This is a genomic window from Streptococcus equinus, from assembly GCF_049393805.1.
GTDB lineage: Bacteria > Bacillota > Bacilli > Lactobacillales > Streptococcaceae > Streptococcus > Streptococcus equinus.
On the sequence record NZ_CP185763.1, the window covers coordinates 1,857,403 to 1,915,073 of the forward strand.

General features: G+C 35.8%; 48 protein-coding genes (2 of these 48 only partly in view). 34 read left to right on the forward strand and 14 right to left on the reverse strand.

Going from position 1 to position 57,671, the window contains the following annotated elements:
* Positions 1–317 carry the final stretch of an ABC transporter ATP-binding protein gene (locus ACN0NP_RS09205; protein ID WP_423217229.1) on the forward strand. 1,420 nt of this gene lie to the left of the window's left edge, so the window shows 317 of its 1,737 coding nt (coding positions 1,421–1,737); its start codon lies beyond the left edge, outside the window; it ends in the stop codon at positions 315–317.
* Positions 318–388: 71 nt separating this feature from the next.
* Here ACN0NP_RS09205 and ACN0NP_RS09210 read toward each other — a convergent pair whose 3' ends face one another.
* The gene (locus tag ACN0NP_RS09210) at positions 389–1,846 is read right to left on the reverse strand and encodes an alpha-amylase (RefSeq protein WP_423217230.1); all 1,458 of its coding nucleotides are present in this window, start codon (positions 1,844–1,846) and stop codon (positions 389–391) included.
* 111 nt (positions 1,847–1,957) lie between these two features.
* Positions 1,958–2,428, reverse strand: a complete 471-nt coding sequence (locus tag ACN0NP_RS09215) for a TVP38/TMEM64 family protein (RefSeq protein WP_232516856.1) — start codon at positions 2,426–2,428, stop codon at positions 1,958–1,960.
* A 431-nt stretch (positions 2,429–2,859) separates the two neighbouring features.
* Here ACN0NP_RS09215 and guaA point away from each other — a divergent pair, with 431 nt between their 5' ends.
* The 26 genes from guaA to ffh all read left to right on the forward strand — a co-directional run bounded on the left by guaA (position 2,860) and on the right by ffh (position 36,330).
* The gene (guaA, locus tag ACN0NP_RS09220) at positions 2,860–4,422 is read left to right on the forward strand and encodes a glutamine-hydrolyzing GMP synthase (protein ID WP_024344141.1); all 1,563 of its coding nucleotides are present in this window, start codon (positions 2,860–2,862) and stop codon (positions 4,420–4,422) included.
* 491 nt (positions 4,423–4,913) lie between these two features.
* A complete protein-coding gene (locus tag ACN0NP_RS09225) occupies positions 4,914–6,794 on the forward strand; it encodes a hypothetical protein (RefSeq protein WP_423217231.1) in 1,881 nt (626 codons plus the stop codon).
* Positions 6,795–6,888: 94 nt separating this feature from the next.
* On the forward strand, positions 6,889–7,374 hold the full coding sequence (locus tag ACN0NP_RS09230; protein ID WP_074601844.1) for an NUDIX hydrolase: 486 nt from the start codon (positions 6,889–6,891) through the stop codon (positions 7,372–7,374).
* A 127-nt stretch (positions 7,375–7,501) separates the two neighbouring features.
* Positions 7,502–7,963, forward strand: coding sequence for a LytTR family DNA-binding domain-containing protein (locus ACN0NP_RS09235; protein WP_021142246.1), 462 nt, complete (start codon positions 7,502–7,504; stop codon positions 7,961–7,963).
* A complete protein-coding gene (locus ACN0NP_RS09240; RefSeq protein ID WP_423217232.1) occupies positions 7,960–8,697 on the forward strand; it encodes a LiaF domain-containing protein in 738 nt (245 codons plus the stop codon). The genes ACN0NP_RS09235 and ACN0NP_RS09240 overlap by 4 nt, the downstream gene beginning before the upstream one ends.
* Positions 8,698–8,842: 145 nt before the next feature.
* Positions 8,843–9,610, forward strand: coding sequence for a CPBP family intramembrane glutamic endopeptidase (locus ACN0NP_RS09245; protein ID WP_033152562.1), 768 nt, complete (start codon positions 8,843–8,845; stop codon positions 9,608–9,610).
* Between the two features lie 27 nt (positions 9,611–9,637).
* On the forward strand, positions 9,638–10,378 hold the full coding sequence (locus tag ACN0NP_RS09250; protein WP_234701902.1) for an alpha/beta fold hydrolase: 741 nt from the start codon (positions 9,638–9,640) through the stop codon (positions 10,376–10,378).
* A gap of 68 nt (positions 10,379–10,446) precedes the next feature.
* On the forward strand, positions 10,447–11,268 hold the full coding sequence (locus ACN0NP_RS09255) for a type II CAAX prenyl endopeptidase Rce1 family protein (RefSeq protein ID WP_423217233.1): 822 nt from the start codon (positions 10,447–10,449) through the stop codon (positions 11,266–11,268).
* A 19-nt stretch (positions 11,269–11,287) separates the two neighbouring features.
* Positions 11,288–11,959 carry a methyltransferase gene (locus tag ACN0NP_RS09260; RefSeq protein WP_423217234.1) on the forward strand — a complete coding sequence of 224 codons (672 nt, stop codon included), beginning with the start codon at positions 11,288–11,290 and terminating at the stop codon, positions 11,957–11,959.
* A 198-nt stretch (positions 11,960–12,157) separates the two neighbouring features.
* Positions 12,158–13,054, forward strand: coding sequence for a helix-turn-helix domain-containing protein (locus ACN0NP_RS09265; protein WP_423217235.1), 897 nt, complete (start codon positions 12,158–12,160; stop codon positions 13,052–13,054).
* Positions 13,055–13,108: 54 nt separating this feature from the next.
* Entirely contained in the window at positions 13,109–17,641 is a 4,533-nt protein-coding gene (locus ACN0NP_RS09270; protein ID WP_423217236.1) for a glycoside hydrolase family 70 protein, read from the forward strand.
* 199 nt (positions 17,642–17,840) lie between these two features.
* Positions 17,841–18,479: a type II CAAX prenyl endopeptidase Rce1 family protein gene (locus tag ACN0NP_RS09275; RefSeq protein ID WP_423217237.1), complete on the forward strand. Its 639-nt coding sequence runs from the start codon at positions 17,841–17,843 to the stop codon at positions 18,477–18,479.
* A gap of 148 nt (positions 18,480–18,627) precedes the next feature.
* Positions 18,628–19,953 carry an MATE family efflux transporter gene (locus ACN0NP_RS09280; RefSeq protein ID WP_423217238.1) on the forward strand — a complete coding sequence of 442 codons (1,326 nt, stop codon included), beginning with the start codon at positions 18,628–18,630 and terminating at the stop codon, positions 19,951–19,953.
* Between the two features lie 156 nt (positions 19,954–20,109).
* Positions 20,110–20,700 (forward strand): dihydroxyacetone kinase subunit DhaL, encoded by a 591-nt coding sequence (dhaL, locus tag ACN0NP_RS09285; RefSeq protein ID WP_423217239.1) that lies wholly within the window; start codon positions 20,110–20,112, stop codon positions 20,698–20,700.
* Complete coding sequence (gene dhaM / locus ACN0NP_RS09290; protein WP_074601865.1) at positions 20,693–21,070, forward strand: dihydroxyacetone kinase phosphoryl donor subunit DhaM; 378 nt, start codon at positions 20,693–20,695, stop codon at positions 21,068–21,070. The genes dhaL and dhaM overlap by 8 nt, the downstream gene beginning before the upstream one ends.
* A gap of 211 nt (positions 21,071–21,281) precedes the next feature.
* Positions 21,282–21,968, forward strand: a complete 687-nt coding sequence (locus ACN0NP_RS09295) for a LexA family transcriptional regulator (protein ID WP_423217240.1) — start codon at positions 21,282–21,284, stop codon at positions 21,966–21,968.
* A gap of 1 nt (position 21,969) precedes the next feature.
* On the forward strand, positions 21,970–22,173 hold the full coding sequence (locus tag ACN0NP_RS09300) for a hypothetical protein (protein ID WP_423217241.1): 204 nt from the start codon (positions 21,970–21,972) through the stop codon (positions 22,171–22,173).
* Positions 22,174–23,589 (forward strand): Y-family DNA polymerase, encoded by a 1,416-nt coding sequence (locus tag ACN0NP_RS09305; RefSeq protein WP_423217242.1) that lies wholly within the window; start codon positions 22,174–22,176, stop codon positions 23,587–23,589.
* Between the two features lies 1 nt (position 23,590).
* Positions 23,591–23,953 carry a hypothetical protein gene (locus tag ACN0NP_RS09310; RefSeq protein WP_294426564.1) on the forward strand — a complete coding sequence of 121 codons (363 nt, stop codon included), beginning with the start codon at positions 23,591–23,593 and terminating at the stop codon, positions 23,951–23,953.
* Between the two features lie 24 nt (positions 23,954–23,977).
* The gene (locus ACN0NP_RS09315; RefSeq protein WP_423217243.1) at positions 23,978–25,390 is read left to right on the forward strand and encodes an AbiH family protein; all 1,413 of its coding nucleotides are present in this window, start codon (positions 23,978–23,980) and stop codon (positions 25,388–25,390) included.
* Positions 25,391–25,569: 179 nt separating this feature from the next.
* Positions 25,570–30,267 (forward strand): DEAD/DEAH box helicase, encoded by a 4,698-nt coding sequence (locus ACN0NP_RS09320; RefSeq protein WP_423217244.1) that lies wholly within the window; start codon positions 25,570–25,572, stop codon positions 30,265–30,267.
* A gap of 5 nt (positions 30,268–30,272) precedes the next feature.
* Positions 30,273–31,640 carry an SIR2 family protein gene (locus ACN0NP_RS09325; RefSeq protein ID WP_423217245.1) on the forward strand — a complete coding sequence of 456 codons (1,368 nt, stop codon included), beginning with the start codon at positions 30,273–30,275 and terminating at the stop codon, positions 31,638–31,640.
* Entirely contained in the window at positions 31,627–33,255 is a 1,629-nt protein-coding gene (locus ACN0NP_RS09330; protein WP_423217246.1) for an ATP-binding protein, read from the forward strand. The genes ACN0NP_RS09325 and ACN0NP_RS09330 overlap by 14 nt, the downstream gene beginning before the upstream one ends.
* A 130-nt stretch (positions 33,256–33,385) precedes the next feature.
* Positions 33,386–34,084: a GntR family transcriptional regulator gene (locus ACN0NP_RS09335; protein WP_014334717.1), complete on the forward strand. Its 699-nt coding sequence runs from the start codon at positions 33,386–33,388 to the stop codon at positions 34,082–34,084.
* Between the two features lie 301 nt (positions 34,085–34,385).
* Positions 34,386–34,718, forward strand: a complete 333-nt coding sequence (locus ACN0NP_RS09340; protein WP_004231629.1) for a putative DNA-binding protein — start codon at positions 34,386–34,388, stop codon at positions 34,716–34,718.
* 46 nt (positions 34,719–34,764) lie between these two features.
* Entirely contained in the window at positions 34,765–36,330 is a 1,566-nt protein-coding gene (gene ffh, locus ACN0NP_RS09345; RefSeq protein ID WP_021142268.1) for a signal recognition particle protein, read from the forward strand.
* 45 nt (positions 36,331–36,375) lie between these two features.
* Here ffh and ACN0NP_RS09350 read toward each other — a convergent pair whose 3' ends face one another.
* Positions 36,376–37,398 carry a helix-turn-helix transcriptional regulator gene (locus ACN0NP_RS09350; RefSeq protein WP_423217247.1) on the reverse strand — a complete coding sequence of 341 codons (1,023 nt, stop codon included), beginning with the start codon at positions 37,396–37,398 and terminating at the stop codon, positions 36,376–36,378.
* A gap of 171 nt (positions 37,399–37,569) precedes the next feature.
* Here ACN0NP_RS09350 and ACN0NP_RS09355 point away from each other — a divergent pair, with 171 nt between their 5' ends.
* From ACN0NP_RS09355 to xerS, 7 genes are all read left to right on the forward strand, one after another.
* The gene (locus tag ACN0NP_RS09355) at positions 37,570–39,306 is read left to right on the forward strand and encodes an ABC transporter ATP-binding protein (RefSeq protein ID WP_423217684.1); all 1,737 of its coding nucleotides are present in this window, start codon (positions 37,570–37,572) and stop codon (positions 39,304–39,306) included.
* On the forward strand, positions 39,303–41,036 hold the full coding sequence (locus ACN0NP_RS09360; RefSeq protein ID WP_423217248.1) for an ABC transporter ATP-binding protein: 1,734 nt from the start codon (positions 39,303–39,305) through the stop codon (positions 41,034–41,036). The genes ACN0NP_RS09355 and ACN0NP_RS09360 overlap by 4 nt, the downstream gene beginning before the upstream one ends.
* Before the next feature lie 9 nt (positions 41,037–41,045).
* Positions 41,046–41,633 (forward strand): MptD family putative ECF transporter S component, encoded by a 588-nt coding sequence (locus ACN0NP_RS09365; protein WP_423217249.1) that lies wholly within the window; start codon positions 41,046–41,048, stop codon positions 41,631–41,633.
* 97 nt (positions 41,634–41,730) lie between these two features.
* A complete protein-coding gene (locus tag ACN0NP_RS09370; RefSeq protein ID WP_423217250.1) occupies positions 41,731–41,958 on the forward strand; it encodes a hypothetical protein in 228 nt (75 codons plus the stop codon).
* Positions 41,959–41,973: 15 nt separating this feature from the next.
* Positions 41,974–42,390 carry an energy-coupling factor transporter transmembrane component T gene (locus ACN0NP_RS09375; RefSeq protein WP_423217251.1) on the forward strand — a complete coding sequence of 139 codons (417 nt, stop codon included), beginning with the start codon at positions 41,974–41,976 and terminating at the stop codon, positions 42,388–42,390.
* Positions 42,391–42,394: 4 nt separating this feature from the next.
* Entirely contained in the window at positions 42,395–43,777 is a 1,383-nt protein-coding gene (locus ACN0NP_RS09380; protein WP_423217252.1) for an ATP-binding cassette domain-containing protein, read from the forward strand.
* 537 nt (positions 43,778–44,314) lie between these two features.
* Positions 44,315–45,385: a tyrosine recombinase XerS gene (gene xerS, locus ACN0NP_RS09385; RefSeq protein ID WP_423217253.1), complete on the forward strand. Its 1,071-nt coding sequence runs from the start codon at positions 44,315–44,317 to the stop codon at positions 45,383–45,385.
* Between the two features lie 160 nt (positions 45,386–45,545).
* Here xerS and ACN0NP_RS09390 read toward each other — a convergent pair whose 3' ends face one another.
* The 11 genes from ACN0NP_RS09390 to ACN0NP_RS09440 all read right to left on the reverse strand — a co-directional run.
* The gene (locus ACN0NP_RS09390) at positions 45,546–46,490 is read right to left on the reverse strand and encodes a sensor histidine kinase (RefSeq protein ID WP_423217254.1); all 945 of its coding nucleotides are present in this window, start codon (positions 46,488–46,490) and stop codon (positions 45,546–45,548) included.
* Positions 46,487–47,149: a DNA-binding response regulator gene (locus ACN0NP_RS09395; protein ID WP_024344090.1), complete on the reverse strand. Its 663-nt coding sequence runs from the start codon at positions 47,147–47,149 to the stop codon at positions 46,487–46,489. Before ACN0NP_RS09395 ends, ACN0NP_RS09390 begins: the two co-directional genes overlap by 4 nt.
* Before the next feature lie 100 nt (positions 47,150–47,249).
* Positions 47,250–49,235, reverse strand: coding sequence for an FtsX-like permease family protein (locus tag ACN0NP_RS09400; RefSeq protein WP_423217255.1), 1,986 nt, complete (start codon positions 49,233–49,235; stop codon positions 47,250–47,252).
* A gap of 1 nt (position 49,236) precedes the next feature.
* Complete coding sequence (locus tag ACN0NP_RS09405; protein WP_033152622.1) at positions 49,237–49,989, reverse strand: ABC transporter ATP-binding protein; 753 nt, start codon at positions 49,987–49,989, stop codon at positions 49,237–49,239.
* A 435-nt stretch (positions 49,990–50,424) separates the two neighbouring features.
* Positions 50,425–51,246, reverse strand: a complete 822-nt coding sequence (locus ACN0NP_RS09410; protein WP_423217256.1) for a sugar phosphate isomerase/epimerase family protein — start codon at positions 51,244–51,246, stop codon at positions 50,425–50,427.
* Between the two features lie 27 nt (positions 51,247–51,273).
* Positions 51,274–52,611, reverse strand: a complete 1,338-nt coding sequence (gene trmFO, locus ACN0NP_RS09415) for a methylenetetrahydrofolate--tRNA-(uracil(54)-C(5))-methyltransferase (FADH(2)-oxidizing) TrmFO (protein ID WP_045797924.1) — start codon at positions 52,609–52,611, stop codon at positions 51,274–51,276.
* Positions 52,612–52,796: 185 nt separating this feature from the next.
* The gene (locus ACN0NP_RS09420) at positions 52,797–53,519 is read right to left on the reverse strand and encodes a DUF3307 domain-containing protein (protein WP_423217257.1); all 723 of its coding nucleotides are present in this window, start codon (positions 53,517–53,519) and stop codon (positions 52,797–52,799) included.
* Entirely contained in the window at positions 53,519–54,184 is a 666-nt protein-coding gene (locus tag ACN0NP_RS09425) for a SatD family protein (RefSeq protein WP_287969094.1), read from the reverse strand. The genes ACN0NP_RS09420 and ACN0NP_RS09425 overlap by 1 nt, the downstream gene beginning before the upstream one ends.
* 140 nt (positions 54,185–54,324) lie before the next feature.
* Positions 54,325–56,463, reverse strand: a complete 2,139-nt coding sequence (gene topA, locus ACN0NP_RS09430; RefSeq protein WP_024344084.1) for a type I DNA topoisomerase — start codon at positions 56,461–56,463, stop codon at positions 54,325–54,327.
* A gap of 181 nt (positions 56,464–56,644) precedes the next feature.
* A complete protein-coding gene (dprA, locus tag ACN0NP_RS09435) occupies positions 56,645–57,487 on the reverse strand; it encodes a DNA-processing protein DprA (protein WP_423217258.1) in 843 nt (280 codons plus the stop codon).
* Positions 57,488–57,556: 69 nt separating this feature from the next.
* A protein-coding gene (locus ACN0NP_RS09440; protein ID WP_423217259.1) for a sugar O-acetyltransferase crosses the window boundary here: on the reverse strand, positions 57,557–57,671 show its end. It continues 437 nt past the right edge of the window; the window shows 115 of its 552 coding nt (coding positions 438–552); the start codon falls outside the window, past its right edge — the gene reads right to left on this strand; the stop codon is at positions 57,557–57,559.

Consider the following 57,671-nt stretch of genomic DNA (forward strand, 5'->3'; position numbering starts at 1 on the left):
CTGGAGCTTCACTGTCTCAAGGACAACGTCAGCTTTTGACGATTGCACGTATTTTTGTGAAATTACCAAAAATCTTGATACTTGATGAAGCAACATCATCTATTGATACACGTACAGAAGTGCTAGTTCAAGAAGCCTTCGAAAAATTGATGCAAGGACGTACAAGCTTTATCATTGCCCACCGTTTATCAACCATCCAATCAGCTGACTGTATTTTAGTCATGGTTGATGGAGATATTGTTGAACATGGCACACATGCAGAATTAATGGCAAAACAAGGTGTCTACTATCAAATGCAAACAGCACAAGCTGGATGATCTAATACATAAAAATAATTATGTAAAAACGATTAGATTTAAAGTCTAATCGTTTTTTTGTTTTATAAGATTTATTGATCTTGTGGAATATAAGCAGAGACGGATTCTGCGCCAACTGGAAAACAGCCGTAACCTTCTTCGTCGATAGTGATAGTAGCAGTTTGATTTCCGAGATAATCTGTAAAAGTTTTTCCTGTCCATTTTTTGCCAACAAACATTCGTTTTGCTGTAGAATGAGCGTTGTTGATTAAAATAGCAAGAGAAGTAGGGTGCTCTTCATTTCCAAGATAAGTCCAACCAATGCAGTTTGGATTGTCAAAATAGTTCATTTCTTTGCCATAAACAGCTGCTTGTCTTAAGAAAAGTAATTTATCAATATCATCTTGAAAGTCTTGTTGTGCAAATTCACCTGAAATGCCGTAGTAGTCACCGTAGAAGATGCATGGAAGACCAGTTTGGCGAAGTAAGATGAGAGCGTAAGCTGCAGGCTTAAACCATTCTTCAATTGTAGATTCAAGTGCTTGCCCTCGTTGGGTATCATGATTGTCAACGAAAGTAACAGCAGAGTTAGGCTGATTTTTCACCAAAGTATGATTAAAAATTTCTCGCAAGTCGTAATAAGCTTTTTCTTTGCTTGCTTCAAAAAGATTTTGGTGGAGTCGAACGTCGATTAGATCAAAGCGGTGCCCAGTCGTTTCAAGATAATCGTTGTTAGTTTTTTCATCACCGTTCCAGAATTCGCCAAAAACATAAAAGTCTTTACCGTATTTTTCCTTCATATCGCGGATGAAATTGCTCATAAAGAATGAATCGATATGCTTGATAGCATCCAAGCGAAAACCACAAACTCCTGTTGTTTTGACGAACCATTCTGCCCAGTCATAGATATTTTTGATAACTTCTGGGTGTTTAAAATCAAGGTCAGCATACATAAGATAGTCGTAATTGCCATTTTCGCCATCAACCAAATCTTGATTTGCCCAGCCTTTGTTATCACCCTGAATTTGGAAAATACCGTTTTTACCAGTTTTTACATCATAATCCGTTCCAGTAAAGTGGTACCAATGCCATTCAAAATCATTATAAGTTTTATGTCGACCGTCAAAGGTGAAGTTTGTCCAGCCCTCAATGTCAAAAGGTTTACTGATGACTTTTGTACGGTCATTGGGGTCAACTTCGACAACGGAAAAAGTTTCAGTATGGTCAGCAGCAGCTTTGTGATTTAAGACAACATCAGCTAAAGGTGCAATATGATTTGCTTTTAAAGCAGAAATTGCTTGTAGATAGTCAGCTTTTGTTCCGTATTTTGTTCGGACAGTTCCTTTTTGGTCAAATTCACCAAGGTCAAAAAGGTCATAAACGCCATAACCAACATCGCCATCATGCGTAGCCTTAAAAGCTGGAGGCATCCAAATTTTTGTGATACCTTTTTGAGCAAGTGTAGGAGCATCAGCCGCTAATCGCATCCAGTGTTTACCATCGTTTGGCAAGTACCATTCAAAGTATTGCATTAAAGTTTCATTAGTCATTAAAAACACCTCAAAAGGAAAGTTCTTTCTTTCATTTTACCAAAAAAACGAAATTATGCAAACGTTTGCGCAATAAAAAATAAAAACAAGCCCGAGATTTTTCTCAGACTTTTACATAATATGTAAAAACCATTCACCACCATAAAAAAGAAGTAGAATGTGACCGATGATTGAAATAGGTTTGCAGATGACAATGATTTTTGAAAATGTTTTGAGTGACATGTTACTCAAGGCAGCTAACATGACAAGTAAATCTGCTGGTGCAAAAGGCAATGTCATACCAATAATAAAGATTACTGTAAATGACTTATGTTGTTCGATTAAATCTTCGTATTTTTTAAGCGTGTTTTCTTTAATAAAGAGAAGGCAGAAGCGTTTGCCATACCAACGCGTGAGTAAAAACAAAATTGTTGACCCTAGGATAATACCAATACAGCTTGTTAAAACACCAACTACAGGATGAAATGTCATTACAGCAAGCATCATTGTTAAGCTAGCAGGAACGATAGGGACGACGACTTGCATCATCTGAAAAACGGTAAAGAAAATTGCTCCCCAAACTTTATCCTGACCGATAAGCATCTGTATTTTTTCCTGGTTAGTCAAATAGCCATGCTGATAAAGCCAGAAAATACAGATACATGATGTAATGAAAATAGCTGCAGACAGAATGTGAATCAGCTTTTGAATTAGTTTGTAATGTTGAAACAGAAAGCGCCATCTCCAATCTACTTTTTCATGATATTATTGTAAAACTTTTTTTAAAGATATGCTAACGATTTTATCAAAATAGGTCTTAAGACGGATGTAGTATAAGTCAGAAAATCATATAATATAATCATCCTAAAAACTTTTCATATAACTCCTAAGCAAGTGGTTATCCCGGCCGCTTGCTTTTTGTGCTTTAAATTTTAATAAGATACCTAAAATCTACTGCCAAATGTGTAAATTTATGCTACAATTAAAGTGAATACTGTTAGCCAAAGGGGCTGACGTTAATAGAAAGGGTAATAATGACTGACAATTCTACTTTGAACGATGTTCAAAAAATCATTGTTCTTGACTATGGTAGCCAGTACAACCAATTGATTGCTCGTCGTATTCGTGAATTTGGTGTCTTCTCAGAATTACGAAGCCACAAAATCACAGCAGACGAAGTTCGTGAAATCAACCCAATTGGTATCGTACTTTCAGGTGGTCCAAATTCAGTTTATGCTGATAATGCTTTTGGCATTGACGAAGAAATTTTTGAATTGGGTATTCCAATTCTTGGTATCTGCTATGGTATGCAATTGTTGACTGATAAACTCGGTGGTAAAGTTGTTCCTGCTGGACAAACTGGTCACAGTGAGTATGGCCAATCAACACTTCGCTTGAAAGCAAAATCAGAACTTTTTGCTGAAACACCAGAAGAGCAAACTGTTTTGATGAGCCACGGTGATGCCGTTACTGAAATTCCTGCAGGCTTCCACTTGGTTGGGGACTCTGCCGATTGCCCTTACGCAGCAATTGAAAATACTGAAAAAAACATCTACGGTATCCAATTCCACCCAGAAGTTCGCCACTCAGTATATGGTAATGATATTTTACGTAACTTTGCTTTCCGAATCTGTGGTGCTAAAGGCGATTGGTCAATGGATAACTTCATTGATTTGCAAATTAATGAAATTCGTCAAAAAGTTGGTGACCGCAAAGTTCTTCTTGGACTTTCAGGTGGTGTTGACTCATCAGTTGTTGGTGTTCTTTTGCAACGCGCTATTGGTGATCAATTGACATGTATCTTTGTTGACCACGGTCTTCTTCGTAAAGGAGAAGGTGACCAAGTTATGAACATGCTTGGTGGTAAATTCGGTTTGAACATCATTCGTGTTGATGCTTCAAAACGTTTCTTAGACCTTCTTGCTGGCGTTGATGATCCAGAGAAAAAACGTAAAATCATCGGTAATGAATTTGTCAGTGTATTTGACGACGAAGCAAGCAAACTTAAAGGTGTTGACTTCTTAGCACAAGGTACTCTTTACACAGACGTTATCGAATCAGGTACTGATACAGCACAAACAATCAAATCACACCACAACGTTGGTGGTCTTCCAGAAGACATGCAATTTGAATTGATTGAACCACTTAACACACTTTTCAAAGACGAAGTTCGTGCTCTTGGTACAGCTCTTGGTATGCCAGATGAAATCGTTTGGCGTCAACCATTCCCAGGACCAGGTCTTGCTATCCGTGTTATGGGTGAAATCACAGCAGAACGTCTTGAAACTGTTCGTGAATCTGATGCTATCCTTCGTGAAGAAATCGCTAAAGCAGGTCTTGACCGCGATATCTGGCAATACTTCACAGTTAACACAGGTGTTCGTTCAGTTGGTGTTATGGGTGACGGACGTACTTACGATTACACAATCGCTATTCGTGCTATCACATCAATTGACGGTATGACTGCAGACTTTGCTCGCATCCCATGGGATGTCCTTCAAAAAATCTCAGTACGTATCGTAAATGAAGTTGACCACGTTAACCGCATCGTCTACGATATTACAAGTAAACCACCAGCAACAGTAGAGTGGGAGTAGTACTAGATTTTTAGCGATAAAGTCGCAATAAAAATCTTTAGTACTACCCCTGCGATAGCTGTCTCAGAGCAAGGAGCGAAAGCGACGATGTGATGAGTTAACAGCGAACCGCTGGAGATAAAGAAAGCTAGTCAGATTAGACTAGCTTTTTTAGTTTAAAAATCCAAGTACAAGAGACCTGACGCCTCCCCATCCCCCTGCAACAGCGGTCTAAGAGCAAGGAGTAAAAATGATGATGTGATTAGTTTTAGCTAGCCACGAACTGCTGCGAGTTTAAATGATATAACCACTTAGACAAGATAGTCTAAGTGGTTTTTATGTTTTTGAGTAGAAAAAGATAATAGCAGAAGTGATGCGATATAAAAATAAATATGTTCAAATTAATCATGGAATTTTAGTGTACTCATTGATTGTATTTTTAATTATAGTAATAACAAAATAGTGATGTTATAATTATTACATATCTTTTAAGAATTAGGAGAGCTTATTATATGACGAAGAAAAATTTCCATGTTAATAATAATGTTATATTACCTTATGAATATGATAAAGTGGAAGTTTTTATCAAAGATTATAAACCATCAACAAATATAAATTATATTATTGAGACATATTTAGTTATAAACTTATTGAAAAAGGAATCAAGGTTCAAAGAGTTTAAGCATTTAATGAAACAATTTTATGTTGATATATTCAAAAATTTGTCCGATTCTTTTTTTGAAATTGACTATGATGATGTTAACATTATGTATAGAAATTCTTTTTGGAAATTATTGTTTGAATGCAATAAAGTAAACGAGAATGATGAGGAAAGATTTTCAACATACGTAAATAAGTATGATATCCAATTGATACATCTTAGTTGCATTGATGAAATAGTTAAGCTATTTCCAGTTGTAGTTAAAAATAATTTTTTAGATTATCCTCAAAATATTGAATTTTTTATAAATCATCAATCGGGAAAATATATTGATTCTCGAACTGGATTATTTATAAAAATCAATCTTACTAATGAAGAAGTTAACAATTTGGCAAGGAAGTATTGCGAGGGTGATTTGGCAAACCCAAATTATTTAGAAGCAATATTTAATTATAAAAAAACTAGTCGATATTATTTTGAAGATGAAGTTAAATTATCATCCAAAAGAAAATCAGAAAGCATTTGGAAAGATCATTTTAAGAACCATTTAGGGGTATCATACTCTTTAGGGGTTAGTATAGCTCCAATTGAAAATGAACAACTATTTAGTTATGAAAATTATGGACTAACTTCTAAAATTGTTATTAACAAAAATGTATTGGATGAGTATCATGATTTCTCGACATTGTTGAACAACTATATTTATTTTTTTAATTTTTTTAGTTATGACACTGGACTACCTTGGTTAGTATTAAATAGTGATACGTTCAATTTTTACGAATTGTTTTCATTAAAATCAAATGCTGATTATTCTGGCTATGATAAAAACTTAAAAATGTCTTGTAGTTTGATATTTCATGCATATTTTGATTATCTAAAAAACAATAAAATAGATCTTGAAGAAATAATTGAATGGTATTTTAATACATATATTGTGGAAGAATTAGGAATTGAAGGTTTCCGCTTTAATAGCTCAAATAAAGTTTCTTCTTACTATGAAAGAAGTAAATCGATTATTAGTGAAATGGATAGTATATTGAATCAATTTGAATTATTTGAAAAAAATAGAGAAATTGATTTTGAATTATTAAGTATAAAATCTAAACCTACTTCATATGATAATCTTAAATCTTTTAAAAAGCATAAGTTTCTAAAATTAAAGACAAACTCTGAAACGAGTCGCCTTATGTTAATGCTTTTTTCTGATCAAAGTCATCTTGCTTATACTTTATCAAATGAAGAGTTTCATCCATTCTTTAGACTTGTTGAAATAGGTGTTAACATTAGTGATTTTAATGATTATCAACAAAAGGATATATGGTACTTAATTGAAAGAAATATAATTGAGATAGTAGATGATGCTATAAAATTTAAAAATATAAGGGAAATAAAAATTTTATATATGCTTTGGAAGACAGGGACATTTTGTTTGTTTTATAAACTAGAGTCAGATCTAGTAGTTGCACAAAATTTGGTTGAGAAGAATTTTTGTGAGTATACAAGTAAAGTTTTTTCAGAGCCAGAAATAAATTACCTATCGTTTATTTTAGATGATAAGAAATATGGAAATGGGCCAAAAATCCGGAATAAGTTTGTACACGGGAAATTCTCGAATTTAGATGAAAAAAAATATTTAGAATACTATCTTGAATTATTACAAATAGCTATTTTTTATGTAATAAGGATCAATGATGAACTTGAATATTATGCTGGGATGAATAATTCCAAATAAAAAAGTTGGATATTTGAATTTAAAATTTCCCTGTATGATATAATGTTTTAGCAATTTTGTATTGTTTATTTTCGTTTTTTAAAGGAGGTTTGAAATGGAACTTTGGGATGCATATGATGCGCATTTGAATGTTATCGGTGGTCAAGTTTTGGTTCGTGGGAAAAAGATTCCAAAGGGTGTTTATCATTTGGTGAGTGAAGTTATCGTGAGGCATCAAGATGGGACTTATTTGCTAACTCAGAGAGATTCAAGAAAAAATCTAGGTGGTATGTGGGAAGCGACTGCTGGTGGTTCAGCTTTGCAAGGTGAAAGTCCTTTAGAGTGTGCCAAACGCGAATTGCGTGAAGAGACAGGAATCGTGACAGGTGATTTTGTTGAGGTGGGGCGAGTGTTGCACCAGAGACATCAGACCTATTATGTCAATTATCAGTGCCTTACTGATGTAGACAAGGCTAGTATTGTTTTGCAAGAAGGTGAAACATCAGCGTATAAATGGGTGACAGCTGAAGAATTGCGTCAAATGTCTCGAGAAGAACTAGCCACGCAGAGAATACAGAACTTTATCGAAGAATTGAGCTAACCAGATTTGGTTAGCTTTTTTCTTTGCTTTTAGTTACCTTTTATCACCAAAAATTAACCTCTTATCCCAAACTATTGCTAATTAATAACAAGTGTGTTTTACTATAATCAAAAGGAGGGTTGAAGGAGTGAAAATCACCATTGATGTCGATGATTCTTTGGAGCAAGATTACATTACCATTCATTGTAAAGAGTTGACAGATGATATCTTGGAGCTGCAAAAGACTTTGGTCAGTCAATCTTCTGGCAGGCTTCGTTTATCGGCTTTTCAAGATGATGTTGAGCATTTCTTAGAGCTCAAAAGCATTATTTTCATGGAATCTGATGGCAATTACATCTTGATTCACACGTCAACAGACATTTACAAAACAAGGCGAAAATTATACGAGCTGGAAGAGCTTCTTCCAAGGGACTTTGTCAGAGTTTCGCGCTCAACGATTGTGAATACGCTAAGGATTTCTGGCATTAAGAAAAATATCACGGGAGCTAGTGAGATTTCCTTTAGCCATTCCAGCAAAAAAGCTTACGCATCAAGAAATTACATTAAGGCACTTATTGATATTATGAATGAAAAGAGGTTAAAAAGATGAAAAGACATAGAATCAATTCCATTATCACAGGACTTTTATTAATTTTATTTGCTGCCATGCTAATGCTTAATAAAATGGGTATTCTGACAGCATTTCCACCTGTAAAACTGATGCTGAAAGTCGTTTTAATTGCGATTTTAATCTACTTTATCATTGTAAATGGTTTTGGCAAACGTAGTTTTTTGGGAGTGACAGTGCCACTTGGAATCATTGCTTGCTTATTTTCTGACTTGCTTGGAATTGGCATGGTTTCACCCGTTACCATTATCCTAGTGTCAGTTCTTGTAGGGATTGGGTTATCAATGATTTTTGGTCACACACCAAGGGTAAATGTCGCATCAACTAAATACGAACACCGACAAAGCAATGGTTTTAGTTCTAAAGAATATTCTGATAGCGAAGGGACTTTTGCGGTTGATAATAGTTTAGGCGAACGAACAGCATATATGTCTGTTAATGAGTTAAGACATGGTAAAATTGAGAACGCTCTTGGTAGTTTGACAGTTTATCTTAACGGGACAAGTCTAGATGAAGCAGGCGCTACGATTGATATCGATAATGGCTTAGGTAAGCTGCAAGTCTATGTGCCAAAAGAATTTAGAGTGCGTCTTAACGCCGACAATGGTTTTGGAAGTATTAACACACATGGCACATCATCTACAGATACTAACCAATCGCTCTTGACCCTTAACGTTGACAATGGTCTAGGAACTACGGATATTTATTTTGAGTAGACTTGCTAAGCACAGAGCCTTGAAGAATTTCTTTGAGGCTTTTTTAGTTTTGTCTTGAAATGCATTTTTAGGTAACGTATAATAAAAATGTTTTGAAAATTTAATGAAAATTTGTAACAGATACATTTAGAATTAGGAGATAACGTTGACACATAAGTTACCAAAACTGAAAGTGCTGATTTTAACTTTGCTAATGGCATTTATGGAACTGTCAGCCTTACCTGCAGCTTTTTTAGGTCAAATAACTTTTAAAGATATTAATCCTATGTATTTTACATTGATGTTCAATTTTGTCATAGCTTTGCTTGTTTGTTGCTTGTGCCAAAAATTTTGGATTAAGTCTTTGCAGTTTGGGTTACAAAAGTCAGGACTAATGATGGGCTTGAAAAGGTATGGTTTGCCAGCATTTATAGCAACACTTATTGTAACGCTTGTTTTTTGCATCAGCTTAACACCATTTGACAATCAACCGACTTTTTGGCGTGTTTTAATCGAAGGAATTGTCTATTATGTTGGCGTAGCTCTTGTAGAAGAAGTGTATTTGAGAGGATTGCTGCAAAATCTTTTAGAAGATTGTTTTGAAAATAGTCAGAATGCGGTCTTGTATGCTATTTTGATAACTTCTTTCTTATTTGGTTTTGGTCATGTCTTTGGGGCACTTGGACAACCACTTGGAACAATTATTTGTAAAACTGTCTGGGCAATGGCTCTTGGTGTTTATCTTGGAAGTGTCTATGTAAAAACTCGTAACCTTTGGGTACCAATCGTCTTACACTTTGTTATCGACCTTTGTGGCATTCCTTTCTGTTTTTCAACAAGCAATCAATATCCGCAAATTGCCTTGGTAACGTCACTTGTAGCTTATGTTTTGTTAGGCATTTATGGTTTGTCCCTTTTAAAAAACAAGGATTAAAAAATTAATGAAAGAAGTGAGTGATAAATGTATATCCATGAATTTGGTAATCCTGCACATCCCAAAATAATTCTTTTAGCTCCGATGATGATATCTGGCGAGAATTTATATCATTTGATGAAGCCTTATTTAAAAGGTGATTATTGTATTATTGCACCTGATCAAGGTGGTCATGGTAAAGCGGGACAGTATTTGAGTGCCGATGATGAATATCAACATCTGAAATATTATTTGGAAGAAAAAGGGTATTTTGATATTAAACTGGTTTATGGCGCCTCACTGGGTGTAGCTATTGGATGGCGATTATTTAATGACCAACGTTTCAAAATTGAACACGCTTGGTTTGACGGAGTTGCTCTAAAGAAAAATGCTTGGTTGTTGGAAAATGTCACGCGCCTTCTTTTTAGACAAAAGAAAAGAGCACTAAAAAAGTCAGGCGCAGCTGCATCACAATCTCTTGTTAAAATGTATGGCGAGGATTTGGCTAAGTTGATGACGAAAAATTTTGATAGAATTACTAGTCAGGATATCGATGCTATTTGTCACGCATGTTGTCATTATAATTTACAGCTATTAACGCAAGAGCAGCAAAGTAAGCTTCATTTAGAGTACGGTGAGAAAGATTTTGATCTTGGCGTTTCTAAAAAAGCTTTTAAAAAATATCTTCCAGAAGTTGATGTGATTATCCGAATGGGCTACCCACATTGTGGTTATTTTGCTGGTAATACGGCAGCTTATGTAGCTGAATTAGAAGCGTTTATAAAATAAAAAATTTAGGTAAAAGATTTTTAAATATGATATGATAACTATAATCAATAACAATTATGAAGAGAATTATGAAAAAAGAAAATATGAAATTAAACAGAGTGTGGCTATCTTTTCTGGTATATTTAGTGCTTTTTTGGTTTGGCATTCTAATACTAAAACAAAAACAGCTTATTTGGCTTCTTTTAGAATTTTATGCGCTTGTGATTGCTAGTTTTATCCTTTGGAAATACCATCGTTATTTGCAGCGTAAGCACCTTATCAGTTCTAGTGTGCTTTGTAGTTTATATGCTTTGTCAGAACTAATTCACATGACACCATTATCGATTTTTAATATCTTACTTGTCTTTTTATCGGCTTGTGCTGTGATGGCTGTTTTTGCTCAAAAACCAGAAGGAGCACTAAAATGGTTTAAAGGACATTCAAGAAAAAGTATTGCAACAAGTGTTAGTATTGGAATACTATGTGGACTCATTTGGGGTGCTATTAATTGTTTACTGATGTTAGGAAGCAATAGCCTTCAGCCTTCTAGTATTTTTTACGCTTTTTTACTTTCTTTAAGCCCAGCTATTATTGAAGAAGTTGCTTATCGAACTGTTTTTTACGCTTTTTGTTTAGCCATGATAAGTGGCGAGAAGCTGAATACGAAAGGTCAGGAATTGACAACTTATGCCATGATGACTGTTCCGCATATATTACCGCATACGGTGGAGTGTTTTAACAATGGTTTTCTATCTGGATTGCTGGAATGGCTGATTTCAGTGGTTTTATACATCCTAATTTTTGGATTGATTTTTGCTTTTTTGCAGAGAAAACGAGATATTGTATCGGCTATGATTGCCCACGGTACCGTTGATTTTATTCGCTTTTGTTTATTTGGGTTGCCTATTTGATTTGAATGGGGTGAGATAAATGAGTAAGAGACCTTTTTTGCAAGCTATCAGCAAATTTTTCCTTGGCTTTTTGCTTGTCGCCACTTTGTTATTTCTTCCAGCAGGGACTTTGTGTTATTGGAACGCTTGGCTATTATTGGCGATTCTTTTTATTCCGATGTTCTTGGCAGGGCTTGTCATGATGATTTTTAGTCCAGAATTGCTTAAAAAGCGTCTTAATGCTAAAGAAAGTGAGAAAGAGCAACAGCAGGTTATTAAGTTCAGCGCGCTGATGTTTATCGCAGCTTTTCTGACAGCTGGTTTTAGTTTTCGTTTCAATTGGCTTCGCTTATCAGCTAGTGTCAGCTATATCGCAGCAGTTATTTTTCTATTAGCTTATTGCATGTATGCAGAAGTTTTGCGTGAAAATGCCTATCTAGCTCGAACGATTGAGGTTCAAGAAGGGCAAAAGGTGATTGATACAGGATTATATGGTGTGATTCGTCACCCGATGTACACGGCAACTATACTTTTGTTTTTATCAATGGGATTGGTTTTAGGCTCACTACTTTCTTTTATTATTTTGCTCTGCTATCTTCCGTTAATCATCAAGCGCATTCGTAATGAAGAAGCAGTACTAGAAAAAGATTTAGAAGGCTATTTGGCATATGAGAAGAAAGTTCAGTACAGATTATTTCCGTTTATTTGGTAAGTCATTTCTTTTGAAATGGCTTTTTTAATAAGCAAAAGTCGTTTGATTAATCAAAGTAAGACTTTGCAAAGCTGCAAATTCCGAATGATAATTGAACTTTTCTGAAATTTTCTTGAAAACATACAAAAATATCTTTTCATAAACCTAAAAATGGAGTAATATAGATACTGTTCTATTTTTTATGGAAAGGGATACAACATGGAAAATAATTTAGGAAAATACTTTAAACTTTTGAGGGAGTCAAAAGGTTTATCGCAAAAGGAAATAGCCGGGGAAGTTATTTCGATTGCACAATTGTCACGCTTTGAGCGTGGTGTCAGCAACATAAACGCTGATACACTTTATCATTGCTTAGAGAATATGAATGTCTCTATTGCTGAATTTCAATGCGTTTGTCGCAATTATTCGCAAAATCAAAGACTACTTTTTCAGGATGAAGTGGCTAAAGCCTATCTTGAAAAAAATATATTGACCTTGAAACATTACTTGGTTAAATGTCATCAGCTAGAAGCAGCGTTTCCAAGTCAAAAATTTTATAAACTCAATACGATTATTGTTAGAGCGTTGATTTACCAATGTAATCAGCAAGAAAAGATTGCTAAAAAAGATGTTCAATTTTTGGTTGACTATCTGTTTTCTGTTGATGAATGGGGGCGTTATGAACTATGGCTGTTCACTTACGGCGCTTCTTTGATGACTAACAGTATGGTGGAAACTTTTGCTTGCGAGATGATTAGTAGAACGCAGTTTTATCAAGAAATCCCAGAAAATCGACATTTGGTGAACCAGATGTTATTCAATATCATTAACGTTTGTATTGAAAGAAGTCACTTTTCACTGGCTTTCAAGCTGTTAAATTACGCTGATAATTTAAAACAGAATGAAACAGATTTATTTATGCGAAATGCTATCAAATATTGCCGTGGCTATTACTTGTTTAAAACAGGGAATTTATCAGGTTTGCAGGTCATGGAAAAATGCGCAGAAGTCATGATTTTTTTGGAATGCCATAGCATCGCTCAGCAAATGCTAGATAGAATTTCAGATTTAAAACAAGAAACATCACATATGCAAAAAGAATTAACCCATTTATAATTTTGAGTAAACTAATAGCTGTAATCTTTTTATGGAATTTATTTAGGAGGATTTATGGAAAAAAAGATTCGCTATAAGCTACACAAAGTTAAAAAGCAATGGGTAACTATTGCCGTTACAAGTTTGGCACTTGTTGCAGGAGTAGGCGTGGGAGTTGCTAGCTCAACACAACAAGTATCTGCCGACGAGTATGCTGTTACACGAGGAAGTGACATGCCAAGAACAAGCGAAAGCAGTAGTCAAACTCAAACAAGTAGCACAGATGTCAACACTCAAGAGTCATCAACAGAAGCTAGTTCAACAGTAAAAGAAGAAACAAATGCTGAAACTACAACTGGAGATGCTACTCAAGAAACAACTGAAAGTTCAGTAGAAAAAGCTGAAACTACAGAAGCTTCATCAGAAGAAACTCAAGAAAAAGCTGACTCAACTGAACAATCAGAAACAACTGATGTTGAAGATGTCGTAGACGACAGTCAAAAAACATCTGAAACTGATGTTCGTGATGACAAGACAACAAAAGCAGCTGAAGAAGAAACACAAAAAGCAGAAGACGAACAATTGAGCTTGGACAACATCAAGAAAATTGATGGTAAATACTACTATGTCCAAGAAGATGGTACTGTTAAGAAAAACTTCGCCATCACTGTAAATGGTCAATTGCTTTACTTTGATGCTGAAACAGGTGCTTTGTCATCAACTTCAACTTACTCATTTACAGAAGGTTTGACAAATCTTGTCGATAACTTCTCAAAAAATAACCAAGCTTACGATTCAACTGAAAAAAGCTTTGAATTGGTTGACGGGTATTTGACTGCCAACTCTTGGTATCGTCCTACTAAAGTTTTGGAAAATGGTGAAAAATGGGTTGATTCAACAGAAGACACTTACCGTCCATTGGTCATGGCATGGTGGCCTGATGTTGATACACAAGTCAACTACCTTAACCATATGTCTGAATACTTTGGCATGGGTAAAAAATACTCAGCAACTGACAAACAATCAACATTGAACGTTGCAGCAGAAGCTATTCAAATTAAAATCGAACAAGAAATCGCACGTCGTGGTAACGCTGCTTGGTTGCGTGAAATCATTGCTTCATTTGTAGCTACACAAGACAAATGGAACATGAATTCTGAAGACCGTGACACTGACCACTTGCAAGGTGGTGCCCTTCTTTACGTTAACAGTGATTTGACTGAATGGGCTAATTCAGACTACCGTCTTCTTAACCGCGCACCGACTTACCAAAACGGGCAAACAAATTACCACAAAGCAGACCGCACAGGTGGTTATGACTTCTTGCTTGCAAACGACGTTGATAACTCAAACCCAGTTGTTCAAGCAGAACAATTGAACCAACTTTATTACCTTATGAACTGGGGTAAAGTGGTCTTTGGTGATGCTGAAGCCAACTTTGATGGTGTTCGTGTTGATGCCGTGGATAACGTGGATGCTGACCTTCTTCAACTTTACACAGACTTGTTTGAAGCAGCTTACGGCGTTAATAAAACAGAAGCACAAGCTCTTGCTCATATTTCTATTCTAGAAGCTTGGAGTTTCAATGACCCTGATTATAACCATGATACAAATGGTGCAGCCCTTGCTATTGACAACGGCCTTCGTATGGCTTTCCTTGATGTTTTAACACGTCCAGAAGGTAGCCGTTCAAATTTGGAATCATTGATTCATAATGATCTTGGTATGACTGACCGTACAGTAGATAGTGCTTACGGTGATACAATGCCTTCATATGCTTTTGTTCGTGCACACGATAGTGAAGTACAAGGTATTATCGCATCAATCATCGCTGGTCAAATCAATCCGAAAACAGATGGTTTCACATTCACACTTGAAGAATTGCAAAAAGCCTTTGAAATCTATAACGCTGATATGAACAGTGTTCACAAAAAATACACTCACTTCAATATTCCAGCAGCTTATGCACTTCTTTTGACAAATATGGAATCTGTTCCACGTGTTTACTATGGTGATTTGTTCACTGACAATGGTCAATACATGGCAGTTAAATCTCCATACTATAACCAAATCGTTGCTCTTCTTAAATCTCGTATCAAATACGCAGCTGGTGGTCAAGCAATGAACGTTCAATACCCAGCAGGAGCAAATGGTGGTATTTTAACATCAGTTCGTTTCGGTAAAGGTATCATGACTGCTGACCAAAAAGCAACAGACGAATCTGTTCCAACTTCAGGTATTGTCACAATCATCTCTAACAATCCAAATCTTAAATTAAATGGTTCTGATGTGATTGCAGTACAAGTTGGTATTGCACATGCTGGTCAATATTACCGTCCATTGCTTTCACCAACTGAAAACGGTTTGCAAGCTTACCTTAACGATTCTGATACAGACATCACTAAACTTGTAGACGAAAACGGATTTATCTACTTCACAGGTGATGAAATCAAAGGTTTCCAAACTGTTGATATGAATGGTTTCCTTACTGTTTGGGTACCAGTTGGTGCAGCTGCTGATCAAGATATTCGTGTTAAAGCAAGTACAGAAGCTAAAGAAGCGGGCAAATTAACTTACGAAACATCGGCAGCTCTTGATTCACAAGTTATCTTTGAAGGATTCTCAAACTTCCAAGACTTTGTAAAAGATCCTTCACAATACACTAATAAAGTTATTGCTGAAAATGCTGATCTCTTTGCATCATGGGGTGTCACATCATTTGAATTGGCACCACAATACGTGTCATCAACTGACGGTACATTCCTTGATTCAATCATCCAAAATGGTTATGCCTTTAGCGACCGTTATGACTTGGCAATGAGCAAAAACAATAAATACGGTTCAGCAGAAGATTTGCGAAATGCTATTAAAGCCCTTCACAAACGTGGTATTCAAGTTATTGCTGACTGGGTTCCAGACCAAATCTACGCTCTTCCAGGTGAAGAAATTGTTACAGCAACTCGTGTTAACGACTATGGTGAAGAACGCGAAGGTGCTCAAATTAAGAACAAACCATATGCCGCAAACACTAAAAGTAGTGGTAAAGACTACCAAGCACAATATGGTGGTGAATTCTTAGATTATCTTCAAAAAACTTACCCATCAATCTTTGAACGTGTCATGATTTCTAACGGTCAAAAAATTGACCCATCAACTAAGATTAAAGTTTGGAAAGCTGAATACTTCAACGGAACAAACATTCTTGGTAAAGGTTCAGATTACGTTCTTAACGACCAAGCAACAGGTACATACTTCACAGTCACTGAAAATGGAGCCTTCCTTCCAAAACAAATGACATCAGATGATGCTAAAACTGGTTTCTACTATGATGGTAAAGGCATGACTTACTTCTCAACAAGTGGATACCAAGCTAAATCATCATTTATCGTGTACAACGGAAATCGTTATTACTTTGACGAAGAAGGTCACATGGTGACAGGTATGCGTGAAATCGATGGTGAAACTTACTTCTTCTTGCCAAATGGTATTGAACTTCGTGACGCTATCTACGAAGACGCTAACGGTAACCAATATTACTTTGGTAAATCAGGTAGCCGTTATGCAGGTGGTCACTATTATGCCTTTGATTCAACTGAAACAGTTGATGGTGTGACTAAGAAAGTTACTAACTGGCGTTACTTTGGTAAAGACGGTGTCATGGCGCGTGGTCTTGTCAAAATCGGTGAAGATTACCAATACTATGATGAAAATGGTAACCAAGTTAAAGGTCAACTTGTCAAAGACAAAGATGGCAACACTCGTTACTTCAAAGGTGATTCAGGTGCAATGGTTGCAGGTGAATTCGCCCTCATCAATGGCGGATGGTATTACTTTAACGAAGATGGTGTAGCAGTTAAAGGTGCCCAAACAATTAACGGTCAACAATTGTACTTTGATGAAAATGGTGTCCAAGCTAAAGGCATTTTCGTAACAAACGAAGACGGTACACGTAGTTACTATGATGCTAAATCAGGTGAAAAATTCGTTGGTGATTTCTTCACAACAGGTGATAATCACTGGTATTACGCTGATGAAAATGGTAACTTGGCAACTGGTTCACAAGTTATTCGTGGTCAAAAACTTTACTTTGCTGAAGACGGTCTTCAAGCTAAAGGTATCTTTGTAACCAATGAAGATGGTACACGTAGTTACTATGATGCTAAATCTGGTGAAAAATTTGTTGGTGATTTCTTCACAACAGGTGACAACCACTGGTATTTCGCTGATGAAAATGGTAACTTGGCAACAGGTTCACAAGTTATTCGTGGTCAAAAACTTTACTTTGCTGAAGATGGTCTCCAAGCTAAAGGTATCTTCGTAACAGATGCAGAAGGAAATCGTCACTTTTACGATCCAGATTCAGGTGACCTTGCCACAAATAAATTTATTGCTGATGGTGACAACTGGTATTACTTTGACGAAAACGGTCAAGTCGTAACTGGTGATCAAGAAATCAACGGTCAAGAATTGCATTTCGATGAAAATGGTGTTCAAACTAAAGGCGGATTTGCTACAGACGCTAACGGAAATGAACATTACTATGACGCTAAATCAGGCGACATGGTAGATGACTCAGAACTTACTATTGCAGCCAAAGCAGAAGCTTAGCTACACATTTTATAACTTTGGTATTTAAATACTAAGCATCAGTATAGTCCTTAAAATGCAATAACTCCATAATAAAAATAAAGTCTACTAGGTTTAGTATTTAAATACTAAGTCTTAGTAGACTTTTTTATTGCTGTGGTTTACGCGATCTTGTTGTATAATTTTTGTAGATTAAATATGAGGAGAAGAAAAGAAGGATATGTTTTTAAAATACGTCAAAGCAAATTTAATCCCGCTTATTATCGAGATTCTATTTATCATCTCATACTATATTTTTCCGAAAGATGATTTTATTTATGTGAATGCCTTTTTTTATGTTTTGTTGTTTGTTTATTTTCTTATCTCTAAGGACCTCAATCTGAAAGAATGGTTTTTGAGTTTTAGAAGTGGTAAGAAGTATTGGATTCAGGTTTTGCTTACTTTTTTAGGATTTATGCTTGCTTTTATTCTTACGACGATTTTGGAAGGCATTTTTCCTGGACTTGAGACTGGGACTATTAATTTAAGAAGAGATACTTGGCTGACTTTAGGCGTATTTGCCATTTCAACAATTTTATTTCCCGCAATTACTGAAGAGACATTTTATCGAAAAAATTTGATTCTCTTCGATAGCAAAAAAACAGTTGTTATTACAACGATTCTAAGTATGTTTTTATATGCCTGTGAGCATTCGCTAGCACCGTGGGGAATATTTCTGACTATGATTTGGGCACTGCCGTTGAGCCTTTCTTACATTAAAACTAGAAATATTTATGTTGTTATGACGGCGCATTTTATTGGCAATCGTATCGGCAATGGCAGCGATGTGATAGCTACCTTGATTCATTGGTTATCTTAACTGAAATCTTACAAATAGCACCTTTAGCTGAATTTGGCTAAGGGTGCTTTTTAGGTTTAAATGACCAAAAAAATTGTGCAGATAGACCACTAGTGATATGCAAGCGTTTGCGATATAATGCACTTAGTAATAATGATGGAGAAAAATTATGGCAAAAAGAGAACATTTTTTAAGAGAAGCAATGGCAATTGCCATTCCCGTAGCCTTACAAGCCATGCTGCAGTCATCCTTTTCAATGATAGACCAATTAATGGTCGGACAGCTTGGAAAGACTGCCATTGCAGCCGTTGAAGTTGGTGGAAAGCCACAGTTTGTCTTTGCCTTTGTTAGCGGAGCGATTGCGACCGTAACGGGTATCATGGTTTCTCAGTATATGGGAAAAAATGACCAGAAAAAGATTAACACCAGCATGTCAGTTAACCTCTTAGTTATGCTGTGCTTGGCTTTATTTACCATGGGCTTGTGCTTAATCTTGCCTGATGTTTTAGCAGGAATTTTTACTAAGGATACCGAAGTTGTGGTGACAGCTAAGCCCTATATTCAGCTCTTAGCTTGGGTTTATCCTTTGTCTGGGGTCGCAACGCTTTTAGCGGTTCAATTGCGTTGTCGAAATTACGCTAAGTATCCGCTCTACATCAGTGCAGTCGCTGCGGTGGTCAATACCTGCTTAAACTATCTCTTGATTTTTGGGCATTTTGGCTTTCCTGCCATGGGAATCAAGGGGGCTGCGCTAGCTAGTTTAATGTCTCAAGTAGTGAATCTAGCCTTGATGGTTTATTTCTACCATAGAACTTGTCAATTTAGCTTTGATTTGCGGATGAAGGCTTCAGAGATTAGTCAGTACCTCATCATGTTAACGCCTATTGTGGTTAATGAGTTGCTTTGGACTTTGGGGCAAAATGTCAATACCTACATTTATGGGCACATGGGAACGAGCGAGCTTGCTGGGATGTCTCTAACTGGTCCCATTCAGGGGCTATTTATTGGGGCTTTGTCTGGCTTGTCACAAGCGGCGGGAATTTTAATCGGACGCAGGCTTGGTGAGCATGATTACGAACGAGCTTATCAGGATTCGAAACGTTTGTGCTTTTATGGTTTTGTAGGCTCTCTCATCTTATCAATCTTCTTGGTTCTGGGTGAAAATCTCTACATTGACTTATATAATGTTGGTCCTGATGTTAGACAAGTCGGATCACAACTCTTGTTGACTTTTGCGATTTTAGCACCGGTTAAAGTTCAAAATATGATTTTGGGTGGTGGTGTTATCCGAAGCGGTGGGAGAACCAAGTACATCATGATTATCGATATTTTAGGAACGTGGTGCATCGGAGTACCTTTGGGGCTATTTACAGGACTAGTTCTTAAACTTCCGATTGTCTGGGTTTACTTCATTTTGTCACAAGAAGAACTCTTTAGATTTATCGTTTCGGTCTTTATGTTCCGTAGCAGAAAATGGATGAACACTATTAAATAAGCTGTTTTCACCAAAATTGACAAATTGTCAAAAAATAGGCCGTTTTACGACTTTATGTGAGACCTTTTAATTAAAAAGTTTTATAATGAAGAAAAAGGTTTCTATGATACCGTTTTCTTTTTAGCAGTGTTTAGGATGATAAAAGGAGTGTTTTATATGAAATTAGAGACTGCAAAAAGATGGCTCATCTTGTTCTACGAAAAAATCCAAGAAAATGTAGCTGTTTTAGCTGAATTGGACTCAACGATGGGAGGAGATGGAGACCATGGTGAAAACATGCTACGTGGTATGACAGCTGTTGTCAATGCCGTTGAACCAAAAGAATTTGCATCGACAGTTGATTTGTTTACAGAAACGGGGATGCTTCTTTTGACAAAAGTCGGTGGTGTGTCTGGAACGTTGTATGGCTCAGCATTTTTAGGAATGGCAAGGGCTGAAGAAGCAGATGACTCGCTTTACCATGATATCAAAGAAGGTTTGGTCATGATTCAAAGGCGTGGTCGAGCAGAAATCGATGATAAAACTATGGTTGATGTCTGGGCGCCTGTAGTAGAAGATTTGAAAAATCATCAGCTAACACCAGAGCGTATTGATGAGTATATTCTAAAGACAGCTCTTTTGAGAGCTAAAAAGGGACGTCATGCATATGCTGCAGATGGTTCACTTGGGCTTGTCGATCCTGGTTCGTATTCATCAGGTCTATTGTTTAAAGCACTATTAGAAGCGGAGGAAAATGATTATGTCTAAGAAAACTGGTATTGTTATTGTGTCACACTCAAAAGATATTGCTCAAGGCGTTGTAGAATTAATCTCACAAGTGGCAACAGATGTTCCAATTACATTTTCTGGTGGAACTGAAGATGGTAGAATCGGAACAAGTTTCCAACAAATCAAAGAAACAGTCGATAACAACGCTGCAGATACCTTGCTAGGATTCTTTGATTTTGGCTCTTCAAAGATGAATCTAGAAATGGTTGGGGAATTGTCTGAAAAGAACATCCTCATGTGTAAAGTTCCTCTCGTTGAAGGGGCTTATACAGCAGCCTCTTTACTGCAAGCAGGTGTTCCATTTGAAGCGGTCATCGAACAACTTCGCGAAATGGACATCGATAAATAAGGATAAAAAAATCTAAGCGGGCCTAGGTCCGCTTTTTTTCTGCTAAACATCCAGATTTAATGGAAAAATTGGTAATAATCTTTGCGACTTTATCTACATGTCAAAGTGGACAATGTTCCACTTTTTTTATATAATAAAGTCAGTTATACAACTGACTTTTTAAAAACAAATCAGTTTATCTTTACAAAATGCGATAAAAGAGGTGAGTTTGATGTATTATCCTGAAAAGTTAAAAAATCGTCGTTTGGAGCTTGGTTTGAAGCAGACAGAACTAGCAAGGGAACTTGGGATTTCTAAACAGTCTTATTTTGCTTGGGAAAAAGGTACGGCAAAGCCAACAAAAGCTAACTTGGCTAAGTTAGAAGAGCTTTTGCAAGTGTCGCACGGCTATTTTTCTGAGCTTGAGATTGCGACTCTTTATAAGCAATTAACTGACCAAAATCAGGATAAAGCTTTGACTTATGTTCAAGATTTACTTGAACAGCAGCGCAAGGTGGTTACTATGGTTCAAGAACCACGTTTTGCCTACAAGGTTTACGAACGTTTGTCAGCTGGTATCGGTGCTAATGTCTATGATGATATGGATTACGATACAGTTTATTTTGATAAAGAGTTGGCGCATGATTTTGCCTCGTGGATTGATGGGGATTCTATGGAACCGACTTATCATAATGGCTCAGTAGCTCTCATTCGTGACACTGGGTTTGACTACGACGGTGCAGTTTATGCCGTTGTTTGGAATTCACAGACTTATATCAAAAAAGTTTACCGCGAGGAAAATGGGCTACGCCTAGTATCGATTAACAAAGATTACGCCGATAAATTTGCACCATACGATGAAAATCCGCGTATTGTCGGGAAAATCGTTGGAAGTTTTATACCAATCATAGGAGGATAAGATGCGATTAAAAGATATTTTAGACTTGGATTCATATGACTTAGCTCCTGATAGCAAGGTCGAAATTTTTGATATGGATGATTTTGTGGATTCTGTCATGCATCAGCGGTTTTCAAGAGTTTATTTACCGGAAAATCAAGACAGCGAACTCTCACCATACGCCTTTTTGGTCAATGATTCTATCCTGATTACCATGGAGGCTTAGATGGGCTATTTTGATTATTCACGAGAGCCGCGTTCTGATATCGCCTTTGTGGATATGAAGTCCTTTTATGCTAGTGTGGAGTGCGTGGACCGTGGCTTGCATCCTTTGAAAACTTCGCTTTGCGTTATGAGCCGAGCTGAAAATGCCAGTGGCTTGATTTTAGCGTCTTCACCGACATTTAAGAAAGTTTTTGGAACGTCAAATGTAAGCCGAGCTTATGATTTGCCGTTTGATGTTCACACGCGCAAGTTTTCTTATTACAATGCCAAACGTCAAGGTTTGCCTACGACGCCTGAATATGTCGCTTACATCGAAAATTGGGCAAAGGCGACTTGGATTGTGCCACCGCGAATGGACCGTTACATTGAGAAAAATCTAGAAATTCAGCATATCTTTCAAAACTATGGCAGCATCGAAGACATCTTGCCGTACTCTATTGACGAAGGTTTTATCGACTTGACCTCATCGCTGAACTATTTTATCCCTGATAAGACCCTAGGTAAGAAAGAAAAGTTAGATAAGGTTTCTGCCATGATTCAGCGAGAAATTTGGCAAAAGACAGGCATCTACTCAACGGTTGGCATGTCAAATGCCAATCCATTGCTTGCAAAGCTTGCCCTTGATAACGAAGCCAAGCACAATCAGAACATGCGTGCCAATTGGTCTTATGAGGACGTCGAGACTAAGGTTTGGGCGATTTCTAAGATGACTGACTTTTGGGGGATTGGCAGCCGTATGGAAAAGCGTCTTAATAAGCTTGGCATTTTTACCATCAAAGAACTTGCTAATTTCAATCCCGATATTCTCAAGAAAGAGCTTGGTATCGTGGGGGTCGACCTCTTCTTTCATGCTAACGGCATTGATGAAAGCAACGTTCATCAGCCCTACAAGCCTAAGTCTAAGAGTATTGGCAATTCTCAGGTTTTGCCACGTGATTATCGTAAGAAGGCCGATATCGAGTTAGTTTTTAGGGAAATGGCAGAGCAGGTTGCTATTCGCCTGAGAAGAGCGCACAAGAAGGCGACAAATGTGTCGATTTATGTCGGCTTTTCAAAGCAAGAGAAAAAGCACCGCATTCAGGCGCAAATGAAAATCGAACCTAGCAATAACACCAAGCAACTGACTGAGTACGTTTTAGCTTTGCTGCGCAAAAAATACGATTCGGGTGCAGTCAGACATATCGCGGTATCTTATTCAGGCTTAGTCGATGAATCGTACAGTACGTTTTCCTTATTTGATGACATTGAAAAAATAGAAAAAGAAGAAAGGCTCCAATCAGCTATCGATGCTATTCGTGATCAGTTTGGCTTTACGACTATTCAAAAGGCTAATGCTCTGCAGGAAGCCTCACGCAGTTTAGAGCGCAGCAAATTGGTCGGAGGGCATTCAGCAGGAGGATTGGATGGATTAAGTTAAGATGATTGACCGCAGTTATTTACCATTTCAAGCGGCGCGTGAGCACTACGACAGAGGCATGGAAAAATGGATGGGCTTTTTCTTATCAGAACACACCAGCTCACTAAAAGCTGACAAAACCAAAGAACTCCTACACACCAACCTTACCAAAGACCAAAAAGCCCTTCTCTTAAGCCAACTCTACACCAGCCACCTCACTGGTGTTTTTACAACCGCAAAAGACAAAGACCACAGCCAACAACTCAGGGGCAAAATCACCGAAATCACCCCACAAGAAATCACCATCAAGACAAAGTCCCACTACCACCTCATCAAAACCAAGGACATCCTAGCAATCGGCGTCGAAGTTGAAGGAGTAGTCTAATTTTTATACAAAAGAAGGAGAATAATGAAAGATATAACAAAAGCAAGTCAATTAATTGTATTAGGAAATGGATTCGATTTACATTGTGGTTTAAAGAGTTCTTACAAGGATTTTTTATATTATGTGATAACACAAAAATATGCTGAGTATTTTCCAAATGATAGTGAAAAATCTCCTGAAAAGGCTTTTGAATATTTTAAAGAATATCTAAAGACTGGGGAAGAAATGTTTGATAAATGGTACTTTGAAAGTATTAATTTTAATATGTCATCACAAATTTTTCCTGATATAAACATCTGGTACTTAATTTTATTTCACGAGAATCTAAAACAATCATCAAATTGGTCAGATATTGAATCTGTTATTGAGAAGTATGTTAGTGGTAAATTTATTTTTGATAACGATAAAGAAAAACAAATCCAGAAAACATTTATTGATATTCTAGTAGATGTCTTTTTTAACTATGGTTTCGAGGTAAATATATTATCAGAAGATACGATGAAGCAAGCTGAATATAATTTTGCTGGTCTCCTTCTCTATCATATTTTAAAAAGAAATGATGGGTGTTATGAAATTGAGACAAAAGTCAATGAGTTGAAAACTGCCTATAAAAACTATAAGTCTCGTTCTAGATGGATTGGAGCAGATGTTGATAAAGAGAAAGAATTTGTATTTGGCTTAAAAAATTCTCAAAGAAGTAAAGTCAAAGAGTTAATTAGCAACCTTTTAATGTCTGAACTCCATAATTTAGAAAAAGATTTTCAAGCTTATCTAATTCAAGAAACAGAAAGAGAAGAATACAAGAGTAAAGCTGAAAATTTCTTGCAAACTATAGTTATAGAGGGAGGATATCCATCAAGTTATAATGTTTTTTCATTTAATTATACTAATTCGTGTTCTGGTAATCTTGGCACTCAAGTAGCTTTTCGTAATGTTCACGGAGCATTGAATCAAAATTCGAATGAAAGTAAGATTATTTTTGGAATAGATAACATATCTTCAGATTCTAAATCAGAAGATATTAGTTATCGTTTTACAAAATCTTACCGTACTATGAGATTATATACTGAATTAGAGAATGATAAAACTTTTGGGGATAAAATCGATAATATTTTTACTAAAGATATGGACGTTATTAAATTTTATGGTCACTCTTTAGCTAGAGCTGATTACAGCTACTTTCAATATATTTTTGATATGTATGATTTATATAATTCTAATATCAAATTGATTTTTTACTATTCAAAAATTGAAGGACGAACAGTAGAAGAAGTAAGGCAAGAACAGTACCGCAATATAACGAAATTGATAGAACAATATGGTGAGACTTTGGATAACAAAGCCCACGGAAGAAATCTTTTAACAAGACTAATTCAAACAGGAAGATTGAAGATAGTTGGATTGGAAGACGACAATAATAAAATGCAAGAAGAATAATCAAAGCTACTCTATCTAGTTTAAACTGGATAGGGTATTTTTTATTTGAATAGTCAAGATAACGGTTCCGTGCGTAGTCGAAGCATGATATAATGTAGAAGATATAATAATTTGAGGTAAGGGTACCCTTAGTGTATTACTATGAAGTCCCTTACTCATGTGAGAAAAGGGGTTATACAATGAGTTTTGATAATCTTGTAAATCAGATAAATAATTCTGCTGAGACACAGCGTGATAGGGGAACATATTTTGAATATCTTGTAAGAGCATATTTTCAAAATGAACCCACATACAAAAATGAATTTAAAAATGTATGGATGTTAGTTGATGTCCCAGAAGAATATGGTATTCCAAAAACAGATATTGGAGTAGATTTAGTTGCTGAAAAATGTACTGGGGAACTAGTAGCAATCCAAGCTAAATTTTACGACCATCCTATTCAAAAATCCAATATTGATTCGTTTTTAAGCGAACTTGGTAAAGATTACTATGAATCAGGAATTATAGTAGCTTCCACAGATAAGTGGGGAAAAAATGCGGAAAAAGCTTTAGCTGACAGAAGTGATGTCATACGTATTGGTTTATCAGATCTTAGAAATTCTCGAATTGATTGGGATAAATTTTCTTTTGAACGACCAGAAGAAGTAGAAGTCAAGTCTAAAAAGCAACCACGCTATTATCAAAGAGAGGTAATTGCAGCTGCTTTAGAACATTATAAAACTAACGACCGAGGTCAATTAATCATGGCTCCAGGTACTGGTAAAACTTTTACTAGTTTGAAAATTACCGAAGCTATGGCAAAAGCAGCAGCTAAAGAACAGTATGTTGTTCTTTACTTAGTTCCTAGTATTCAGCTTCTTACTCAAACATTACGTGGTTGGAATAATGATACCGAGATGACTATGTCATCAATGGCGGTAACAAGTGATAGAAATGCTAGTCGTGGCAGTATTAGACAAGATGAATCAAATATTACAATAAAAGCTAGTGATATCGGATATCCAGCAACAACATCTGCTAAAACTATTGTTGAAAACTATGAAGAATTAGCAAAATTACCTAAAAAAGAGTTATTAGTCGTTTTTAGTACATATCAATCAATTGAAGTTTTAGGACAGGCACAAAAAAATGGATTCCCAGAATTTGATTTAATTATTGCTGACGAGGCACACCGCACAACTGGTGCTAAAGCTTTAGGTGATCAAGATTCAGTATTTACAAAAGTTCACAGTAATTTAAATGTTAAAGCCAAGAAACGTCTTTATCAAACAGCAACGCCAAAACTATATGGTATGGATGCTAAGAAAAAAGCTAAAGATAATTCAATAGTTATTTCAAGTATGGATGATGAAAGTTTATATGGTGAAGTCTTTTATCGTTTAGGTTTTGGTGATGCTATTAGTCATGGTATTCTAACAGATTATAAACTGATGGTTTTAGCTGTGGATGAAACAGTTGTCCAAAAAGATATGCAAAAATCACTATCTGATCCTGAAAATGGGCTAAACATTGATGATGTCGGGCGTATTATTGGTGTTTGGAATGGTATGATTAAACGTGAAAGTTTTGCAGATAAAGTTTCTGGTGAACCGATGAAGCGCGCTATCGCTTTCTCACGTACTATTAAAGATAGCAAACGTATTTCTGGACAATTTGAAAGTGTTGTTAATGACTATCTTGATAGTGAAGAAGGTTACTCTGTTAATGTTCGTCACGTTGATGGTGGCATGAATGCTCTTGAGAAAAATGAAGCGTTAGACTGGCTAGCTAGTGATGATATTCCAGAAAATTCGGCTCGCATTTTATCAAATGTACGTTTCTTGACGGAGGGAATTGACGTTCCTAACCTAGATGCTATTATTTTCCTATCGCCACGTAAGTCACAAGTCGATATTGTACAAGCAGTTGGTCGTATTATTCGAAAATTTGAAGGAAAAGAATATGGCTACATCATTCTTCCAATTGTAGTTCCTGCGGGAGAAACAGCAGAAACAATCTTGGACAATAATAAATCTTACGATGTAGTTTGGCAAGTTCTTAACGCTTTACGTTCTGTAGATGAACGTTTTGAGGCAACTATTAATAAGTTAGAATTGAATCGTAAAAAGCCTAAAAATATTCAAGTAATTGGGGTTGGTGGAGCTCCCGACGATCCTGAATTTAATACTAATGGTGATGGCACAGTTATCGAAGAACCATTTAAACCTTATCAAACTGAATTAGAACTAGAATGGGAAGCTGTAGAAGGTGCTATTTACGGTAAAATTGTTCAGAAAGTTGGTGATAGACGTTATCTTGAAGATTGGTCGAAAGATGTTGCTGATATTGCACGCCGCCACATTCAGGGAATTAAGATTATTTTAGAGCAAAACCCAGATAGCAAGGTAGCTTTTGAGCGTTTTCTACGTAGTTTACAGCATAATATCAATGAATCCATTGACCAAGAACAAGCTATTGAAATGTTGGCTCAACACCTGATTACGCAACCAATCTTTGAAGCGTTATTTGAAGGGTACAGTTTTGTTAAGGACAATCCAGTATCTCATGCTATGAATGATGTCGTTGACGAATTTTCCAAGTACGGTTTTGATAAAGAACAAAAAGAATTAGCACCATTCTATGAATCTGTTAAATTACGTGCCTCAGGAATTGATAATGCCGAAGCCAAACAAAAGATTATCGTTACACTTTATGATAAATTCTTTAGAACTGGGTTCAAGGACACTACTGAACAGTTGGGAATTGTGTTTACTCCGGTTGAAGTAGTTGACTTTATTATTAAGTCTGTTGACTATGCTTTAAATAAATACTTTGGTAAGCGTCTTGCAAGTAAGAATGTGCATGTTCTAGATCCATTTACTGGGACGGGTACATTTATGACAAGAACTCTTCAATACTTGAAAGAGCAAATGGATAGGGGAGAAATCACATTTGAGGATATTCTCCATAAATACAACCACGAATTACATGCTAATGAGATTGTATTGTTAAGTTACTACATTGCGTCAATTAATATTGAAGCAGTTTTTGATGAAGTAAACGGTCCTGAACGTGGGTACCAACCGTTTGAAGGAATTGTTTTGACAGATACATTTGAAAGTACCGAACGTGAAAATTCATTTGGAGATGAACTACTTGGTGAAAATAATGAGCGATTAAAGAAGCAACAAGAACAGCCAATTACGGCAATTATAAGTAATCCACCATATTCGGTAGGACAGAGAAATGCTAATGATGATAATCAAAATCTGCGGTATGAAGCTTTAGAGGAAAGTATTCGAAGTACTTATGTTAAAAATAGTAATTCTAATTTGAGCAAAGGTGCATATGACAGCTATGTTAAAGCTTTTAGATGGGCAACAGACCGACTAGATGGTAATGGTGTTATTGGTTTTGTTACAAATGGGAGTTTCTTGGATAGTTCAAGTACTGATGGATTAAGGGCTTCTTTGTATAAAGAATTTAACCACCTTTATATTTTTAATTTACGTGGCAATCAACGTACTTCAGGTGAGCAATCACGCAAGGAAGGCGGTAAGATTTTTGGATCAGGAAGTCGTGCCCCTATTGCAATAAGTATCTTAGTTAAAGACGGTTCAGATAACCACGAAATTCATTATCATGATATCGGTGATTATTTAAGCCAAAAAGAAAAGCTAAGTATTATTAGCAATTTTTCATCTGTTAAGAGTATGGATTGGTCTGAAATTAAACCTGATTTAAATAACGACTGGTTAAATCAACGGGACCCTAATTATCAAAAGTATGTAAGTATTGTTGGTGAAAATAATTCGCCATTTTTATCAAATGGGCCGGGAATAAGTACGGCACGTGACAGTTGGGTGTCAGGTTTTTCCAAGGAAAATACAATTAAGAATACTGAGTATATGGTGGACAATTACAATGAAGCTGTGAAAAATAAAAAATCAAATGAGCCTGAAATTGATGATACTAAAATTAAGTGGACTCGAAGTTTGAAGAAAATGTATGGTAAATCCCAGCATATTAAGTTAAATCAAGATAATGTGAATCTTGAATTATATCGTCCATTTACTAAAAAATGGCTTTATTATGACAAACAAGTTATTGAAAGTCCAGGTCAATATTATTCTAAATGGGGAGAAAATAACCTTGCTTTAGTAACAACAGGTAGAGGTACATCAAAGGATTTTTCAACTTTAGTTACTAATGAAATTCCATGTATGGATTTATTAGAAAAAACTCAAGGATTTATCAGATATAATAATTCTGATCAAGGTAATTTGTTACTTATAGATAATAACAATATAAATCAACAATTTGCTGACAAATTGGGGGTTACTTTAGATGATACGTTTGCCTATGTTTATGGTTTGTTAAATTCCAGAGAATACCAAGAAAAATATACTAACGATTTAAAGAAAGACTTAGCAAGAATTCCAGTTGTTAAGAATAAAGAGCAGTATGTAGAGATTGGAAAGAAGTTAATAGACCTACACCTTAATTATGAAGAAGTACCAGTATTTGAAGGTGTTTCTATTGAAAGCAAGAGTAATCCAAGTTATGAAGTTAAGAAGATGAATTTTGCTAAAGTTAGAGACTCTGAAACAGGCAAGTCAGAAAATGACCGCTCTACAATCATTTTCAATACTGATATTACAATTAGGGATATTCCGGAAAAAGCGTACGAGTATGTAATTAATGGGCGGTCAGCTATTGAATGGATTATGGACCAGTATCAAGTCAAGACAGACAAAAAATCAGGTATTACTGATGATCCAAATGATTATAGTACGGATGAAAAGTACATCTTTAATCTATTATTAAGAATTATTAACGTATCTGTTCAGACTGTTGATTTGGTAAATAGTCTGCCTAAGTTTGAAGTGGAGGAGTAGGTTGTATGTTTTTCTTCTTTTTTGATAATGAGAATAAATCTAACGATAAACAGATTGAATTGCATTATTTATCGAATTCAATCTCATACGGTGTAGATAAAATTGATGGCAAGAAGTTTTTTGATTCCCATGGAAAACTCGAAAAACAAGAATCAAAGGATGGCTCTCAAAATGAATTTAAAGAGAGTGAATTTAAGCAATTGATTAGCGAAAAGATTCGTAAAACTATTTACGGAGAGAAATATTCAAATATTGTTTTTCTTGCTGGGGCTGGGGCGTCTGTAGTAGGAGGAAATCCAGAATATGGGAAAACAGTAAAAATGATTGCAGATGATATATTTGAAGAGCTTCATAAATCTACCGAAGATCTATATACATTAGAAGAGTTGGCAACACAATGTAGATACAAAGATGGAAACATATTAACTGGAAGTGAATCTGGATCACCAGCTTCACCTAAATTAGTAAATGATTTTAATCTAGAGGATTTCTTATCAACATTATTTCATTATCGTCCTTATGTTCCAAATGGTGATAAAGTGAAGTTTAATGGAACTATTGACAAAATTTTACAACTGATTAAGAAAAATACAAATTATTCATATGACAGCGGAGTGTTCAAACACGGTGCATTATTAAATTTCTTGTCTGACTTATCAGGAAAAGATGGAAATAAATTTTCTGTTATTACAACTAATTATGATGTTTTGATTGAGGAAGCTGCTGCGAAAAATGAATTTGTTATTTTTGACGGATTCAATTTTACACCTCTGCCAAAGTTTGATAGCAATATGTTTGAATGGAATCTTGTGAAAGAGGTTCAAAATGTTAATACAAGAGAAGTTGAGTATAAGGATAAGACATTTAACCTTGTTAAAATTCACGGATCGCTTACTTGGGAAAAACAGGATAATGGTGATATCGTAAGAAAAAATAAAGACAACATTACTGAAACCGATAAAATGGTAATGATTTTTCCTAGTTCAGATAAGTTTGCCCAAAGTTATCAGGAACCGTATTTTGAGCTATTTACAAAATTTCAAGAGCTTATAAAACGTCCAAATACGTTGCTGATTTCTTCAGGATTTAGTTTTGCGGATGATCATATTTCTAAGATGATTACGCAGGCATTGAAAAATAACTCTAGTCTGAGATTATTAGTGACAGACTTTAATATTGACCCCAATAGACAGTGGGATAAAGATGAAAAGCAGTATATTGAGATCACAGAGGATAAAAGTCAATATAATAAAAATTGGGGAGAACTTGTGCATCTTATGGATGAAGGCTATCCTATTTCTTTCTTAAAGGCTGCTATGAATAGTGATTTAGTTGATTACTTGAATGGAAGGTATTTAAATGACGAACATTGATAGTTTTTACAAAGTGGCTGATAAGAGTAATTATTACCTTGGAATGATTTCTCAAGTTAATCGTTCATATGCAACAATTCAAATAGAAAATCTTTCACTATTTTCATACAGAAAATTGAGAACGGATGTCCTCGCTCCAAATACGATCAATTACTATGTTTTGATTGATTCAAGTAATGGTCTATTCTTTGGAGAAATATTTCAGTCTAAAGTTCCAAATTCCGATGGCGTACATGAGATGTTGACGAATAGACAGCAAGAAAAAATTTTTCCAGAAATAAATATCGACATACTTGGGTATATACCATTGGGAGAGACATATTTTAAGTTAAATGGAACAAATACGGTTGGTATCACTGACAAGGTATATATTGCTAACGAAAAAGCAGTGGAGCTTTTTATTAAATCAATAGAAGTGAATCCTGACAGCGAGAAATCGTTATCTTCTTTCGCAAATCTTGCCTTTAGCTCTCAAGAATATCCAATAAAATTGCAGCCAAAAACTCTATTTAATAGACATTTGATGACTGTTGGAACTACAAATAGTGGTAAGTCAACATCTGCATTGAGTATTTTAGATAAGTTGGTTAATGATGGTATAAGAACATTGATAGTAGACCCAACGGGGGAATATTCTGATTCTTTTACTGAAGATGAAGTAGATAAGTATGTACTGGGAAAAAATGCCGTTCTTCCCTTATCGCAAATATCAATGAATCAATGGTCAATTCTTTTTGAGACAAATGATGGCACACAACCAGCGGTATTGGCTGAAGCAATACGCTCACTAAGATATCAATTCAAGATTGAAAATCAGGATGTCTACAAAAAAATAGGAAAGTCAGTGACAGAAGTTGAGAGTGATTTTTCAAAACTCACTGATGAAGATCGAAATTTTCAACTTGAGCTTTTACCGAATCAGATAGCTGTTGAAACAACTCAACAGGACAAAAAAGGAAATTATATAGCAAATACTTTCAATTTTAATGCAAATCAATATCTTATTCAAAAAGTTAATTATAAATTAGCCAATACCTCACTTGTTAATTTTTTTACTTCAACAACTGGAAATAGTTTAATTGATATTATTGACTCATTTACAGAAGGAAAAAATGGTAAGTCGTTGTATATAGATGCTTCTCAAATTGGAACAACAGATGGTATTGGGGGGATGATTATTGATCTAATTTCAAACCATTTAGTTAATTTAAGTTCAAAAGTAATAAAACCGTTTGTGATGTTTATTGATGAAGTACATAGATATACAAAGGGAGTCAATAATGAAGGATTTACATTTTATACTGGATTGAACAGTATAGCACGTGAAGGTAGAAAAAAAGGAATTTTTCTGTTCTTAACTACACAGAATCCAAATGATGTAGATAAGGTGCTCCTAGGGCAGGTTGGGACATTATTGGTTCATCGACTTACCTCTCCTGATGAATTAAAGTCGATACAGAATCACTTATCTGAGAATCAGATAAATCAGGTGAAGAAACTAAATACAGGAGAAGCAGTTTTAACAAGTATCAACCTTCTGAAGGATATTTACATAAAGGTAGATAAGTGTAATCGACTACACCATAATGATACTCCAAGTCTGCTTAATTATTAAAATTAGGGTGGTTCTTGCCTTTTGCTCAGCCCCGCCATTTTTCAAAAGAAATGATACCGTAACTAAAAACTTCCTTGATTTTATGCTAAAATAGAGCTAAGTTATTTAGAACAGAACGGGAGTAGAGGTTATGATTCCAGCGTATATTAGAATTCATGATGCGTTAAAGAAAAAGATTGACGATGGTTTTTGGGAGATTGGTCAGCGTTTGCCGAGTGAGCGTGATTTGGCGGATGACTACGAGGTGAGTCGTATGACGCTTCGTCAGGCGATTACGCTTTTGGTGGAAGAAGGGATTCTTGAGCGCCGTGTGGGTAGCGGGACTTATGTGGCGAGTCATCGTGTGCAAGAGAAGATGCGCGGGACAACGAGTTTCACAGAGATTGTGCGTTCGCAAGGCAAGACTCCGTCATCTCAGGTGGTTTCTTATCAGCGCAAGCCTGCCAATGAGACTGAGATCCAGCAGTTGCAACTGAAGCCTAGCGATTATGTGGTTCGCATGGAGCGCGTGCGTTATGCGGATAATATGCCGCTTGTTTTTGAGGTGGCGTCAATCCCAGAGAAGTTGATTCGTGAGTTTAAGCGTGAGGATATCACGGAGCATTTCTTCCAGACTTTGACGGATAATGGCTATGAGATTGGTAAGAGTCAGCAAACCATTTATGCCAAAAATGCGAGTGAGCGCGTGGCCAACTACCTTAAGGTTCCGAAAAATCATGCCGTACTGGCTTTGACACAGGTTTCATATTTCACAGACGGCCGACCATTTGAGTACGTACACAGTCAGTATGTCGGCGACCGCTTCGAATTTTATTTGGAGAATAATTAAAAATAAGAGAGCAAGTTTTCTTGCTCTCTTTTGTCATCAAATATAAAAAGGTTGAGAACCCTCGGGGATTTTCCTTGAAAAAATCAAGGCGGCAGCACCTCTACCTAGTACAAATGCACTCTTTGGATAAATCGTCACCGATTTAAACTCAGTCTCAACCTTGCTTTATTATATCATTTTAGAGAAAGTTACACTAATTTTTGCTTCTAAACTGATATCGCTTACGACTTTTCTGACTTATTGGGTGTGATTAACCAATTCTGACTATTAAAATCAGTCAAAATATGGTAAAATGAGGATTATGGAAATTGAAAAAACCAATCGTATGAATGCTCTTTTTGAGTTTTATGCTGCTTTGTTAACAGATAAGCAGATGAATTATATTGAACTGTATTATGCGGATGACTATAGCTTGGCTGAGATTGCTGAGGAATTTGGTGTTAGCCGTCAAGCAGTTTATGACAATATCAAACGAACTGAAAAGATTTTAGAAGCTTATGAGATGAAGCTACACATGTATTCGGACTATATTGTTCGTAGTCAGATTTTTGATGAGATTTTGGATAAATACCCATCAGATGACTTTTTGAAAGAAAAAATTGCGATTTTGAGCAGTATTGATAACCGAGATTAATTTACAGATAATTGATAATTTATAGATTTAGGTAGGAGAATTTATTATGGCTTTTGAAAGTTTGACAGAACGCCTGCAAGGGGTTTTTAAAAATATTCGCGGAAAGAAAAAGCTATCTGAAAAAGATGTTCAAGAAGTAACCAAAGAGATTCGCTTAGCTTTGCTTGAAGCTGACGTTGCTCTTCCGGTCGTTAAAACATTTATCAAACGTGTTCGTGAACGTGCTGTTGGTCATGAAATCATCGATACACTTGACCCAACACAACAAATCGTTAAAATCGTTAATGAAGAATTAACAGAAATCCTTGGTTCTGAAACAGCTGAGCTTGAAAAATCACCTAAAATTCCTACAATCATTATGATGGTCGGTCTTCAAGGTGCTGGTAAAACAACATTTGCTGGTAAATTGGCTAACAAGCTGATTAAAGAAGAAAATGCTCGTCCAATGATGATTGCTGCCGATATCTATCGTCCAGCAGCCATCGACCAATTGAAGACTCTTGGTAGCCAAATCAACGTTCCAGTCTTTGATATGGGAACTGACCACTCAGCCGTTGAAATCGTAACAAACGGTCTTGCGCAAGCCAAAGAAAACCACAACGACTATGTTATCATCGATACGGCTGGTCGTCTGCAAATCGATGAAGCTTTGATGCAAGAACTTCGTGATGTTAAAGCTCTCGCTAAACCAAATGAAATTCTTTTGGTTGTTGATAGCATGATTGGTCAAGAAGCTGCCAATGTCGCTGATGAATTCAACAAACAATTGGATATCACAGGGGTTGTCTTGACTAAGATTGATGGTGATACTCGTGGTGGTGCAGCACTTTCAATTCGTGAAATCACTGGTAAACCAATCAAATTCACTGGTACTGGTGAAAAAATCACTGATATCGAAACATTCCACCCAGACCGTATGTCAAGCCGTATCCTCGGCATGGGTGATTTGCTCACATTGATTGAAAAAGCCAGCCAAGAATACGATGAAAAACGTTCAATGGAACTCGCAGAAAAAATGCGTGAAAATACCTTTGACTTCAACGATTTCATCGAGCAACTTGACCAAGTGCAAAATATGGGACCAATGGAAGATCTTCTTAAGATGATTCCTGGTATGGCTAATAACCCTGCACTTAAAAACTTTAAAGTTGATGAAAAAGCTGTCGCTCGTAAACGTGCAATCGTGTCATCAATGACACCTGAAGAACGTGAAAATCCTGATTTGCTAACACCTAGCCGCCGTCGTCGTATTGCAGCTGGTTCAGGTAACAGCTTTGTTGATGTCAACAAATTCATCAAAGATTTCAACCAAGCAAAACAAATGATGCAAGGTGTTATGTCTGGTGACATGGAAAAAATGATGAAGAAAATGGGTATCAACCCAAATAACCTTCCTAAAAATATGCCAAATGGTATGGATATGTCATCACTTGAAGGCATGATGGGTGGAAACGGTATGCCAGACCTATCAGCGCTTGGTGGAGACATGGATCTTAGCCAAATGATGGGTGGCGGATTCAAAGGTAAAATCGGCGAATTTGCTATGAAACAATCAATGAAACGCATGGCAAACAAAATGAAAAAAGCTAAGAAAAAACGTAATAAAAAATAATTGTTAAAAAACCGAGAAGTAGTTCTCGGTTTTTTTGTGTTTGATTTAGTTATTTCTTTCCACCTTTGCTTCACAAAACTTGTTAAGGCAATCGTGGCAGGGATGTTTATCTTTGTTGGGTGTAGTTTGTTTTTTGATATCATGCGGGTAAACACCGATATACTTTTTAAATAGGCTGGCAAAGCGGCTGTGAGAGGTATAGCCGACCGCAATAGCCACTTCCTTAATTTCTAGTTGGGTTGTCATTAATAAGTGCTCTGCTAGCGCCATACGACGTCGTTGGATGTATTCGGTAATTGTCATATGATACTTGGTCTTAAAGGCTGTTTTGAGCTTGGTTTTACTCATCATAGCAATTTTAGCCAGTAAATCTTGTGGAATTGTTGCCATCAGATGATCGTTGATATAATGGCGGACATTATCCAAAGCGAGGCTATCTTCTTGACTCATTTCTTGTTCATCTTGTGCGGCATAATAGTTATTAATAATGACGCTTAGCCATTCTTTAGCCTTGATTTCATAGAAAAGTTCGCTGGCAGAAGATCCCAACTTATAGTGTAAAATATCATCAGCAATTTTTCCAAGTCCTGCTCCCAGAAAGTGATTGGCTTCTTTGAAAATATGACATAAATCATCAGGGTTTAATTGGTAGCGTCCGACAAGGCAGTCATCGATGATTTTTTGTTTAAAGTCAAAGCAAACGGCTTGAAAATTAGTGTGCTCATGTAGTAAAGTCTGAAGAATTTGATGTTGATTGCAAATCACAAAGCTATCATTACTTGAGAGTTGCTGGTAAGGTGGCAAGATTTCACCATTAGCAGAAATGACATGGGCTGAAAAGAGGGCAGTATCAGGAAAAGCCGACAAATCGCAACAATAGATAGTTTCCTTTTTTAGAGTAAAATCAAAAATACTAACTCGGAAGTATTCAGTCTCATAGGTCCAATAAAATCCTTCTAAATCATCACATGACAAGTAATAACTCTGCCCATGTGGAGCGAAGCGGCTGCAATTAGGGAGTAAAATAGCTTTTTGCTTGATGTTATCATTGAAAAAGATGTCTGACATGAAATCTCCTTTTAAAAATAACACGATTGGACGAATAGCACAATTCGCCAATATTGCTGAATATGCATTGAATACATAATTATTACATGCTAGAATGTATGTCAAATCCATTATAATGTTTAAATGCCTATTTATCAATATTTTGGATAAAAATAAGAAGGAGCTCATATGATTAAGGTTTATAAAAAGTTATTTTCTTATGTGCCTGAGTTTAAGTATTTGGCTTATCTTGCTATTTTACTAGCAGCTTTGTCAACTGTTTTTACGATTGGTGCTTTTTATGACATGTATCTCTTTTTAAACCATCTAATTGTTCAGAATAATGCGACAAATATTGCCCATTATGCTAAAACGGTTGTTGGTTTTATGATGACTGGGATTGGTATTTACCTCATTTCAGGGCTATTAACCCACATAGTAGCTTTTCGTTTGGAAACTAATCTTAGGAAAAAAGGGATTGACGCTTTGAGTCAATCAAATTTTGCTTATTTTGATACTCATACATCAGGATACATTCGTAAAACCATTGATGATAATGCTGCAGAAACACATACGATTGTTGCTCATTTGATTCCTGATAATACAACAAGTGTCATGACTTTGTTATTGCTGGTCCTTGCAACTTTTGCAGTTAATGTTTATCTGGGACTTGCTTTAATTCTGTTAGCAGTCGTTGCTTTGTTGCAGATTAAACAGATGATGGGAAACGCTGAGTTCATGGATGCTTATATGAAAGCTTTGGAAAAAATGAATAGTGAAACCGTTGAATATGTTCGCGGGATGCAAGTTATCAAGATTTTCAAAACTTCTGTACAATCCTTTAAAGCTCTTTACACAGCTATTAAATCTTATTCAGATTATGCTCTCAATTATAGCTTTTCTTGTCGTACAGCCTTCATTATCTTTCAAGTAATGTTTGCGACTTACGCAACTTTGATTGTGCCAATTTACTTATATTTCGTACCGCAATCACAACAATTAGCTCTGCTACCAAAATTTATTTTCTTCTATTTTGCGGTTGGTTTGCTTTATGTTACCTTTATGAGAATCATGTATGTTTTCATGTATCAGTATAAAGGAAGTGTCTCAGCAGAAAAGATTGAAACTTTGTACAATGATATGACCAGCCATCGTGTAGCTCTTGGAGATGAAGAACTTCTTGAAAATGGTAATATCATCTTTGATCACGTAAGTTTTGGTTATGAAGATCAAAAAGTTATTGACAATCTGTCATTTGAATTGGAAGAAAACAAGGTCTATGCCTTTGTTGGAAGTAGTGGTAGTGGGAAATCAACAATTGCCAAATTGATTGCTGGACATTATCGAGTTGATAGCGGAAGTATCAAATTAGGTGGAAAACCCATTGAATCCTATAGTCAGGATGCTTTGATGAGACAAATTGCATTTGTCTTTCAACAATCAAAACTTTTTAAAATGTCTATTTTTGACAATGTCAAAATCGGTAATCCAAATGCAAGCGATGAAGAGGTTATGAAAGCCTTGAAATTAGCCTCATGTGAAGAAATCCTTGATAAATTCCCTGAACGTGAACAAACGATGATTGGTTCCAAAGGTGTTTATCTTTCAGGTGGTGAAAAACAACGCATTGCTATCGCACGCGCCATTCTAAAAGATGCTAAAATCGTTATTTTAGATGAAGCATCAGCTTATACAGACGTTAATAATGAATACCAAATCCAAAAAGCTTTTGCTAATTTAATTGCTCATAAAACGGTTATTATCATTGCACACCGTTTGTCATCAATTAAAGGTGTTGATGATATTTTAGTGATTGATAAAGGTCAAATTATTGAACGTGGTAACAGTAATGAATTACTGGAAAAAGGTGGTAAATATAAAGCCTTTAGCAATCTTTACGCATCAGCGAATGAATGGAGGGTGTCATGAAAAAGAAATTACAAGAACTTTTTGCCTTGACTGAACACGGTGCAAGTCGTTTATTATATGCTTGCGTCACAGGATTATTTGTATCAGCAGCAGAATTAACACCGATTATCTTGATGATGTACTACATCAAGCATATCTTGGCACAGGAAACTCTTTCTTTTTGGACAGTTATTCTAGGTTTAGTTTTAGTTGCTGCAGTGACTTATGGCTTTTTCTACATCGATTATAATGCGACTTATACGGCTACTTATCAAGAAAGTGCTGATCTTCGGATCGATATTGCTGATACTTTACAAAAAATGCCTTTATCGTATTTCTCACAACGTGATTTGACAGATTTGTCACAAACCTTGATGAGTGATGTGGAACGTCTTGAACATGCTCTTAGCCATGCGATTTCTAAAACGATTGGCTTTGTCCTTTACTTTATTTTATTAACGATTACGCTTTTTTTCATCAATCTTCCTTTAGCTTTGTGTATTTTTATCCCCATTTTTCTAGCTTTTTTAGCACTTATTTTGTCAAAAAATATGCAAAAGAAAGCTGTTAAGAAATACTGGAAACAGCTCCGCGAAAACTCTGATAGTTTCCAAGAAGCCATTGAATTACAGGAAGAAATAAAAGCTTACAATTTAAGACAAACCATCCATGATAAGCTTTATCGGCAAATGGAAAAAAGTGAAAAAATCCATATTATCTCTGAAGTTCTTCAAGGTATTCCAATTAATATATCCAACTCAATTATCAGATTGACAATCGGATTGGTGATTTTTGTTGGAACAAATCTTTATTTCCAAGGTCAAGTGAGTCTTCTGGTTTTGCTGATGTTTATCCTACTTGCTATCAAAGTTTCTGACAGTACTGAAAACATTGTTTTAAATGTCGGTGAAATTCTCTACATTGACTCAGCTGTTAAAAATATTAAAGAACTTCGTGCAGTCAAACAACAAAGTGGACAAGATGTTACTCTCAAGCATTTTGACATCGAACTCAAAAATGTTGGCTTTGCTTATAAAGATGGACAAAAGATCATCGACGGTGTATCTTTTGTTGCCAAACAAAATGAAATCACAGCACTTGTCGGACCATCAGGATGTGGTAAAACAACCCTATTAAGACTTTTATCTCGCTTATATGATTATCAAGAAGGTCAAATCACTATTGACGGCAAGAACATCCAAGACATTAGCACCAATAGTTTATTTGATAACATCTCAATTGTCTTTCAAGACGTTACGTTGTTTGATAATACGATTTTGGAAAATATTCGCCTTGGTCGACCAGATGCAACAGATGAAGAAGTAAAAGAAGCTGCTCGTCTGGCAAATTGTCAACATTTTGTTGAAAAATTACCAGAAGGTTATGAAACAAGAATTGGTGAAAATGGTGCAAAATTATCTGGCGGAGAACGTCAACGTATATCTATTGCACGTGCCATTTTGAAACAGGCACCAATTGTTATCCTTGATGAAATCACTTCATCACTCGATATTGAAAATGAAAAAATGATTCAAGAAAGTTTGAATTATCTTTTGAAAGATAAGACCGTGATTATCATCTCACACCGTCTTAAATCCATTGAAAATGCAGATAAGATTGTCGTGATGAAAGCTGGTCAGGTTGACGGTATTGGTAAGCATCGTGATTTGCTTGAAAAATCAGCTGTTTACCGTGATCTCATTGAAACATCGCAAAAAATTGAAGAGTTCAAATATCAAAAGAATGCTTAGGAGAAAAAGATGAAAACAAATTCCTTCACTGTTAAAGATTTGATTAATGCTGGTTTATTTTCACTATTAGTTTTTATCGCTATTTTTGCTAGCGGTATGATTGGTTTGATTCCAATCTTTATTCCATTTATCCCTTTCATTTGCGGTCTTTTTGCAGGTCCAGTCTTTATGCTTTATAGCTCAAAGATTCATCGCTTTGGCATGGTCTTAATCATGGGAGTCATTATCGGACTTGTTTTTACTGTCACAGGTCACGGAATTTATATCCTACCAGGAATGACACTCTTGTCTTTAGTAGCCGAATACATTTTGAAAAAAGGTAGCTATGCTAGCGTAAATCACACGAAGTGGGCTTTTACCGTCTATTGTTTATCATTTGGTTTCAATATGATTCCGATTTATGTTTCTAGGGCTGCCTATGTGCAACGTTTGGTCGAAGAAGGCTATGGTCAAGCTTACGCTGATAAAATGATGAGTATCTTACCTTATTGGTCATTCTTCCCAGTTCTTGCCCTAGGAGCAGTAGGTGGTTACCTAGGAGCAACAATTGGTGTCAAGATGCTGAAAAAACATTTCCAAAAACTTGAAATGGCGTAAAATACAAAAAAATGAATGCAAACTTGGTCGCTTGGTGCGGCCAAGATGCATTTTGAGAGTGAATGAGATGAAGTTAGATTTTCGAACAAAATTACTAATGACAGTTGTCATTTCCTTTGTTTTGCTATTTGGCAATTTGCAAAGAAGCTACCCGATTATTGGTTTGATTGTAACCTTTTTGCCTTATGCTTTTTTACTGCTAGAAAGAAAAGTAAGCAAAGCCCTTAAGGGAGCAAGTTTAATGATTTTTGCTTTAGTATTGCAATACTATGCAGGCTTGCATGCGTTTAGCGGCATTGGCGCATCATTTGTTTTATTCTTTTAGATTATTGTTTTACGGATGGGACCAGGGCTTGCCATGGGAGAATACAGTCTTTTAACGACAACCATGAGCGACTTAGTAGCTTCTTTAAAGAAAATGAAGTGTCCAGATAGTTTAATTATTCCTTTATCAGTCATGTTTCGCTTTTTTTATACGGTAAAAGAAGATTATCGCCAAATCAAGGAAGCTATGTACTTGCAGGGTTTGGTGACTAGTCAATTCTTCCGTCAACCTTTACGCATGATTGAATACCGATTTGTTCCGCTTTTGATGTGTTTGTCCCGCACGGCAGATGATGTGGCTATTTCGGCAACAACCAGAGGTATGGCAGTCGGTCAGGAACGTTCAAGTATTTCAAAGAGTCGCTTGAGATTACTTGATTATTTTTGGATGTTTGCCATGTTGACCATTTTAATCTTAATGATTTGGAGTTAAAACTATGCTAAAACTCAACCATTTTTCACTAACTTATGACCAGCCAATCTTAGAAGATATCAATTTAAGTTTTAAACCAGGTGAAATTACTGTTTTAACAGGGAGTTCAGGTTGCGGAAAGAGTAGTCTTTTGAAGGCGATTAATGGGGTAATTCCTTATTTTCAGCCTGCTAAGTTATCTGGTGATATGACTTATGATGGAAAAAGTTTGCTTGATTTGGATATGGCAGAAAGAAGTTCTTTAGTTGCAAGTGTCTTTCAAAATCCTAAAACACAGTTTTATGCAGTCAATTCAACAGATGAAATGGCTTTTGCGCTTGAAAATCGCAATATTTCTGCCAAAGACATTTTTGATCGTATCAACTATTACACGGATTTATTAGAAATGCAGGATTTGCTTGACCGTGATATTTTTACTTTATCAGGTGGTGAGAAGCAATTGCTTGCTATTACCAGCGTTGCTTGCATGGATAATGACATTTATCTCTTTGATGAACCGTCGTCATCGTTGGACCGTGAGGCAATCTCTCGCTTTAAACGCGTTTTGATAAAGCTTAAAGAGCTTGGAAAAATCATTATCATTGCTGAACATCGACTTTATTACCTGAAAGACTTGATGGACCAGTTTGTCCTTATTTCTGACAATAAAGCGCATGTTTATCCGATTTCAGCGGTTAATGATGACTTGATTCAAGCGAAAAATTTGCGCGCATTGACAGAAATCAGCAAATCTGAGCTTATCAAGATTTGCTCGTACCAAAAACAATCAAAATACTCTTCAAATCAGGCAAATGGCAAGTTGATTTGTCAACGTTATAGCTATCAACACGACGACCAGCCAAAGAAAATTTTTGATTTCAATCTAGGTATCGATCAAGGCATTAACTTTATCATCGGGAAAAATGGTATCGGGAAAACAACTTTTTTAAGATGCCTATCGGGGTTAAATAAGAAATTCAAAGGAAAAACATACTACGATAAGAAACTCGTCAAACCAAGCTATAAATGGCTAAGTGAGGTCGTTCAAGATGTGAATTATCAGCTTTTTACCGAGTCTGTCTGGTCCGAAATCTCTCTAGTTAGTGATAGTGACCAAGCTAAAAAAGATGCTCTAACGCAGTTTGGCTTAATCAGCAAGCTAAATAGACATCCGCAAAGCTTATCTGGAGGCGAAAAACAACGTTTATTACTAGCTATGGCAAAAGCTTCCAATAAACCAATTATTGTCTTAGATGAGCCAACAAGCGGCTTATGTCATGGTCAAATGAACAAAATGATTGAAGACTTACAAAAAATGGCGAAAAACGGAAAAACGATTATCGTCGTGACGCACGATTATGAATTAATCAAGAATTGCAAAGGCAATATCATTGAGCTTGTCGAATAAAAAAATTCCCGCAGTTAAAAGCTGTGGGATTCTTTTATGTGTGAAAAACGATGAATTCGCTTACAAATACTAAAAATCAAGTCTAAAAAACCAAAATAGAAGGTATTTTTAGCAAATTTCATGATCAATGACACGAAGAAAAGCCAAAAAAACGCCTAAAAACGGCATTTTAAAAGCTAAAAATGCGAAAAAAACGATAAAAAAACTTAAAGTAGGTAAGCTATAAAACCTAAAAAACAGATAAATCGTCAAAATTTTACCTTATAAAGGTTTGCTAAAGACAATTTACCATTTATCCAGTGAAAATTTTTTCGAAAAAAATTTTGAGCATGAGAATAGGAAGAATAAGTAGTCAATAAAAACTAATGAGCAGAAAAACGCATAAAATCAAGTGTTTTTGACGATAATATAAATTTAATATAAATCAGCTCTTTCTAAAATTTTCCATAACATCTTTCCGAAAAACTGTAATTTTCTTGAAAAACAAATCGGTCTATGATAAACTACTATTATAAAGACATCTGTGGAGATTTTTAGATGAAACGTGAAAAATTACTTGAAAAAATTGATGAATTAAAAAAAATAATGCCCTGGTATGTCCTTGACTATTACCAATCAAAACTTTCTGTGCCATATAGTTTTACAACCTTGTACGAATATCTTAAGGAATACAGACGATTTTTTGAATGGATTCTTGAATCAGGAATTTCAAATGCTGAAAAAATTGCTGACGTTGAGTTAACAACTTTAGAACATTTGTCTAAAAAAGATATGGAATCCTTCGTTCTCTATTTGCGTGAACGACCTTCGCTAAATACCTATTCAACTAAGAAAGGGGTTTCTCAGACCACTATCAATCGCACGTTATCAGCGCTTTCAAGCCTTTTTAAATATCTAACAGAAGAGGTTGAGGATGAAAATGGTGCCCCCTACTTCTATCGAAATGTCATGAAAAAGATTGCAACTAAGAAGAAGAAAGAAACTTTAGCTGCTCGTGCTGAAAACATCAAAGGAAAGCTATTCTTGGGAGATGAGACGATGGCGTTTATCGAGTATATTGACAAAGAATATCAGAATAAGCTCTCTCACCGTGCCCTCTCCTCCTTCCAGAAAAATAAGGAGCGAGATTTAGCTATTATTGCACTTCTTCTTGCTTCTGGTGTCCGTCTTTCTGAAGCAGTTAATCTTGATTTAAAAGACTTAAACCTCAATATGATGGTTATTGAAGTCACTCGTAAAGGTGGAAAACGAGACTCTGTTAACGTTGCTGCTTTTGCTAAACCATATCTCGAAGAATACTTAAAAATTCGTGCACCTCGTTATAAAGCAGAAAAACAAGATCAAGCACTATTTTTAACAGAATACCGTGGTGTTCCAAATCGTATTGATGCATCAAGTATTGAAAAATTAGTAGCTAAATACTCACAAGACTTTAAAGTTCGAGTGACACCCCACAAGCTACGTCACACTTTGGCAACAAGATTGTATGGGGCTACTAAATCACAAGTACTCGTCAGCCACCAATTAGGGCATGCAAGTACACAAGTTACTGACTTATATACCCATATTGTCAATGATGAGCAGAAAAACGCTTTGGACAAATTATAATATTAAACCTGGTCAATCAAAGACCAGGTGTTTTTACAGAAAATAAAACTAGAATTTGTATTTTACATAAATAAAAATATGTATTTTATTGTCACCTTTTAAAATTACTTTTCCAAAAAACATTTTGATAAAAATAAAAGCAGGACAAATAGTCTTGCTTTTATTTTTGAGGTGTAATGAAAACTTGAGTTCCTTGGTCGATTTGACTTTTGATAGAAATATTTAAATTAAGACTATCTAAGACTTGTTTCGTCATGTAAAGACCAAGACCAGTTGCTTTTTGATGTTCGTGACCATTAAAACCAGTAAAGCCTTCTTCAAAAATTCGTGGCAAATCTTCTTCTAGTATGCCAATACCATTGTCTGATATTTCAATACAACCTTTAGATATTTGAATAGAAATCTTTCCGCCATCTTTTGAATACTTAATGGCGTTATCAATAAGCTGTGTCAGAGCAAAATTTATCCATTTGCGATCTGAGTTGAGTTGCCAATCACCATTAACTTCTACTGAAAGATGCTTTAGTAGACAAGAAACGCGGTATTTTTTTACAATTTCAGTTACACAATCTTTAACTGAAATTTTTTCAAAACGAAAATCATCTTTATTCTGATTAAACTTCAAATAGTTTAACAGAGTGTATAAATAATTTTGGAGTCGATTTAGTTGTTGTTCAACCTCTTTTTGTTGAAGTTGATTTGTTTGAGCCATAAGAGATAATGCTGACAAAGGGACTTTCATCTGATGCGACCACATTTTAATCAGATCTTGGGTGTTTTCGATTTGTGTTTTAAGATTTAAAATCTCAGTTGCCTGTTCTTCTTTTTGCTTAAAAATAATGTTTTTAAATGCTTCTTCAGATGGCAAGTTAAAGTCATCTAATTCTTTTACATAAATAAATTGTTGTAAAATTACTTGTTTTTTCTTAAATTTACAGTATTGTCGTATACTGATGAAAATCAGTATTGTAATATTAAGGCTAAAACTGACTTCAAAATATGCCAGTGGTAAATGAAATAGGAAAAATGTTATTAGAAACAGACTTGCTAATATAGCATAATTCAAATACCAAATACTATATTCTTTAAAAAATTTTTGGATCATTTTAGAAGGTACCCTACTCCTCTCACGGTATGGATGCGATCAAAGCCAATTGGCTGCACTTTTTTACGTAGGCGTGTCATGTTAACACTCAAAGTATTTTGGTCGATAAAACTTTCGTTCTCCCATAGTTTTTCTAGCAATTCTTCTTTTGGGACGACTTGATTTTGACGCTCAAACAAGATGCTTAGGATTTTATTTTCTGTTGGAGAAAGATTAATTTGCTCGCTTCCATTTGACAAAATACCATCACGTGACAGTGAAAACTCATCAAGTTGATAGTTATCAGAAGTGAACTGGTATGCTCTACGCAAAAATGCTGAAATCTTGGCATCCAAAATAGTTAGAGAGAATGGTTTAGAGATAAAATCATCTCCTCCCATGTTAAGTGCCATGACAGTATCCATTTCATCATCGCTTGAAGAGATAAAAATAATAGGTAAAGTCATGGTTTTACGGATTTCGGTCGTCCAGTAAAAGCCATTAAAGTAAGGCAGTGTAATATCCATCAAAATAAGATCTGGTTTTATTTCTTCAATCTCTTGCTTAATAGCACGAAAATTGTTGACACTAAAAACGTCGTAGGATTTAGCTAAGTGCTGCTTTAGCAAAGTTACAATGGTTTGATCGTCTTCGACAATATAAATTTTTCCTTGTTTCATATTTTCAATTTTAGCAAAAAATGGTCATTACGACCATTTTTTGCTGAACTTTCTTATCAAAATTTTTTTGGAGTTTTTATTTAAAAGAGTAGTTTTATGATTAGCGCTCGATTGCTTTGTAATATGTTCGACTAGTAAATTTATAGATTAAGAAGTAAATGATAATGAGGCTTAGTATTGTAATACCACTCACAATAATCATACTTGAGCCAGTTACACCAAAGAGTAAGAGCATTTGTTTTAACATTGTTGACGCAAAGATAAAGTGCACAATTGCAACTCCAAGTGGCATGAAGAAAACAAGTAAGGTTTGTGAATTGATGGCTTTTTTCACCGCTTCTTTACTCATACCGACTTCTTGTAAAATCTTGTATGATTTTTTATCTTCGATTCCTTCTGTTAATTGTTTATAGTAGATGATTAGGGCGGCGCCAAGTAAGAAGCTAAGGCCAAGTAAGAATCCTGTAAAGAGGAATCCTCCAGTAATAGCATACATTTCATTTCTGAAGTTTTCTTTCGTTTCAACGATACCTTGAACTTCTTGATGAACATCATCGTCAGGCAATACCAAATCTTTAGAGATTTGGCTAACTTCATTTTTTGTCAAATTACCATAGGCAATTAAGTTCTCTTGCATTGGCATATGATGCGCCTTAAAAAGGTTCTCAACTTCTGTTAATTCTGAATCACTACTAAAGATGATGACACATGGATTGTAAGAATTTCCGAATTCTGGGAATGTTGCTGACTTGAAGTTTTTAACATTTTTAAATGTCTTATCAAATAAAGTTAATCTCTCAAGTTGGCTATCTCCTTTTTGTTTGAAAAAAGCGATTTGACCGTCTTTTAGTATTGGAGTATCATTCCCTAGCGCTCTGAAATCATCTTGTGTTGTCATATAAACAGATCCAAATGCATTGATATTAGGATGTTTAACATCATTATCTGTAAGTTTCATTGACTTTTCTGTCGGAACAGAGAAAGCTGCCATATCGGATTGATAAGTTAGAAAATCATCATTTGATTTTCCGAGTTTATCACTAACTTGTCTTTTGAGAATATCAGTGAAATCACCTTCAGTGAGTGTTTTTGAATCGTCATTTGAGTTAATGTAATTAGTTAACGTAATCTGTGTATGTTCAGGAAACAAGGTATCAAGTTGATTTTGTCCACTGACGTACAATGACGTTGTTGTCGCAATCGCTACAAAAGACATGATGGCAAGTAACGTGATATTAGCTAGACCAACTGCATTTTGTTTCATTCTGAAAATCATTTGTGAAGTTGTTACAAAATGTTCGGGCGTGTAAAAATATTTTTTATTTTTGCGACGATGTTTTAGGTACCATGCCATAAAACTAATGTAAAAGAGATAGGTACCAATAATGACTAAAACTACTGCGATAAAGAAACGATATACAACTACTAGCGCAGCTATTTTTTCAGAAGTTACTGATAGATAATAACCAGAACCGAGGCAAATAAGGCTGAGTAATGCAAAAATGATATTGCCTCGGGGTTCTTTTTCACCTTTTTCTTGGCGTTTAAACAAACTAAGAGGTGATGAACGATGAATGGTGATGAGGTTTACGATTTCTAGTAGGGCAAAAATTACCGCAAATGCAACGATATTTAGGATAAATGCTACAGGTGATAAAGACAAAATGAGCTTATCATAATGTAACAGGTTGACAAAGATGAGGTAGAAAAGCTGAGAAAAAATTGCGGACAGCACACTACCTAGTATGATAATACCAATGAATGACAGAATTAATTCAATCGTTGATACTAAGCTAACCTGCTTACGATTCATCCCTAAGATATTATATAGACCAAATTCTTTACTTCTCTGCTTTAACAAGAAATTGTAACTATAAATTTCCATGATGATTGTGAAAATCATTAGGACAATAATTGCAAGACCAAGAACGGAATTGCTATACTGCATGTCATCAGAGACTGGACTGTAAAGAATCAATAGTGTAGAACAATCTAGAATAAACAGTACAATACTTGCTAGTAAAAATGGGGCAAAGATGTTAAATGATTTTTTGAGATTTGACCAAGCTAATTTAGCATAGAACATCTTACTCACCTCCTAGAAGGGCTGTCATCGCGAGTGAAATGTCTTTACTGAATTCTTGATTGGTTTTATTTCCACGGTAAATTTGGTGGAAAATACGACCGTCTTTGATGAACAACACACGTTTGGCATGGCTTGCTGCATTTGCTGAGTGAGTTACCATAAGAAGTGTTTGACCATCGTTATTGATTTCTTCAAAAAGATTTAGTATATCTTCTGAATTTTTGTAGTCTAGTGCTGCTGTTGGTTCATCAGCTAAAAGAAGTTGCGGATTTGTTATCAAACTACGAGCGATAGCAACACGTTGTTTTTGACCACCAGATAGTTCAAATGGACGTTTTTCAAGCAGCTCTTCTATGTGTAATTTAGGAGCGAGTACTGCAATGCGTTTTTCCATTTCTTGATAGTTAACACGCCCAAGTACTAAAGGCAAAAAGATATTATCCTTAACAGACAATGTATCCAGCAAATTAAAATCTTGGAAAACAAATCCTAAGTTTTTTAAGCGAAAGTCGGCTAAGTTACTTTCTTTTATTTTTGTAATTTCTTGACCATTTAGGAAAACTGATCCGTTTGTTGGCTTTTCAAGTGTTGCCAAAATATTTAACAAGGTTGTTTTACCTGATCCGGATTCTCCCATGATTGCGATGAATTCTTTTTCATCAACCTTAAAATCAACGTCTTGCAGTGCGCGCGTCACTTCTTTTGAAAAGCGCGTGCGAAAAACTTTCTCTAAGTGATTGATTTCTAGTAACATAATTTCTCCTTTGTTTCATTATAGCTTTTTTATTTTAGGAACTCTACTTCTGCTTTTATTTTTCAAGTCTTTTTTGGTGGTCTTCTACCACTCCAGTACCAAAGTGCTAGGCTAGCTACTCCTCCTACGATGATTGATAGAATTGTTATTAAACTATAGCATTCAATCATAATAATCTCCTTCTTCTACTTTTTAATGCCAAGTGCATAGAAAATGATATAAATGATGGAACCTAAAAAGAGCAACATAAGCCAAACAATAAAAGTATTCCATAAAGTGATGTGTTTTTTGATATTATCAGCCATACTGCTACTCCTTCTTTCTTGACATCTTTATTTTATCGAAAACAAAGGCTCTTATTCTTACACTTTCAGGGAGAAAACTTACAAAAATGTAAGAAAAAAGTCCAAGACTTTAATAGTCCTGGACTTGTCATTATAGCTGACTAGCGATTTTTTTGAGGTAGTCGTGACTTTCTAGTTGCTCAACTGGGTTTGTCAGATCTTTTAGATTAATTTCATATATGCTACTTGCCTTTTCATTAAAGAATGGCAGAGCTTTCGCCCAATCAACTTTTCCATGCCCGAGCGTCAAGCTGTCATGTGTTTTTCCAAATGAATCTACTAAATGATAATGAACAATGTTATTTTTCAAGACTTTTAGAGATTCTTGCAGGGCTTTGTTGTCACCATGAAGAAAGATAAAGGCATGAGAAATATCATAAGCAAGTTGATAGCCCTTTTTAGCAATAATTTGGTCTAATTCTGGATTACCATATGAATATAGTATTGAAATACCATTTTCAAAAATAATACGACCATGCCCAATCTTACAAAGATAATCCATGCGAGAAAACAAGTATTCTCTTGCTTCTTCAATGCTTTTAAATGGTTCTAACAAATCTTTTTCTCGAAGTTCGTATGAACCATGAACTAAAACTTTACAATCGTATTTTTCAGCGATTTCTAACAATTTTTCTGTTGAAAAATCAATAAATTCAACTAATTCAGCGTTATTTGAAGGGTGTGCGACAAGTTCTAAAAAGCGTCCATGATATTTCATAGGATGATGAAGTACGATGGCTTTAATGCCAGATTTTCTTACGGTTTGAACAGCATTTTCGAGTTGTTTAAGCCCTTCAGGCGTAAAATCATTTTCACTTGTGAAAAATTCAAAAACATCTGGCTGATATTTCAAACGTGTCATCATTTGTTCTGGATTGCAACTTGCTTTTAATCCTAATTGAATTGGAAACATTGTGCACCTCCTCTTTGATTAATAGGTTTAAACGTTAAGGTATTCTTCTAAGTCTTTCAAAGCACGTTCAGCAACTTTTTCGTAACGTTCTTTTTTATCACGGATACGTGGTCCTTCAAGCTCTTTAACGATTCCAAAGTTAACGTTCATTGGTTGGAAATGTTTGCTTTCAGCATGAGTGATGTAGTGAGGCAATGCACCGATAGCTGTTGTTTGAGGGAAGATAACTGGTTCTTCACCCTTGAAACGACGCACAGCATTAATACCAGCTACAAGACCTGAGGCAGCAGATTCTACATAACCTTCAACACCTGTCATTTGTCCAGCGAAGAAAAGATTTGGATTTTGACGTGTAGCAAATGTTTCTGTCAAAAGATTTGGAGAATCCATGTATGAGTTACGGTGCATAACGCCGTAACGAACAAATTCAGCATTTTCTAGACCTGGAATCATGCGGAAAACACGTTTTTGTTCACCCCATTTGAGGTGTGTTTGGAAACCAACGATATTAAATAGGCTACCAGCAGCGTTATCTTGGCGGAGTTGAACAACGGCATATGGTGTTTTAAATTCACCGTCACGTGGACCTTTGTAGTCATCTGGATATTCGAGCCCAACTGGTTTCATAGGGCCGTAAAGCATTGTTTTAATGCCACGTTTTGCCATCACTTCGATTGGCATACAACCTTCGAAGTATTTTTCTTTTTCAAATGAATTAAGCGGAGCTTCTTCAGCATTGACAAGAGCTTCGTGGAAAGCCATGAATTCTTCTTTTGTCATTGGGCAGTTAAGGTAAGCAGCTTCCCCTTTGTCATAACGTGATTTAAGGTAAACTTTATCCATGTCGATAGAACTTTTATCAACAATTGGTGCTGCCGCATCGTAGAAATAGAAGCCGTCGCCGCCGTTTAATTCGTGGATTTTTGCAGCTAAGGTATCTGAAGTAAGTGGTCCACTAGCGATGACTGTGATAGCATCATCAGGAATTTCAGTGATTTCTTCACGGATAACTTCGATAAGTGGGTGGTTTGTAACTTCATCAGTTACCATTTGTGAAAATCCGTCACGGTCGACAGCAAGAGCACCACCAGCAGGCACACGAGTGCTTTCAGCAGCTTTCATGATAACAGAATCCAAGCGACGCATTTCTTCTTTCAAAAGACCAACAGCATTTGTTAAACTGTCACCACGAAGTGAATTTGAGCAGACAAGCTCAGCGAATTTATCAGTTTTATGCTGCGGAGTTGGTTTAACGCCGCGCATTTCGTAAAGTTTAACTGGAATACCACGCTTAGCAATCTGATAAGCAGCTTCAGAACCAGCTAAACCAGCTCCAATAACGTTAATGTATGATGATTGAGACAATATACTAATACCTCCAAAACGACGCCAAAATGACTAAATAAGCCAATCTACCATCGCTTCCAGACATGGGGATTTCCCATATCTGAATCTTTCTATTTTTAATACTTGACTATCATAACATAAAATCATTGAAATACAAACAAATATTTAAAATGATATACGTAATTAAAGTTATGTAAAAAAGACTAAAACAAACAAATCCAAGCAGCTAGCAAAACACTTAAAATACTAAATAGTGATCCAATCAAATAATATTCTGCAAATGTTGGACTTTCTGAAATTTTATTATACCGCGCAATAGATTTTGCTGTAAATACTAAACCGATTGAGGCGAATTGATTAAAAATGATACAAATACTCATTACAATGCGTTCTAATAGTCCGATAGTAGCTCCTGCTCCTGGAATAGTATCCATTTTTTGATTGTCTTTTGGTTGATATTTTTGAAAGAAAATCTTAAAAAAGACATTAGTCGGTTTAGTAATCAATACAAGAAACAAAATCATATTGAGCATCTGTCCTATTTGTTCACTCGCTATGAGATTTACCGCAGGGTTATTTTTCACTAGAAAAAGAATAATTGCTATATGAAGCATCTGGTCCAAAAGAAAAGTTAGCATGTCGCTTAAGCGCAACCAACTAGATGCATAAGATTTTCCAAAATCAATAAGAGCATGACTAAAGAGAATAATCAAGCTAATCATCCAGAGGTTTGGTAAAAAACAAGTCACAAGAATTAGTGGGAACGCAACGCCAAATAAGTGAATCATTAGATATTTCTTATCCGTATTTTTACGGTCTGCGACAGTTTGACTTTGAAGTTGAAAATCCGATAAAAAGTGACAAATCAATAGTAAAGTCAGTGTAGGATTTTGGATTAAATAGTGTGAAAGTCCTGTAATTGGCATTAATCTAGTTCCTCTCCGATGTGTTTTAGTGCCTGTAGTGCAGCATTTCGAGCACGTAAGTATATTTTGATGTTGCTGCTTTTTAAGCGTTTTGAAAGAGCGCTAGTTGATAATTCTAGACGTTTAGCTAACTGTTTTTGGTCAAAGTGCTCATCATATATTCCCATACTTAGAAGTTCTTTTAAAACCATTTCCTGACTTGCTCGCCAGTCAGATTTGATAGCTTCGCTGCTTGCAATTAAGGTGTTGATGATACTAATTTTCTCATCGTTGTCAGAATAAACAGCGATTTGCGTGTTACCGTAGTCATTTTTTTGATGAATATAATTAATTGCTTTTCTAGCATGCCAGTAAGCTGGACCATCTGCACCAATACTTAGTTCCGGGTTGATGTCTGTTAAAATTTTTCCTAAACCAATTCCAAACCGTACTTGATAAGGCTGCATAGCTAGATTGATACGATCAATGATTTGAAATAGTGGAGCATCAAGGCTAAGTAATCCTTGAAATTCATCACCAAGTGTAATAGAGAATTTGGATACTAAAACGGCTTGATATTCATTATTTAAATCATTTAAGCAAGTTTCTAACGTTTTTTGGACTTGATAGCGGTTATTAATTTTTTTTGAATCAATAATATCGCCAATTACTGCAAAATAATTCATAGGCCACCTCTCTTATAGGTCTATTATAACAGACTTATCAAAAAAAGTCTGTTATAATGGAAATTTTTAAAAAAGTCCATTATAATGACAACAAAAATGCATAGAAAAACCTTGCAAAAGGAATTGCAAGGTTGATTGTTTTATTTAACTTTTGCTTCTTCGTAGTCGCATTCTTCATTGCTGCAGACGACTTGTTTACCGCCGCCACGGATTTTCTTCTCAACAAGGAATTGACCACATTTTGGACAAGAACGTCCGACAGGTTTGTCCCATGAAGTGAATTCACATTCTGGGTATTTGTCACAACCATAGAAGATACGGTTACGTTTTGTTTTGCGTTCGATAACTTGACCTTCACCACAAGTTGGACAAGTAACACCAATCTCTTTCGTGATAGCTTTCGTGTTGTGACACTCAGGGAAATTACTACAAGCGTAGAATTTTCCGTAGCGTCCAAGCTTGATAACCATTGGATGTCCGCAAACATCACAATCAAAACCAGCAGGTTCATCTTTGATTTGAATCTTTTCGATTTCTGTTTCAGCTTTTGCTAGTTCTTTTTCAAATGGTTTGTAGAAAGCATCAATAACTTTTTGCCATTGTTCTTTACCTTCTTCGACTTCATCAAGCTTACCTTCCATATCGGCTGTAAATTTGACATCAACGATATCAGGGAAGAATTCAACGATTAGATTATTAACAATTTCACCGAGTTCAGTTGGCTCAAAACGTTTTGAAACCAAACGAACATAGTAACGTCTTTGGATGACATCAAGTGTTGGCGCGTATGTTGATGGACGACCGACTCCATTTTCTTCCAATGTTTTGATAAGAGTTGCTTCAGAATAACGTGCTGGTGGCTGAGTGAAGTGTTGTTCGGGATTTGTAGAAACTTTCTTAACAACATCACCTTCAACCATATCAGGTAGCATTTTATTTTTATCTGAGTCGTTGTAAACGGCTAAATAACCGTCAAATTTAACTTTACTACCATTTGCTGTAAAGCGTACACCATTTTGTTCTAAATTAACTTTCATGGTATCAAAGACAGCTGCAGTCATTTGACTTGCAACAAATCGATTCCAAATCAGTGTGTAAAGTTTTAATTGGTCTTTATCTAGGTGTTTGGCAATTGATTCTGGTGTCAAATTAACATTTGAAGGACGAATTGCTTCGTGGGCGTCTTGTGCACCAGATGCATTTTTCACGCGGCTACCATGTTTAGAATAATTTTCGCCGAAACGTTCAGTAATAAAGCTTGCAGCATCATTTTGGGCGACAGGACTGATACGTGTAGAGTCAGTACGCATGTAAGTAATCAAACCTTGTGTACCACTCTTACCGAGGCTGATACCTTCGTACAATTGTTGAGCGACCATCATTGTCTTACGTGTACGGAAGTTGATTTTGTTAGCAGCATCTTGTTGAAGAGATGATGTTGTATATGGAAGTGGTGCATTACGACGACGTTCTTTCTTTTCAACTTTGGCTACATTAAACTCATCACTAGTAAGTCGAGCAAGAACTTCTTGAACATCTTCATTAGTGTTAAGTTTTAATTTTTTGCCGTCAATACCATAAAAAGCAGCTTGGAATTTTTTAGTACCTTTTTTGAAGAATCCATCGATTGTCCAGTATTCTTCAGGTTTAAAGGCTTTGATTTCATTTTCACGGTCAATAATTAATTTCAGTGCTACAGATTGCACACGACCAGCAGAAAGACCTTTTTTAACTTTTTTCCAAAGCAGTGGTGAAATAGAATAACCCACAATACGGTCAAGCACACGTCGTGCTTGTTGAGCATCTACCAAGTCCATATCAATTTGACGTGGTTCGACAAAGGCATTTTTGACAGCATCTTTAGTAATTTCATTGAAAACAACTCGGTTTTTGTCGTTTTCATCAAGACCTAAAATATGTGCTAAATGCCATGAAATAGCTTCTCCTTCGCGGTCCGGGTCACTTGCGAGATATACTTTTTTAGATTTTTTAGCTTCTTTTTTCAAATCATTAATCAAAGGACCTTTACCACGAATATTGATGTATTGAGGTTCATAGTTGTTCTCAAAATCAATAGACATGCTAGATTTTTTCAAATCGCGGATATGACCAACTGAAGCGACAACTTTATAGTTGCGTCCTAGATATTTCTCAATTGTTTTTGCTTTAGCTGGTGATTCCACAATAACCAAGTTTTTCTTGGCAGCTGTTTTTTTCTTTGTTGTTTTTTTACTAGTTTTTTTTACAGCTGTTTGGGCTTTTGTAGTAGTCGTTGCCATAAGCTCACTTCCTATCAGTAATAAACTTATAACATGATACCCCGCTTTTTAAAAACTGTCAATAAAAAAGTTGTATTTAATAGAAAAGATTTTGAAAAAAATGAATAAAAAAACGCTTTCAACCCTTGCTATGACAGCGCTTAGCTAATTATCTGAAAAATCCATATAGGGTGCTTAATAATTATAATTGGTATTCTGAGAGGACATCCATGCCTGATGTAATGCATTTTGCTCCTTCCTTTATCAGGTGATGGCAACCGTCGGATTTTCCATCCAAGATATTTCCTGGAATTGCAAAAACATCTCGTCCTTCTTCCAGTGCTCTCTCACAAGTAATTAAACTACCTGAACGCATTTTTGCTTCTGCTACAATAACGCCTTGAGACAATCCCGCAATGATGCGATTGCGTTCTGGAAAGTGGAATTTTAGTGGAGCCTCTCCTACTGCGTACTCACTTAGAATTAGGTGATTTTTACCTAGATATTCTTGCAATAGCTTGTTTTCTTTAGGGTAATGAACGTCTAAGCCACAGCCGATAACAGCTATAGTTGCTCCGCCATTTTTTAACGCTGAAATGTGTGCACTTGTGTCAATTCCACGCGCCAACCCGCTAACAATAACAAACTGATTTCCGAGTTCACTAACAATCTTTTGAACAGATTTTGTTCCTGTTTGAGAGGCTGTCCTCGCTCCTACTACTGCCATTTTTGGACGTTTAAGCAAATCTACGTTGCCTTGGTAAAAGAGCAAAACAGGCGGATTATAGCAATTCTTCAATTCTATTGGATATTCATCGTCTAGTATTGAAATACTAGGATACTGGTTGAAAACTTTGCGTAATGATTTACTATCAAGAGACTTGTATTTTTCCATGAAAAGAATCGGATTCTTACACTTTGAAACTACAGCCATATCTCTCAGGGACAAAGATTTTTCTTGTTTACTCTGATAATCCAAAAGAGCTAGAATATTAAGATTAGTCAGTCCTGCTTGTTTTAATTTAAATAATTCAAAATTGTTCATTTTATACCTCGCTACTTTATTATTCGAAAAAAAGCCCTGAAAACAGGACTTTGTGAGATATTTTTGATACTAATCTAATGTTTTTATGATTTTTGCAGGATTACCAGCAATAACGACGTTATCACCGAACGATTTTGTAACGACAGAACCTGCTCCTACGACGACATTGTCACCTAGCGTAACA

Excerpts from the sequence above, each read along its gene's own strand:
- ACN0NP_RS09210 (WP_423217230.1), bottom strand. The coding sequence starts at position 1,846 with ATGACTAATGAAACTTTAATGCAATACTTTGAATGGTACTTGCCAAAC.
- ACN0NP_RS09215 (WP_232516856.1), bottom strand. The coding sequence starts at position 2,428 with ATGCTTATCGGTCAGGATAAAGTTTGGGGAGCAATTTTCTTTACCGTT.
- guaA (WP_024344141.1), top strand. The coding sequence starts at position 2,860 with ATGACTGACAATTCTACTTTGAACGATGTTCAAAAAATCATTGTTCTT.
- ACN0NP_RS09225 (WP_423217231.1), top strand. The coding sequence starts at position 4,914 with ATGACGAAGAAAAATTTCCATGTTAATAATAATGTTATATTACCTTAT.
- ACN0NP_RS09230 (WP_074601844.1), top strand. The coding sequence starts at position 6,889 with ATGGAACTTTGGGATGCATATGATGCGCATTTGAATGTTATCGGTGGT.
- ACN0NP_RS09240 (WP_423217232.1), top strand. The coding sequence starts at position 7,960 with ATGAAAAGACATAGAATCAATTCCATTATCACAGGACTTTTATTAATT.
- ACN0NP_RS09250 (WP_234701902.1), top strand. The coding sequence starts at position 9,638 with ATGTATATCCATGAATTTGGTAATCCTGCACATCCCAAAATAATTCTT.
- ACN0NP_RS09255 (WP_423217233.1), top strand. The coding sequence starts at position 10,447 with ATGAAAAAAGAAAATATGAAATTAAACAGAGTGTGGCTATCTTTTCTG.
- ACN0NP_RS09260 (WP_423217234.1), top strand. The coding sequence starts at position 11,288 with ATGAGTAAGAGACCTTTTTTGCAAGCTATCAGCAAATTTTTCCTTGGC.
- ACN0NP_RS09265 (WP_423217235.1), top strand. The coding sequence starts at position 12,158 with ATGGAAAATAATTTAGGAAAATACTTTAAACTTTTGAGGGAGTCAAAA.
- ACN0NP_RS09270 (WP_423217236.1), top strand. The coding sequence starts at position 13,109 with ATGGAAAAAAAGATTCGCTATAAGCTACACAAAGTTAAAAAGCAATGG.
- ACN0NP_RS09275 (WP_423217237.1), top strand. The coding sequence starts at position 17,841 with ATGTTTTTAAAATACGTCAAAGCAAATTTAATCCCGCTTATTATCGAG.
- ACN0NP_RS09280 (WP_423217238.1), top strand. The coding sequence starts at position 18,628 with ATGGCAAAAAGAGAACATTTTTTAAGAGAAGCAATGGCAATTGCCATT.
- dhaL (WP_423217239.1), top strand. The coding sequence starts at position 20,110 with ATGAAATTAGAGACTGCAAAAAGATGGCTCATCTTGTTCTACGAAAAA.
- dhaM (WP_074601865.1), top strand. The coding sequence starts at position 20,693 with ATGTCTAAGAAAACTGGTATTGTTATTGTGTCACACTCAAAAGATATT.
- ACN0NP_RS09295 (WP_423217240.1), top strand. The coding sequence starts at position 21,282 with ATGTATTATCCTGAAAAGTTAAAAAATCGTCGTTTGGAGCTTGGTTTG.
- ACN0NP_RS09300 (WP_423217241.1), top strand. The coding sequence starts at position 21,970 with ATGCGATTAAAAGATATTTTAGACTTGGATTCATATGACTTAGCTCCT.
- ACN0NP_RS09305 (WP_423217242.1), top strand. The coding sequence starts at position 22,174 with ATGGGCTATTTTGATTATTCACGAGAGCCGCGTTCTGATATCGCCTTT.
- ACN0NP_RS09310 (WP_294426564.1), top strand. The coding sequence starts at position 23,591 with ATGATTGACCGCAGTTATTTACCATTTCAAGCGGCGCGTGAGCACTAC.
- ACN0NP_RS09315 (WP_423217243.1), top strand. The coding sequence starts at position 23,978 with ATGAAAGATATAACAAAAGCAAGTCAATTAATTGTATTAGGAAATGGA.
- ACN0NP_RS09320 (WP_423217244.1), top strand. The coding sequence starts at position 25,570 with ATGAGTTTTGATAATCTTGTAAATCAGATAAATAATTCTGCTGAGACA.
- ACN0NP_RS09325 (WP_423217245.1), top strand. The coding sequence starts at position 30,273 with ATGTTTTTCTTCTTTTTTGATAATGAGAATAAATCTAACGATAAACAG.
- ACN0NP_RS09330 (WP_423217246.1), top strand. The coding sequence starts at position 31,627 with ATGACGAACATTGATAGTTTTTACAAAGTGGCTGATAAGAGTAATTAT.
- ACN0NP_RS09335 (WP_014334717.1), top strand. The coding sequence starts at position 33,386 with ATGATTCCAGCGTATATTAGAATTCATGATGCGTTAAAGAAAAAGATT.
- ACN0NP_RS09340 (WP_004231629.1), top strand. The coding sequence starts at position 34,386 with ATGGAAATTGAAAAAACCAATCGTATGAATGCTCTTTTTGAGTTTTAT.
- ffh (WP_021142268.1), top strand. The coding sequence starts at position 34,765 with ATGGCTTTTGAAAGTTTGACAGAACGCCTGCAAGGGGTTTTTAAAAAT.
- ACN0NP_RS09350 (WP_423217247.1), bottom strand. The coding sequence starts at position 37,398 with ATGTCAGACATCTTTTTCAATGATAACATCAAGCAAAAAGCTATTTTA.
- ACN0NP_RS09360 (WP_423217248.1), top strand. The coding sequence starts at position 39,303 with ATGAAAAAGAAATTACAAGAACTTTTTGCCTTGACTGAACACGGTGCA.
- ACN0NP_RS09365 (WP_423217249.1), top strand. The coding sequence starts at position 41,046 with ATGAAAACAAATTCCTTCACTGTTAAAGATTTGATTAATGCTGGTTTA.
- ACN0NP_RS09370 (WP_423217250.1), top strand. The coding sequence starts at position 41,731 with ATGACAGTTGTCATTTCCTTTGTTTTGCTATTTGGCAATTTGCAAAGA.
- ACN0NP_RS09375 (WP_423217251.1), top strand. The coding sequence starts at position 41,974 with ATGGGACCAGGGCTTGCCATGGGAGAATACAGTCTTTTAACGACAACC.
- ACN0NP_RS09380 (WP_423217252.1), top strand. The coding sequence starts at position 42,395 with ATGCTAAAACTCAACCATTTTTCACTAACTTATGACCAGCCAATCTTA.
- xerS (WP_423217253.1), top strand. The coding sequence starts at position 44,315 with ATGAAACGTGAAAAATTACTTGAAAAAATTGATGAATTAAAAAAAATA.
- ACN0NP_RS09390 (WP_423217254.1), bottom strand. The coding sequence starts at position 46,490 with ATGATCCAAAAATTTTTTAAAGAATATAGTATTTGGTATTTGAATTAT.
- ACN0NP_RS09395 (WP_024344090.1), bottom strand. The coding sequence starts at position 47,149 with ATGAAACAAGGAAAAATTTATATTGTCGAAGACGATCAAACCATTGTA.
- ACN0NP_RS09400 (WP_423217255.1), bottom strand. The coding sequence starts at position 49,235 with ATGTTCTATGCTAAATTAGCTTGGTCAAATCTCAAAAAATCATTTAAC.
- ACN0NP_RS09405 (WP_033152622.1), bottom strand. The coding sequence starts at position 49,989 with ATGTTACTAGAAATCAATCACTTAGAGAAAGTTTTTCGCACGCGCTTT.
- ACN0NP_RS09410 (WP_423217256.1), bottom strand. The coding sequence starts at position 51,246 with ATGTTTCCAATTCAATTAGGATTAAAAGCAAGTTGCAATCCAGAACAA.
- ACN0NP_RS09420 (WP_423217257.1), bottom strand. The coding sequence starts at position 53,519 with ATGCCAATTACAGGACTTTCACACTATTTAATCCAAAATCCTACACTG.
- ACN0NP_RS09425 (WP_287969094.1), bottom strand. The coding sequence starts at position 54,184 with ATGAATTATTTTGCAGTAATTGGCGATATTATTGATTCAAAAAAAATT.
- topA (WP_024344084.1), bottom strand. The coding sequence starts at position 56,463 with ATGGCAACGACTACTACAAAAGCCCAAACAGCTGTAAAAAAAACTAGT.
- dprA (WP_423217258.1), bottom strand. The coding sequence starts at position 57,487 with ATGAACAATTTTGAATTATTTAAATTAAAACAAGCAGGACTGACTAAT.